The organism is Photorhabdus sp. S10-54 (assembly GCF_963878145.1).
GTDB lineage: Bacteria > Pseudomonadota > Gammaproteobacteria > Enterobacterales > Enterobacteriaceae > Photorhabdus > Photorhabdus kayaii.
On the sequence record NZ_CAWNXG010000002.1, the window covers coordinates 115,344 to 173,014 of the forward strand.

Genomic DNA, 57,671 nt, shown 5'->3' on the forward strand with positions numbered 1-57,671 from the left:
GCTATTTACCAGCGGTATGGCACTCATCGACTCGCTGGATAATTTTGTGATGGTGGGTGCCTATGGTTGGGCGTTTTCCCAACCGACACGCAAACTCTATTACAACATGACCATTACCGCCGCTTCCGTTGCCGTAGCACTGTTCATTGGTGGGTTGGAAGCGCTTGGGCTTATCGCTGAACAGTGGGATTTGCATGGCGTTTTCTGGAACACTATCGGGGCATTAAATGACAATATGGGCAATGTTGGTTTTTGGGTCGTCGGGATTTTCATTTTGTTCTGGACCTTATCAGTGATGAATTATCGCTGGCGGGGGTACGATACGCTGGAAATTAAATAACAAACGCAGAACTCTTCACATACCGTGCGATGTATTACATCCTGAAACGCTGCTATTCTTACTTCCCAATGGCAACGTTTATTTTATTAGTGATATTTGTAGAAAGATTATGCATAAACAAACTAATACTCTGAAATCCAGACAACAATTTTTACGTGATGCTGAAAACGCTTGGTTAGAATATGAAGCTACCGGCTTGCATTTAACTGGCAATGAACTTTCTGACTGGTTAGACGCTATTGCACGTGGCGAGGATAAGGATCTCCCTGAATGCCACCTGTAGTCTGGCGCCAAAGGATAAATTTACAGGGTTGACGGTTGGAAACTACCAATTTCTTCTGTCTCTCAATCATATCTCGATTGAGAGACAGTAAATCCATCAAATCTGTACGTTAAAAAGATAGAAAATCACAGTGCACGCAGGATTGCCTCTACACTCGCTTTCGCATCACCGAACAACATCTGACTGTTGTCTTTAAAGAACAGTGGATTTTGCACACCGGCGTAACCTGTGTTCATTGAGCGTTTGAACACAACAACATTTTGTGCTTTCCAAACCTCCAGAACGGGCATACCCGCAATTGGGCTGTTGGGATCTTCCTGTGCCGCAGGGTTAACAGTGTCGTTGGCGCCAATGACCAACACAGTATCGGTATCAGAGAAATCATCATTGATTTCATCCATTTCAAGAACAACGTCGTAAGGCACTTTTGCTTCTGCCAACAGCACGTTCATATGCCCAGGCAAACGTCCCGCAACGGGATGAATACCAAAGCGGACATTAACTCCTTTCTCACGTAGTTTGTCCGTGATGTCATGTACCGGATATTGCGCCTGTGCAACAGCCATACCGTACCCCGGCGTGATGATAACAGAAGTTGAGTTTTTCAATAGTTCAGCAACGTCTTCCGCTGTGGTTTCACGGTACTCACCCATCTCTTGCTCATCACCGGTTGAAGAACCATCAGTACCAAACCCGCCGGCAATCACACTGATAAAAGACCGATTCATGGCTTTACACATGATGTAAGAGAGAATCGCCCCCGAAGAACCAACCAGTGCACCCGTTACAATCAACAAATCATTGCTCAACATGAAACCCGCTGCGGCGGCTGCCCAGCCCGAATAGGAGTTCAGCATTGAAACCACCACTGGCATATCCGCACCACCGATGGAAGCAACCAAATGCCAACCAAACGCTAATGCAATTGCTGTCATAAGCAACAATGTGAACACTTGCAGGCCTGTACTTTCCGTTTTCACAAAGGTAATCAGCAGCACAAAGGAGATCACAAGCGCTGCAAGGTTTAATTTATGACGATTTGGCAACATCAACGGTTTAGAAGAAATTTTTCCACATAATTTACCAAATGCCACAACAGAACCGGTGAAGGTAACCGCACCAATGAAAACCCCCAAGAAAACTTCTGTCAGATGGATATTTTCCATCACGGGTTCTGCAAAACTATCGTGAGCAATAAAGCTATTAAAACCGACCAGCACGGCGGCCAAACCAACAAAACTGTGCAGAATAGCAACTAATTCCGGCATTTCAGTCATTTCAACTTTATTTGCCAGACGAATACCAATCACCGCACCGATCACCATCGCCAGAATAATCCAGACAACACTTCCGGTATCAGGCCCGAAAATAGTCGCAATCAATGCGATTGCCATTCCGGTGATACCAAAAATATTTCCGCGTTTAGAACTCTCATGACGAGATAAACCTGCCAGGCTGAAAATAAATAAAACGGCGGCAACAATATAGGCTGCTGTAACGACTCCACTCGACATTAGTTACCCCTTAGTCCTTACGAAACATTTTCAGCATACGTTGAGTGACAGTGAAGCCACCGAAGATATTAATGCTGGCAATAAGAACAGCAATAAATGAGAAGAAACTTACCCATCCACCATCACCAATTTGTAATAACGCCCCAACGACAATAATCCCCGAAATGGCATTAGTTACCGACATTAACGGTGTATGCAACGCATGGCTGACATTCCAGACCACGTAATAACCCACCACACAAGCCAACGCGAAAACAGTAAAGTGAGATAAGAATTCTTTTGGCGCAACATTGGCTAACCAACCGAATAAGATAACAACCAATGCCAATAAACCATATTTCAACCAAGGTGAAACGGGTTTCGCCGCTGGCTTTTCTGCTTTAACTGATGCCGGTTTTGCTTGCGGCTGAACCGAAACTTGAATGGGTGGCGCCGGCCAGGTAATTTCGCCCTCTTTGACAACTGTCACGCCACGAATAACAACATCGTCAAAATCAATATTGATTTCGCCATTTTTCTCTTTGCACAGTAATTTCAGCAAATTAACCAAGTTAGTGCCGTAGAGTTGTGAAGATTGTGTTGGCAAGCGACTTGGCAAATCTGTGTAACCAATAATTTTCACACCATTTGCAGTAATAACCAATTTATCTGCTTGCGTTAATTCGCAGTTCCCTCCGGTCTGAGCGGCCAGATCAACAATCACACTACCCGGCTTCATGGATTCAACCATCTCTTTGGTGATAAGACGTGGAGCCGGTTTCCCTGGAATTAACGCTGTTGTTACAATGATATCAACTTCTTTTGCCTGTTCAGCAAAAAGCGCCATCTCCGCTTTAATGAAAGCTTCGGACATGACTTTTGCATATCCGTCGCCACTACCAGCCTCTTCTACAAAATTCAGCTCAAGAAACTCTGCTCCCATGCTCTGAATTTGTTCTTTAACTTCAGGACGAGTATCAAATGCACGAACAACCGCGCCCAAACTACCCGCAGCACCCACAGCAGCTAAACCAGCGACACCGGCACCAATAATCATCACCTTGGCTGGCGGGACTTTTCCTGCCGCAGTAATCTGACCAGTAAAGAAACGACCAAATTCGTGAGCGGCTTCGACTATTGCACGATAACCGGCAATATTTGCCATAGAACTCAACGCATCCAACGACTGTGCTCTGGAAATACGCGGTACTGAATCCATTGCCAACACCGTGACTTTGCGGTCTGATAACTTCTGCATTAACTCAGGATTTTGCGCTGGCCAGACAAAACTCACCAACATACTCCCTTCCTTCATTAATGCAATTTCATCATCCTCAGGAGCATTAACCTTTAAAATAATATCTGAACGCCAAATATTATGACGATCAGTAACTTCAGCACCTACTTGTTGGTAAGCACTATCCTCAAAGCTAGCTAAATGCCCTGCGCCACTCTCAACAACGACATTAAATCCCAATTTCAGCAGGTGTTCCACCGTGTTCGGTGTGGCTGCAACACGTGCTTCATTGACAAGTCGCTCCTTCGGTACACCAATACGCATAATGTTCCCTTCCTAAAGCCTAAGATTAATGATGATTATTGCTTGTTACAGTCAATTTAGCGACTAAATTAACTTTATTACTGCCATCAGTAAAATCTATCAACAAATATTTTGATAACAAATTGAAAATATTATCGATGATAGATAACTAATGCGTAAAATAACTAACTAGTATTACCGGTGTAGTATTACCAGTGCAAATCGCAATTTTAACTGGACTACCCGCAATGTTGATAAAAACTTATGGCGCCCTATCCTATAAACTTGCATTCATTCATACTGATAGCATAAATTCGTGGGACATTAGCTATTATTACATGTAATAATTATCGGCTATGTGATGCATAACCATGTTCAGCAAGTTACAACTATTTAATGCGCAAGGTGGAAGAATTTTTTATGAAGCTGAAAACAACGATCATTGCAGCAGCGGTATTCTCATTAACGGGTATTACCACTGTTCAAGCAGCTCAGGAGTTATCCCCGGAGAAAGCGGCAAAGCTGAAACCATTTAAACGTATTACGGTTACAGGCCCTTTTAATGCTATTTATGAAGCTGCCGATGCGGTTTCCCGTCGTGCAGACAAAATGGGGGCAGATGGGTTTTATATCCAAAGCCTTGACGATCTAAATAATAGCGGCAATCTGCGCGTTACAGCTGATCTGTATCACAAAGATGCAGAGGAAATTGATAATTCACCTAAATATCGTATATTCCGCGGCATCAAAGAATTACCTAAAGCAGAAGCTATAACGTTGGAACCATTCGACACAGTCACTATTAACGGTTTTTACGACAATGAACCCGATTTGAATGAAGCCATTGCAAAAGAAGCCAAGAAAAAAGGCGCAGCGGCTTTCTTTATTGTTCGTCAGGTTGCAATCAATGATGGCGGTAATCAGACAGTGACAGCTTATGTTTATAAAGATGATGCGCCAAAACGCCAAATTCAGGCTGATGAAGCTGTTATCCCGGCAAATTCCGATTCTGGACGCATTGCATTGGCTGCTGGTGGCGAATCAGCTAAGAAAGTAGAAATTCCTGGTTTAGCCTCTTCAACTTCAACCAGTAATTCTGTTGGTCGCTTCTTTGAAACCCAGTATTCTAAAGGTGAGCGTTACACTGTAACTCTTCCTAATGGCACAAAAATCCAAGAATTAAATAAAATCAGCGCTGCTCAGATGGTTCCTTTTGATTCCATCACCTTTTCAGGTTACTACAACAGCATGCCTGATGTTTCCTATGAAGTCGCTAAACGCGCCGCGGCTAAAGGTGCTAAGTACTATCATATTACCCGTGAATGGCAATCTAGTGGTGGAACCTCCACTATCAGTGCAGATCTGTTCAAATAATCTATACCCGTCATCTTTCAAGTCGCCTCTTTGTTGGCTGCACTCGCTCACCCCGGTCACATAGTTATCTATGCTCCCGGGGATTCTCTCCCTTGCCGTCGCGATGCATCTTGAAATCCATAGGGTATATAACCAAAAAAAGGCACACATGATAATCATATGTGCTTTTTTACTTATACAGAGAATAAAGTTCTTCAAATTAGTTAGCGGATCCCAACTTCGAATCGATACAATCAATAGCATTCTGGATCGTCACTATTTTTTCCGCTTCTTCATCATCAATAGTTATTCCGAAATGCTCTTCTAGAGCCATAATCAGTTCAACATTATCTAACGAGTCGGCACCTAATTCCTCGAATGTTTGTGTATTAAGAATCTGGGTTTCGGGTATTCCAAGTTGTTCTGCAACAACACTTTTGACACGATTCTCTAAATTTTCCACGCTGTATTTTCCTAGATGTACCAATTACAAGGGGAAACAGGTTGTTTCCCCATTCTTCATTAACACTAAGATTAAATATTTACACGACAGTCAGGTGCATGAATGCCCCTGTAAATCTGGCACTTTCAGGGATAAAACATAACAGACGCTGATCTTTCTTCAATTTACCCGACTTCATAAGCTCATCCAACATGATATAAATAGAAGCCGATCCGGTATTTCCTTTCATTGTTAAGTTAGTAAACCAACGTTCTTGTTCAATACTAAAATTAATATCATCAAGACCCGCAGAAAATTTCATGCGGAAATATTCAGATGAATAATGAGGCAAGAACCAATCAATAGATTCTGCCGATAAGTTACGAGCAGCAACTATCCGTTTCAATGGTTCGGTAAGTGTGTATTTAACGACCCTCTCATTTAAATATCTGACATCTTGTTTGATGCAGAAAACAGAATATGTAAGCCAATCAGCCTGACTCATTTGTGACCAGCCTTTTAAACTGCCATCTGCTAACTTTTCTCCACCTGAGTACATACATGTCTCTTGCTCATTAGCAAAAGAGTACATATCTATCCAATCAATTCGCAATGAAATGCCATCAGGTCGAGGTTTATTTTCAAGTAAAGCAGCGCCGGCGCCATCAGAAAGCATCCAACGCAGAAAATCTTTTTCAAAAGCGATTTCAGGGCGTCGTTCCAGTTCTGCAACCCGAGCTTCGTTTTCACTCTGGAAATTGCGGGCATGCAATACAGTGGAAGGTACTTCCGACGTTGTTGAAACCGCATTACTTGTCGCTCCTGAGAGAACGGACAAATAAGCATATTTCATCGCTGTCATACCCGAGGCGCAAGCACCGGCAGTTGAGATAACTTCACAGGATTTATTTTTTAGCTCTCCATGAACCATAATACCATGACCCGGTATAATTTGATCAGGAGTACCACTGCTTGCTGCCAGACTTTGCATATCATCTAAAGAAAAGTGTTCATCAACCAAACCTTTTACTGCCTCAGCCGCTAATTGAGCAGATGTATAAGTTGCCTCACCCGTCTCTGGATCCAGGGCATAATGGCGATATTTGATACCATTATTGCGAAGAACTATATGACGAGATCTTGATGGACGACCACCAACAAAACCAAGGACAGATTCCATTGTATTATTATCTATTGGGTTTCCTGGCATAAACGCGGAAACTTTAGTGATATAAACGTTGTTACTCATTTACTTATTTATCTCCTTATCATCGTAGCGGGCAGAACCAGAAGGTTGTTCATAGTATTTCTGTAACTCATTAAGACGTTCTTTAAGTAATGGGGTAAGCAAACGGCGAACAACCACTGAAATAGGAAAAACAACTAACACCATCAATATTAAATAGGTTACAAACAACGCTAATAAAGAGCGTCTTACCCATATCCCTCGTTTGCCCACACGGCAAATCAACCCGGACCAAAATCTAAATCCTCGATGCGCCGCACGTTCACCGAAAATAAAAGCTTGGTCGACAACCGCTGCTCCCATACCTTTCAACATTGGAGCATCAACTTTCTCTTTATCCGTTTTGAGCGCTGCCAACAATGCATCACCAAAACGTGTAGCATCTTTAACGTCTTCCTCCGATACACCCGCCCGCGGTAAGCTAGGGAATGGCTGTCTTTTTCCTGTCATTAGCCATATCGGGGTTGTGAATACTGTTGCAAAAAAGTTTGCTTTATCAACAAAGACCACGTTATCGCGCAAATATGCTCCACTTTCATGCAACAATCTTTTGACAGTTTCCTGAGCTATCAACCACATGTTTCGGCAAGCAATAACTGTCACCACCGGTCGGCCATTAAGTAAACGCTTTCCTTCTTCACTCTTAAGAAATGCCACTATCGGAGGAGCAGGTGATAAATACCAAACTTGGTAGCCTAATATGACCAAATCAAAAGGTTCTTCGTCTTCCAGATTCAAAGGCGCTAGCTCAGGCGGATGTAACTGCACTGTTTCTGGGAAAACATCAACAAATTTAGAAAACTTCCAGGGAAATTCAAATTCTGGAATCGGTTTCAGAATAACTTCACGGATGTATATCTCGTCAGACTCTTGCAGGGGTGAAATTAAGCTTTTTACCACCTCGATCAATTGGCCGCTTTGGGAATACGACACCACAAGAACACGTTTCATATGTTCTAACCTTTATGAATATTTAATACTGAGCCATTCATCGGCACCTAAAAGACAAAAATTTTAATAACAGCTGTCCTCTAACCATCTGAGAATATTTTTTGGCATAGGTACATATAATCATTCCTGAAAATTAAAAACATATACAAGAAAAATAAGTTAATAAATCACAGAGTAATATTTTCACAAACAATATAAATCAAAACAGTCGTTGTCAACATGATTTTTTTATTTTTATATAAGATTAGTTTTATATCACATTGTAGGAAATTAATTAGTTACTGATATAAAAATCAATGAAAAATATATTAACTTGAATATAAGATTAACATAATCAATTAAAATCAAAAAAATATTTAAATTAAATCAATGAATTAAAAAATATTCCATCTTTTTTAATTTAATAAGATATTCATAACATTATGAAATTACATATCTAATGGATTAATTTAATAATCTGACATGAAAACAAGAGATTATTATTACTTAGCAGTAATATTACATAACAAAATGAAAATTAGAGGTAAAACTTTATCTTTCACAACTATTTTTATTAAATTTTGAGATCGATCGAAAAAATTAAAATAAAAATTACTTAATTAGTAATAACACCATAGTAATTCATGCTTATTACCTATTTACCTTAGTACAATAAACAGCATTATAAAAATAACTCATATCAGCTTATAAAAACAAATTGCATCTCACTAAATTCACCATCAAACAATGCATAAATTTTATAGTTATTTGCATAGAAAACCATTGCATCCAGCTCATACCCTTCGTAGAATCCCCCCCTATTTCTAGGTTCAATCAGTTTGTTTCTCCGTCCTGTACAGCTTGGAAACGATGAAAACCCGATACCCAGTTCATCTTTATGATCAGGATAACAAACTGGTTAATAATGCAGTTTATGTCATATTAGGAACATATTTTTGGAAAAGAAACTAGGTCTCACAGCTCTTACTGCTCTGGTACTCAGCTCTATGGTCGGTGCGGGTGTTTTCAGCTTACCGCAGAATATGGCTGAAATCGCCAGCCCGGCAGCGTTAATGATCGGCTGGGGAATAACAAGTGTCGGTATCCTGTTCTTGGCTACCGCACTGTTACTGCTCTCTCGTCTTCGTCCGGATCTTGATGGAGGGATTTTCACTTATGCCAAAGAGGGCTTTGGTGAACTAATAGGCTTCTGCTCTGCCTGGGGATATTGGTTATGCGCAGTCGTTGCCAACGTTTCCTATCTGGTTATCGTTTTTGCCGCTCTGAGTTTCTTTACTGATAAAGAGGGCATTGTCATCTTTGGTGACGGCAATACTTGGCAGTCCCTATTGGGAGAATCTATTCTACTCTGGTTCGTACATTGGTTAGTACTCCGCGGCGTTCAAACCGCAGCCGGAATCAACAAATTGGCAACAATGGCAAAATTGCTGCCTTTAGGTGCTTTCATCATACTTGCCGCCATAGCTTTCAAAACGGATACCTTTCATTTCGACTTTAAAGGCATCGATCTAGGGGTTCCTGTCTGGCAACAAGTAAAAGATACCATGTTAATTACCCTTTGGGTTTTTATTGGTATTGAAGGTGCTGTTGTGGTTTCAGCCAGAGCGAAAAAACGGACAGATGTGGGTATTGCAACCATGCTGGCTGTCATTGCGGCGTTAGCAATATACATCTTGGTCACCTTACTCTCCCTTGGATTAGTACCACGACCTGAGTTAGCAGCAATGCGCAATCCATCAATGGCAAACCTGATGGTAAGACTTATTGGCTCCGCAGGTGAAATCATTATTGCTGCCGGATTGATTGTCTCCGTCTGTGGTGCTTATCTGAGTTGGACAATCATGGCAGCCGAAGTGCCATTTATCGCTGCCCAACACGGCTCTTTTCCAAAAGTATTTAACCGGCAAAACCGCAATAATTCGCCATCATCTTCATTGTGGTTCACTAATGGCGCTGTACAACTCTCTCTCGTTTTGATCTGGTTGAGTGGAAGCAACTACAATTCATTGCTGACAATTGCATCAGAAATGATTTTAGTGCCCTATTTCCTTGTCGGAGCATTTCTTTTAAAAGTCGCTTTTGATCGTAGCAATAAGGGGTTATTACTCATTGCTGTTGGAACATGTATTTATGGCATATGGCTGCTTTATGCATCTGGTTTGATGAATTTGCTATTGTCTGTTGTCCTCTATGCGCCAGGTCTTATTGTTTTTTTGTATGCACGCCGCCAAAACCCGCAGAAAAATAGCTTACATCTGGCTGAAAAGCTCACTATTGTCGCATTGCTGATAACAGCAATCCCTGCCACTGGGTTGCTAATCAAGTAATCCCGTCAGATCTAGCCATTATTCCCCTGTAATGGCTTTCTGGATTTTTATATAGCAGTTTGTTTGGTTTTTCGTTGTTCTGTCATATTTTTGTTATTGTTATCTTTTTAAGTATGTTGTAACTAATATTGTTAATGCAACTTGATTGGTATGGTTCTTAATCAATTCTTGTCGAATTCGAAAATGACTCACAATATGTTAGAGGATGAAACCAAGATGCCTCTTCAAGGCGACAATGTTGGTGAATGTATTCCAGAGCATCATCAACAAAAGTGTAAAACTTGAGGTAGGATGTCCTTTTGTCCTATCGGAATCGCCTCTGCCTGGGGCATTCGCATTGAATTTTTCCGGTACGAATGCCCTGATAGAGACTAGATAGTGTTCTTAATTATTTCAGTTTGTTAGCCCAATCCGCAATTACATCCCCCGTCTCGATCGGCTTTTCGGCAGGTAACGCATGACTGGCTCCTTCAATCACTGCGATAGTAACGCGATTACCGAACTCGTCCTTCGCCTCCATCCGAGACGTTTCAGGCCGGAACGGGTCGGATTTCGCCTGTAGATCGAGGATCGGCACCGTCCCGCCAGCCCACCAATCCTGACGATTGGTCAGCTCACGCGCCGCAGACTGACTTTTTATGACATCGGAATGCCATCCCTCAAGCCAAGGTGTCGGGTCGTTGCCTTCCGCAAAGAAGGCAAGTTTAAGTCCCGCTAATCGCTCCTCACGGGTGGATTTCGGATCGCTAATCACAGTGATCGCATCCGAAAGCTCCGAGGGCCAAGATTTCGCAGCCCCTGCCAGAAGTACTATGCCACGCGTCATTTCGGGATAATCCGAGGCAATCGTCTTGGCAATCCAATGGCCATAAGCATGCCCTACCACGATTGCCTTACCTCCCTCCGCCGCAGCCACCGCCGCAAAATCGTCAGCAAAGTCGTGGAAGGTCACATTTTCCATCGGACCGGTCGACCCCGATATTCCGCGTGGCTCGGGCAGAGCAACGCGATAGCCGCGCATCGCCAGTCGATCTGCGAGTGGCGCAAATTCTGCCGTTCCCCGCCCAGTTGAAGCAATCACCAAGAGCAGTGGCCCTTCCCCACGCACCGAATATTCGATCGATACCACGCCATTGGTGACGGTTTTCTGCTCTGCTTGCATGGCCGAAGCTGGATGTGAGACTAAGAGCACGATGGACAAAAAGCCCAATACAAAGACAAACTGTTTCATTTTCCCCCCTTACAGGGTTAATTGCGTTGAGGATTCATAACGCCAACTGAGATAGGCATTGCTATAAACAATAAAATAGAGAGATAACATGAGAAAACTATAGCGTAATTTAATCCAGATAACTTATCTCTATCATAATAGACACTCTCAAAGAGAAAATGACAGCGAGAGGTAATAACATGAAAATAATAGAACAAAAAAATAAATTCTTAAGTGTAATAAATTAATTGTGATTTATATCACAATTAATTTTATAACCAGTTATTAATCAAAAGATATTCTCATTAATTAGCATAATGATTTATTACATACAATAAATCACGTTAATGTTAAAAAATAATCCTGTTTAATAAAAAAATACAGATAAAAGTCTTAAATACAATACATTATCGAGTCATTCTTTGGATTTTTCATAATTAATCGCTATGATCGCCTAACTTTATCCCTAAAAAGACACATTTTGAGTTATCGTTGTTGTTATCGGATAAAAACTATGAATATTTACATGCTGTATTGATGTTTATACAGTTCCAATTAAATCAATATTTCTACTTCCCTGACGCCATGCACGTTAGGGTTAGGATCTATTTACAATGAAAGCTAAACTGATTATTTCATCCTTACTTGTATCTTCTGTACTTATTCCTGTAGCAAATGCAGCGGACGGAAAGATTAACTTTACCGGTAATATCATCTCTAATGCTTGTAAAATCGATACTGACTCTGCGAACCAAAACGTAAACATGGGAACAATTAGCTCAAATGCATTTAGTGGCATAGATAGTACCGCAGCTGTAACACCCTTTAGCATTAAGATGAGTGATTGCCCACCAGAATATACTCATGCACAAGTTAAATTTGACGGGCAGATAGATAATAGAAATAACAATCTTCTGGCCTTATCTAATGATAAAGGCCAGGCAGTCGCCGATGGTGTTGCTATTGGTATCTATGAAGAAGATAATTTAACGCTAATTCCTTTGGCACAAGCTTCCAAACTCCAAGCTTTTACTGATCAAAAAACCGCAGAACTGAAGTTCATTGCAAAATATGTTGCTACAGCTCAAGCAATCAGCCCAGGTTCGGGTGATGCCGTCGCCAATTTTACGATTGTTTATAACTAAAACAGGCTAAATTTAGAACAAAGCTTCATTCACGTTTTATTTCTAATAAAGCAGTACAGGGAATGGATGCCCACAAATCCCATAAAATAACGCATAAAAACACGATAAAACGGAGATGTTACCGTGCAGTATCAACGACTATTCACAATAATTTTTCTATATATTATCAGTGTAAATTTCGCTATCGCAGGTGTCGTCATTGGGGGAACCCGTGTTATTTACATGAGTGACAAAAAAGAAGCGTCTATTTCTATAAATAACCCGGAAAAAGATGCCCCTTACCTGATTCAATCTTGGATCCAAGATGAAAACGATAATATGAAGACCCCTTTTATCGTAACACCACCCATCTTTAAACTCGCAGCAGGCCATGAAAATATCCTGCGTATTGTAAAAACAGAAAGTAACCTGCCTCAAGATCGGGAATCACTTTTTTGGTTAAATGTGAAGTCTATTCCTACCTCTATGAAATCAGATCAGAATCAATTACAAATAACAGTTAAGTCAAAATTTAAATTGTTTTACCGCCCTGCAAATTTGGCAGAAAAATCAAGTACCGCATACCAAAAGCTCAAATTCCGTACGGAAAATAATTCACTGATCGCTGAGAACCCTACCCCTTACTTCATTTCATTCTCTTACCTTAAAGCAGATCAACATGAAATAAAACCTGCGGGCATGATTAAACCCTTTAGTCAACTAAGCTGGCCTCTGCCGGCAATTAACATAAAACAGGTAAATTGGAAAGCAATTAATGATTTTGGTGGTGTGACTGCCGAGGAAAAAACAGCCATTTGAAAAAATAACTCGTTAATAAAACCGTTACATTACTTTACTCTATACCAGAAAGTTAATTATGGGAAAGTGCTCACAGCATAAGATTAATCAGCAACCATACAATATTGAACATTCATGGCTCTTATTATTGCCATTTGTAGCTGTTGGCATGCTTTTTTACCCAGCTAAAACTTATTCTGAAGATTATTTCAACATTCATGCACTGGAAATAGGTACTGATTTTGGTTCACCTGAAAACATTGATCTCTCTATTTTCACACAAGACGACTATCCGCCCGGTATTTACTGGGTAGATATTTACCTTAATAGAGATAAAATAGATACCAGGAACGTAACCTTTGTCACGATAAATAATAAATTGCTGCCCAAGCTGACAATTCAACAATTACAGGATATGGGAGTAAAAATTGATAACTTTCCAGAGCTATTCAGTTTACCACCAGAAACAGAGTTGTCTGATTTAAGTCAATATATTCCATCTGCAAGCACTGTCTTCAATTTTGGTCAACAAAGGCTAGATATCAGTATTCCACAAGCAATGTTAAACAATCAGGCAAGAGGTTATGTTTCGCCTGAATTATGGCAGCAAGGATTAACTTCATTATTGATTAACTACAATTATAGTGGTTCAAATACTTGGCAAAATAGCCCATCTGGCTCTACGCAGACCCATTATCTGAATCTTCGAACAGGCGCTAATTGGCAAGCATGGCGTCTGCGCAATTATTCTACCTATACCAGTCGTGATAAGAGTTGGAAAAGTATTAACACCTACTTACAACGGGATATTCACGCACTAAAAGGACAATTAACGCTAGGTGATAGCTTTACCCCCTCCTATATTTTTGAGGGTGCCCAATTCCGCGGTTTACAATTAGCTTCTGATGACAATATGTTACCAGACAGCTTACAAGGTTTCGCCCCTAGTGTCCGGGGAATTGCTCAAAGTAATGCTCAAGTTACAATCAAGCAAAACGGTTATATCATTTATCAAACTTATGTTTCGCCCGGTCCATTTGTCATTAATGACCTTTTCCCAACCACAACAAGTGGAGATTTGGAAGTTATTATCAAGGAAGCAGATGGTCAGGAATATCGATCTACTCAGTCCTTTTCGGCTATACCGATTATGTTACGGGAAGGAGGCTTCCAATATTCGATAACACTGGGCCAATATCAATCATCAAATAATCATGGGAGAGAACCTAATTTTACCCAAGGTGCATTAGTCTATGGTTTTTCTAATAATATCACTACCTATGGTGGTACAATTTTTTCAAAAGATTATCAATCCATTGCTTTAGGATCAGGTTATAATTTTGGTATATTGGGTTCTCTCTCTTTTGACATCACTCACTCTAACACCGATTTACCATCTAATATAAGTACCAAAGGGCAATCCTACCGTTTTCAATATGCAAAAGATCTTTCGTTAACAGGGACTAATTTTACTCTGGCAGGTTATCGCTATTCGACACGTGGTTTTTACGATTTTAAAGAAGCCAATGACATAGATAATGCCAATAAAAGTGACTGGCGTTATCGCACCAATAAAAGAAGTAAATTGCAACTACATATTAATCAATCTTTAGGAAATTTTGGCAGTTTATATTTGTCCGCTTTTCAACAAAATTATTGGCAGCAACGTGGCTATGAACGTAATATCAACGCAGGTTATAGCACCAATTATAATAATATTAATTACAGCCTGAATTATACCTATAGCCAACTTCCAGATACAGATAAAAATGAACAGCTTTTTTCATTCAGCATACAGATTCCATTAGATCGCTGGCTAAAGAATAGCTGGACCAGCTATAATTTTAATACCAATAAAAACAAAGATATTTCCCATCAAGTAAGTTTAAGTGGCACAGCACTGGAAGACAATAATTTAATTTATAGTTTACAGCAGAGTTACACGAATCACGGTACTGGCGCTGGCGGTCATATTCATGCGGAATATAAAGGCGCTTATGGTCAATTTAGTACCGGTTATAGCTATGATCGCTATTCTCACCAACTGAATTATGGCCTCCAGGGAGGCATTGTTGCTCATCCATACGGAATTACTCTTTCACAACATTTGGGAGATACATTGGCATTAGTCCGGGCTGATGGCGCTCAAGGAATAAAGATCCAAAATAATGTTGGTATTGCCACCGATTGGAATGGTTATGCGGTTATTCCTTATGTCAGCAGTTACCGGAAAAATCGGATTGCACTGGATACTCATTCATTAGCAGATAATGTCGATATTGACGTCAATACCCAAACCGTTATTCCTACTCGTGGGGCATTAGTCCTGGCTGATTTTAAAACCCGGATAGGTCACAGAGTTCTAATCAATCTCTATTATCAAGAAAATCCTATTCCTTTTGGTGCAATTGTCATGTTAGAAAAACGCCATGATATTGATGAAGTAAATAGCGCTATTGTTAGTCACGAAGGGCAAGTTTACCTCACGGGTTTACCCGATAGTGGACGATTATTCGTTAAATGGGGTTATAAAGATATTCAGGAATGTATCGTTAATTACAAACTACCAGAAAAAAGTCCTTTATCCGGTATTTATATAATAGCAGCACACTGTAAATAATTTCCACAGGAAAACGCTATGTTTAATATTTACAATAAATTTAAATATTTTCTCGGTATTACCAACTTATTAATTGGTTTGACAGTCAGTTCTTATAGTTTTGCCGCTAACTGCCAGTTTACGAAAGGATTTAAACCAGAAATCACTCATCTCTCTTTTGGAACCTTATATGTCCCAAGGGATCAACCGATTGGCACAACCATTTACGAATATCGTGCAGATGAATTAGACAATAAAAACAATATTTTCTATTGCGATACAAACGTTAATACGTCATGGGGATATACATCCTACAAAAATGCAGAATACAACAAGGATGCTATTTACGAGTCCGGTGTTCCCGGTGTTGGTATCAGAATAAATACTTGGAGTCCCGGCTATGGTATCGATTGGTTACCGCGCATTGCTAATAATCCCGTAAGCTGCGACAATTCCGGTCGTTGGTATTGTGGTAAAACATGGGGTTATTTGACAATTCAGCTAATAAAAATAGCGCCAACAACAGGTTCTGGTTTTGTCAGAAACGAACAATTAATTCAGGCGCGGGTAAATAACCATATCGTGCATACTTACCGTTTGGGAAATACCCGCATTATTACTAAAAGTTGCTCACTGAAAAATAGCAATATTACTGTGCCTATGGGTGATATTAAAAAAAGCGATTTTTCTGGCATTAATAGTATCGCAGGAGGGAAAGATTTTGAGGTTATTTTAGATTGTGATAATGATGTTCAAATTCAATTAATGCTTGATGGAAAGAAAGCAAAAAATAACTTATATCACGTATGGGCGCTTGATCAAAATGATAATAACACAACTGCTTCCGGTGTAGGTATGCAAATTCTTTATAACAACCAACCTGTTATTATTCATTCACAAATAAATATTGGCAACAGCTATTCAGGTGGGAAGTTATCTATTCCTTTACACGCCCGCTATTTTCAGACCGATCGCAATATTACCCCCGGCCAAGCAAATGTAACCGCAACAATGACATTAACTTATCAGTAATAAATTTATCTGCATCAGTTATAGAAAGTTTATTTCTTGGCTGATGCGCTGTTATTTTATTATTTTCACCTGAAAAAATTTTGAGAAAATTCAGCAGATTATGCCCACTAATTCACATGTTATGTGTTAGTAATAATAGCATCAATTGCTGAGAGAATTTATCCTCGTGAAATGACAACATTACATATAAAATCTTTTTTCTTTATTTTATTAGGGTCAAGGAATGTAATAACCGGAGTAAATACACAATATTTATCACCATTGATATCAACTACCGGCGTAATACGTTTACGAGTTAGCTCCATTTCTCCTGTTGAAGTCAGTGGAACAATTAATTTTGTTGAAAAGTTACGATAAACATCAAAGGCCCCCAAAAAATTCATCATCCGTAATTATCCCTGCACGCTCCAAAAATGCGTTGATTGCCTGCATATCTTGTTTATCTTCTTTCTGACCGCGCTTTTTAGCTTCTACAGCCTGTGTCAGAAGCCCATCCAACATAGACGATAAGTTCATATTTAAGCTACGAGCCGCATCCACCAGATCAGCAGTGAGGTATACATTAGTATTTTTCTTGGTTCCAGCCCGTGTAGCAATTGTAGACCTCATAGTATTACACCCTATACGCAAAATTATGAGCGTAATTATAATCTAATGAACCTGCAAGAGATAAGAGATTCTCAATATAGAATTGAACTTCTTTCTCCAATAGAGCAAATTTATCTTATACAATTCTTTTATCGTTCATACCTACTTACCAAAATCAATAATCATTAAAATTACTCTTAACTCATTATCTTAAATACTTATATTTACAAAAATATTACTATTTTTACAAAATTATGCTTTTAAAAATGTTTATTAAGTTTAAAGTTAAATTTCTTAATATTTACTAATGGAAACAAGTATGACGTGGAAATATTCACAAAGCACTGGCGAGCTAACACATAACGGCTCTTTTATTGCAAAAGGTTATAGCGGTCACGGAACAGGGATAAATAACCCATCTATGGAACAGGTTGAAGGTGAAGGACCAATTCCCCGCGGTTATTACAGAATCAACGGTTACTCTAACTCAATAACCAGGGTCACCGTAATATTAGACCCTATTATGGGAACTAATACGTTTGGACGCTCTCTTTTCAGAATACATGGTGATAGACGGGATGGCACATACCGGCAAGCATCACATGGTTGCATCATTATAAATGGCTCTAATCTCAGAAAAGAGATAGCCAACTCTAGCGATACAATCCTGGTGGTCGAATGAAAAAACTGGTTTTGCTTTTAATACTGGTATCATTTAGCTCATTGGCCGTGGATCATCATATTACGGCTAAAAATCCATATCCGAATTTAACGCCAAAGCAATTGACCCTACAAATAAAACAGCAAGGTGCAAGAGCAGTAATTGCAAATATGCCAGAAGGAGACAACGGAGAATGGGATTATATAACAGATCATATTGCAAGTGGAGATATAGCGTGGCTCAAAGTAGCTCCTTTACTTGCAAAGGGAAGTGATGCCCATTCATCAGAAATGCTATCAACAGCGTTAGCTACTGCATTACCGAAAAACGTAAACGGAGTATTATCTATTCTTGATGATTCCAATGTTTCAATTAGCACTGACTCTGTCTGCTCACTGCCTTTTTATCAAGGAACAGAAGCAGAATTAAATCAGTATGTTGTTGATAGTATTCGTGTACTGTACAAAAGTAAAAGTGGTGAAAAATGCTTACAAAAGCTTATTTCTGCCACCGGTAATTCAAAATCGTTTTCTGAAGGAGATTAATAATGGCTATTCCTCTATATATGTATATAAAAGACGACGGTGGAGCAGATATTAAAGGTTCCGTTGATATCTATGGTAGAGAAGGCAGTATTGAGATTTTAGGTCTTCATCATAGCGTCAGTACCGCCACTGATGATAATACAGGAAAATTAACTGGAACGAGGAAACACCTTCCATTTATGATTGAGAAAGAAATTGATTCGTCATCCCCATATCTTTATAAGGCATTAACTACGGGGCAAACACTAAAATCAGCAGAGCTTAAATGGTATAAAATAGACGATCATGGTCAAGAAAAGGAATATTTTAATACCTTAATGGAAAATGTGAAAATAGTGAATATTGTTCCCGTTATGCTGGATATCAAGGATACATCAAAAGAGAAATTCAATCATATGGAAATCATTGAGCTTCGCTACGAAAAAATTACCTGGAAAAACAATGATGGAAATATAGTCCATTCTGATAGTTGGAATGAAAGGATATAACTACTTATCCCTATAACCGATAACATTAACAGGCTTGTATAATACAGGAAATCAGGGTATTGGAATTCCCAAATATCATTCTTGAAATGATATTTTTCGAAGGGTATCTTTACAATGATCAGAACAAAGATGATTATATTAAAGAATCCAGAGTATGAAGATTTAGGAGGAGGCGATTATGTTGTTAAAACGTGCTACAGCAACCAAGAAGAAGGCAACTCAGGCTGACTACGCTCGTAACCGCAAAAATAAAACCGCTATGGTTAATGCTTTCGTTGAGGCTAACAAAACCAAACATACGGAAAGTACCTGCTAACCAGTTCATTCGTTTCAGTCTAAGTAAAAAGCCACCTTTAGAATAGGTGACTTTCAGTTTGACGATTTAACTGACCGATAAAAAACTGCATCACAAATGTAAAACTTGATACGCAGTTTAGAATATGCTCTTCCTCTTTAATCAAGAAGCAATTTGCTCCATCGTTTGTAAAATTCTCTTATCAGAAACTGGATATGGCGTACCCAATTGCTGAGCAAACAAGCTGATCCGCAGTTCTTCAATCATCCAACGAATCTCTTGCACCTCAGGCAACTGTTTCTGTTGCAGTGATAATTTCGCCAGCCATTGTTGCCACTGTTGCTGAACATTTTCGACTCGCCCCATTTGCGCTCTATCTCTGTGCGGATCAATCGCCAATTTTTCAAGACGGCGCTCAATGCCTTGCAGATAACGCAGGACATCCGGCAAACGTTTCCAACCATTAGTGGTGACAAATCCTTTGAAAACCAGACCAGAAAGCTGCTCTTTGATATCCGATAATGCCAAGGCAAATGAAATATCCACTCTCCCCTTGAGACGTTTATTGATAGCAAAAATAGTGGTGAGTATCTGTTCCACCTGCTTGGCTATTTCCACAACAGTATCATTCAACTCAGCCCGAACCTTGTCCTGTAGCTGAATAAAATTCTGTTCATTCCAAGCCGGCCCACCATTCCCTGCCATCAATTTATCCACACCACATGAGATACAATCGTCAATCAAATCCAATACCTTGCCATAAGGGTTAAAATAGAGTCCCAATTTGGATTTATTCGGCAATTTCTCATGTAAGTATTTAATTGGTGAAGGAATATTGAGCAACAACAGACGACGGGTACCTTCCCACATGGCAATTTGTTGCTCCGGTTCGGTTTCAAACAATTTGATACCGATACTCTCTTTTTCATCCACCAGCGCTGGAAATGCTTTAACAGAGTAACCACCACGTTTCTGTTCATACCGTCCCGGTAATTCTCCGAAACTCCAAATATGCAGCCCACTCTGTTCAATCCCATCATCGGCAACAGAGGAAAGTGTCTCCTGAACTTTCTCTTTCAAGCGTAATTTCAGCGCAGATAAATCTTTACTTTCAGCGATAGTCCGGTTCTTCTCTCCTACCACTCGAAATGTCATTTTGAGGTGATCGGGTACTTGCTCTAACTGCCAATCATCACGTGACACCGTAACACCAGTCATCCGCCGTAACTCTTTCTCAAAGCTATCTAATAAGGTCGATTGTGGTTGAGGTACCCGCTCCATAAATGCCTGAGCATAGTTTGGTGCAGGGACAAAATTACGACGAACCGGTTTCGGCAATGATTTAATCAGCGCAACAACCAGATCATAACGAATACCGGGGATCTGCCAATCAAACCCTTCATCCTTAACCTGATTCAACACCGGCAGCGGAATATGAACTGTCACACCATCAGCTTGCGTGCCCGGTTCAAACTGGTAACTAAGCCGTAATTTCAATGCCCCCTGATACCAGTAATTAGGGTAATTCAGCGCACTGATTTTATCGGCATCGCCTTTGATCAACATATTTTTTTCAAAATTAAGCAAGTCCGGTTGCTCTTTACTTGTCTTCAACCACCAGCGATCAAAATGGCGAGCAGAAACCACATTCTGAGGTATCCGTTGATCATAGAAACTAAACAAGGTTTCATCATCCACCAAAATGTCGCGACGACGGGATTTATGTTCTAGCTCCTCAATTTCCTCACGTAATTTCAGATTCGCTCGGAAAAATGCATGTCGAGTTTGCCAATCGCCTTCCACCAGCGCATGGCGGATAAACAACTCACGGCAGAGCATTGGGTCAATTTTGCTGTAATTAACCAGACGACTAGCCACAATTGGCAAACCATATAAAGTGACTTTTTCCCTAGACATTACCGCACCCTGAGATTTCTGCCAGTGCGGCTCGCTATAATGATACTTCACCAGATGCCCGGCTAACGGTTCAACCCATTCAGGTTCGATTCGCGCAGCAATACGCCCCCACAAGCGACTGGTTTCAACCAATTCCGCCGCCATTGACCATTTAGGTGGCTTCTTGAATAAACCAGAACCAGGAAAAATAGCAAAACGGGCATTACGCGCACCGGTATATTCCTGTTTATCTGTATCTTTTTGGCCGATATGAGATAACAGCCCAGAAAGTAACGCAGTATGAATACCACGGTAATCTGCATCCTGACTATTTACCGACAGACCAATTTCTTTCACAACTTGTCGTAACTGGGTATATATATCCTGCCACTCTCTGACTCTCAGGTAGTTAAGATAATCTTGACGGCAAAGTTTGCGAAATTGCGAAGAGGAGAGTGCCTTTTGATGCTCTTTCAAAAAATCCCATAATTTCAGAAATGCAATAAAATCGGAGTCTTTATCAGCAAATCGACGGTGTTTCTCATCAGAAGCCTGCTGTTTCTCCAGTGGCCTCTCTCTTGGGTCCTGAATAGATAGCGCAGAAGTGATAACCATCACTTCACGTACACAACCATGATGACGAGCTTCCAATACCATACGCGCCAGCCGAGGATCAACCGGGAGCTGAGCAAGCTGTCGCCCTATTGATGTAAGACAGTAATTAGCCTTAACCGTTGTGCTCTGGTCAATAGCCCCAAGCTCTTCCAAAAGCCGAACACCATCCTGAATATTACGTTTATCAGGCGGTTGCACAAATGGAAATGCACTGACATCCCCAAGACCAATTGCCGTCATTTGCAGAATGACCGATGCCAAGTTAGTACGCAGGATTTCTGGATCAGTAAACTCTGGCCGAGAAAGGAAATCGTCTTCTGAATACAGCCGGATACAGATCCCGTCAGATACACGTCCGCAACGCCCTTTCCGCTGATTAGCCGACGCCTGTGATATGGGTTCAATCGGCAATCTCTGTACTTTCGTGCGATAACTGTAACGGCTGATACGTGCATACCCGGTATCAATCACATATTTAATTCCCGGTACCGTCAACGAGGTTTCTGCCACGTTAGTTGCCAGCACAATTCTCCGCCCCGTATGTGATTGGAAAATTCGATTCTGATCGCTGTTAGAAAGACGCGCAAATAATGGCAGTACGTCGGTATGACGCAGATTCTGTTTATTCAGCGCATCTGCTGTATCACGAATCTCCCTCTCTCCACTCATAAAGATCAGGATATCTCCAGGCCCTTCACGGTTGAGCTCATCAACAGCATCAATAATTGCCTCAAGCTGATCCCGCTCTCCATCATTATCTTCCCCCATGACAGGACGATAACGTACTTCTACCGGATAGGTTCGACCAGAAACTTCGATAATTGGCGCATGATTAAAATGACGAGAAAAGCGCTCAGGATCGATAGTCGCGGAGGTAATGATCACTTTCAAATCGGGACGTTTTGGTAGTAATTGGCGCAAATAACCCAGAATAAAATCAATATTCAGACTGCGTTCATGCGCCTCATCGATAATGAGCGTGTCATACTGTTTAAGTAACCTGTCATTTTGCAGTTCCGCCAGCAAAATACCATCGGTCATCAGTTTAACTAACGTGTTATCGCCCACATGATCACTAAAACGGACTTTATAACCAACAGCAGAACCCACTGAGGTTTCCAATTCTTCCGCCAGACGATTGGCAACCGCACGAGCAGCCAATCGACGGGGTTGAGTATGACCGATAAAGCCTTTTATTCCCCGGCCTAGTTCAAGACAAATTTTCGGGATCTGTGTTGTTTTACCCGAACCGGTTTCACCAGCAATAATGACAACCTGATGGTCACGAATAGCTTTGTAGATATCATCTTTCTTCTGGCTGACGGGCAAGTTTTCTGGATATTTGATCGTTGGACAAGCAGCCTGACGGTTAATGATTTTCTGAGACTCTTTCACTTATATTGATCCTTGTAACTTCTTAACTTTACTGATTAGCCAGCTTTTATTGATGACATGGTTCTTATTGGCAACACATTTTTATTAACAACATATAGTAGCACATCCCATCTATTGGCAATAATTTCGGCGGATATTTCCCCGCTACGCTATATCAACATAGGTAAAAGTTTTTCAATAAATTTGAATGCTAAGCTCTAAATATTGCTCTATTACCAGAAGATAATAACTCATAGAATCACTATACCCGTTATCTTTCAAGTTGCCTCTTTGTTGGCTGCACTCGCTCACCCCGGTCACATAGTTACCTATGCTCCCGGGGATTCGCTCCTTTGCCGTCGCGATGCATCTTGAAATCCATAGGGTATATATCGTGATTAACAAGTAAATTACCAAGAGTTAATTTAAGGAATAAACATGAGTAAAGTTCTGGTTCTTAAATCCAGCATTATGGCGCAGCATTCACATACTAACCAAATGGCAGATTTCTTCATTGAAAAGTGGCAAACCAATCATGCTGATGACCGCATTAAGATACGTGATCTGGCCGCGCAACCCATTCCTGTTCTGGATAATGAACTGGTTCATGCATTACGCCCAAGTGGCAATGAAATGACTGTTCGCCAAAAAGAGGCGTTAGCATTATCTGACGAACTGATTGCGGAATTGCAGGATAATGACATTATTGTTATCACTGCGCCTATGTACAACTTCCACATTCCAACCCAACTGAAAAACTATTTTGACCTGATAGCCCGTGCTGGAGTGACTTTCCGTTATACCGAGAATGGCCCTGAAGGTCTGCTAAAAGGCAAACAAGTAATCATCCTGACCAGCCGGGGCGGCATCCATAAAGACGGCTCCAGTGATCTGTTAGTGCCTTATTTGCGTCTGTTCCTGAGTTTCATTGGGCTCACTGATATAGAGTTCGTATTTACCGAAGGTGTAGCATTAGGCCCTGATGCCGCAAATCAAGCGCAACAAACCGCCCGTGAAGTTTTGCAAGCAATAGCTTCCTGATAGCCACGTTTTTGTCCATAATTCATACATTGCCTATATTTTTATATTGTTGTCTTTTGCGCGTCATTCGACGCGCTTTTATTTCTTCAACCACTTACCATTAATACCAAGCACATACTCACCAAGTTCAGCTCTGTTCACCAATTTTTCGCCAGTAAGTTTAGCCACTTGCTTTGTAGAAATATTATTGCCAGCCGCAATTTCTGCGTATTTTTTCTCACGGGCTCGATTAATTTCTGCCACCAAAGCTTGTGCCTGACTATCTGTTTTCACTATAGCCAGATAACCACTGAAAGTTTCACCGACCAACCCTTTCTGCTTTGCCTCATTCAGGGTCATTCCTACAACGGAAGAGCTGAACAATACACTAGCCAATAACAATATTCCCGTACCTGTTCTCTTCATAATGCCCCCCTAGAATAAACCCGTGTTATTCTTAAGCATCTCTTCAACTTGCCTGTCTACTTTTATCTGAATTTCATGCTCAATTTTGACATTCATATTAATATTAATGGGCTTCTCCGGTGTTGCTACTTCAAGGCGTATACAACCTGACAGCATTAAAGACCCCATTGATAGTAAGAACAGCTTCATTCCAGTTTGTTTTGTCATTTATCACTCCCATTTAATACAGATATATTCTGCTGTAGCCAATCTTCAAGATTGTTGCCAAACCGTAAGCTACGCCATAAGTGAAAGATATTTTCTTCATGATGGTAATTCAGCTTGACTTGCCGTCTTTTATCCCTTAATGAATTAACACCTTGAATTTCAGCATTTAGTGTCAAAATCCCTAAATTATCAAGACTGACTTGCGCCCGTAAGCGACTGATTTCTAAATAGCGTAACCAATCCATAGCGGCACCGGCGGAAATATTATCTTTGTTAATGGAATCTATCGTGTCTTTATCCAGACGTAAGGTCATATGGTCGATATTGGTAATCTGACCTTGCTGAACTATCCAACGCTCATTATTAATAAACAACGGTAATTTTCCGCTGATTTTGCCAGACATCGCAAATTGTTTAACTTTCAACACGGTCAAAAAGCGACTTAGCTCCAATTTATCAAGCGTCAAAATGGCAGGATGCTGCTGAGGAAACCTTAATCTATCTAGGTTAATATGCCCATCCAACATACCTACATTCACATTAGTCAGTTCCAGCGGTTTTTGTTCCGATGGCGGATAAAATCCCTGCAAATCCGCCGTTAAGTTACGCATTTCAAACAGGTTATTTATTGTTTTCACTCGTAACTGAACCGGCGATTTAATACCAAATTGCCAGATACTATCTCTCAGTCGCCACGGTAAGATAAAATCAAGTCCACTGATTCCACCATCTTTAAGCCACATGCTGCCATTTTTTACCGCCCAGTGACCACCCGCAACAAAACCTTGCCCTTGTGTGGCAGAAAAAGCAGCCTGTGCATAAAGCTCACCTGCACGCAAGTTTATCCCTAAATCTTTAGGTATCAACGGCTGAAATGCGAGTAAGGATTGAATAGGCCAACGCGCTTCACCACGCAATCTGACGCCATCCCAACGACTGTAAAAAGGGATAGGACCAATATTTCTTGATGAAAGATCACCATTAACAATAAAGTTGTTCGGGCTTTCCCCTATCAATTTTGCTGTCAGTTCAGTGGGAGGCAAAAAGCCACCAGACCGAAACGATATTTTCTTCGTTGCCAGTCGTAACTCACCATTAAAGGCGAGAGATTTCTCTGAACGTTGCCATTCCAATGACTTTGTTAATTGTAAACGCGGCGTATCTACCCGGATCATGCCGTGTTTAATAACATTAAAGCCGGTAGTCATTTCGTTGACGCTGATCAATGTGTCACGCCAGCATCCTTTTCCGGCAATATCCCATTTAGCCTGTAGCGGCGGCAAATAACCATTCCCCCAATAGTTCCAACGCCAATAGCCTTTATCCGGCATAAAATCCTCAGCATGACCATCAAGATGCAAACGGAATTTTCCCCAGTCACGATGTTGTGCGTTAACAATTGCCTGTAACCGGCCAGTAAAACCTTCACGTGTCAGATAAGCTCCCGCTAACGGTGACCGGGCATCTTTAACAATAAACTCATCAGACAAACGCCCCCAAGCCCGAAACAACGAACCTGACTGGAAAGTCATTTTCAGATTAACCAACGGACCATTAATTATCGCAGGCAATGACATAGCCATAATCATATCCTGCACATTAATCTGACCTGTTAATTGAAAAGGAAGTTGCGTATTTAATGAGTTTATCCGGCCCGGTTTTATCGTTAATACAATATTCGCTTTACCACGTTCACCCTGAGTGACCAAATTTATACGGCCACTAATTAGCAGGTTATCCAACCCTTGTTGCCAATGAGCAATCTTAATATTCACGCCACCCGCAAGAGGTTGCCCCGCCCCAGTCCACCGCCATTTACCATCAGTAATATCAAGCTGTTCTTGGTTAAACTGCCAAGGTAATTCAGCCAAAGATAGTGTCGCCCCCTCTTCTCTGATAATAAGCTTGCCGGATTTCCCTCGCCAACCTAACTTGATATTTAGCGGGTGCGCATATTGCCTGGCAATAATTTTACCTTTTACTTCACCATGAGGAGGTAGTTTGTCCACATTAAGAGGTAAAGTCATTTCACCATTAAGGCTGATTTCCTGTTCTGGTAATTTAATTGCCAGTTGGTCAATAACTAGCGATTCCTTACCATAAATATGCGCTGACAATTTAACCTTCTTCCCCTGATAACTTAGTTTTTGCCCCTGAGAAGAGGAATTGAATTTTAGTCTTCCAGCAAAATCTTGCCAGGGATGAAAAGAAAGATTTTCCACGGACAAACTTCCTTGTGGAATATGAGCTAAAATATCAGCAACAGACAATGGAGCAAGACCTTGTGTAGATTCAGGTAACTGATTTAGGCAATTGATATCCCCACTAATATCTGCGGCATTTAATTGCCAATGATAACTGTTATCTATCTCTGAATATGGGTAACTAACAGATAATCGCGATACACGAATAAGCCTGCAATCCTTCACCTGCAATGAAATATCAGCCAGTTGCAAAACTCCATTTTTCCATTCTGGTTGTTTCAATGAAACCGTCATACCTGGAGGTAACCAATGACCGGTAACCTTAGGTAACCAATGAGGAATCGAAAACCATCCCGCCGCCATCAGTAATACCAACAGAATAGGTATGGTAATGAATATTTTTAACCCTTTGGTTATCAAATCCTTGCCTCTCCTTATTAAGCCTTAGATCGGTTACTTCTATACCCGTTATCTTTCAAGTTGCCTCTTTGTTGGCTGCGCTCGCTCACCCCGGTCACATAGTTACCTATGCTCCCGGGGATTCTCTCCCTTGCCGTCGCGATCCATCTTGAAATCCATAGGGTATATTGTTATTCCATAATTTAGCAGACACACCTTAAACTAAGACATTGATTATTAAGAAAATTATGTTGAACATATAGGGGAACAACAAGCAATACACTTATAGAGTTAATTAATTTATTGTTTATTTAACCCTTTACGTCAGCAATAATTTAAGCCCAAAACAATTTATTAGCTACTTAAATTATAGCGGAGATAATTCCATGAAATTAGTCGTTTACAGTACCAAACAGTATGACCATAAACATCTGGAGCAGGTCAATAAAAAGCTCGGATTTGGTTATGATTTCGAGTTTTTCGATTTCCCTCTTAGTTCAAAAACTGCCAAAAATGCTATTGGTGCAGATGCTGTTTGTATTTTCGTCAACGATAATGCTGACCGTAAAGTGCTCGAAGAATTGGCTGAAATGGATATAAAAATCCTCGCATTACGTTGCGCAGGTTTTAATAATGTCGATCTAGATGCAGCTGAAGAATTGGGTATTCAGGTTGTACGGGTTCCAGCCTATTCCCCTGAAGCTGTTGCTGAACATACCGTCGGATTAATGTTGTGCTTAAACCGCCGTATCCACCGAGCTTACCAACGTACCCGTGACGCCAATTTCTCTCTTGAAGGCTTAATTGGCTTCAATATGCACAGCCGCACAGCAGGAATTATCGGAACCGGCAAGATTGGTATTGCAACTCTACGTATTCTTAACGGGTTTGGTATGCGTTTGCTAGCTCATGATCCCTACCCCAATCAAGCTGTTTTGAATCTCGGTGCTCAATATGTCGATCTGGATACACTGTATGCTCAATCCGACGTCATATCTCTTCATTGCCCGTTAACACCAGAAAACCATCATCTGCTGAATGAAGTTGCTTTCAGCAAAATGAAAAACGGCGTAATGATCATCAATACCAGCCGAGGGGCTCTAATTGATTCCATCGCAGCCATTGGCGCATTAAAACAACAAAAAATTGGCGCTCTGGGTATGGACGTTTACGAGAATGAACGCGATCTCTTCTTTGAAGATAAATCTAATGACGTAATTCAGGATGATATTTTTCGTCGCTTGTCTTCATGTCATAACGTGCTGTTTACCGGTCATCAGGCATTTCTGACAGAAGAAGCCTTAACCAGTATCAGTGAAACTACGCTGAGAAATATCCAGCAATTAATCAACGGGAAAAATTGCCCAAATATTGTTAGTAAGTACCCTTAAAATAATATATAGGAGATAAACATGAAAAAAATACTACCTTTGGCAACAGCAACTTTATTGTTAGCCACATTCCAAGCGTCTGCGGTAGAAAACGTGTCAGTTGATGATTTACAACGTCACAAATTTGTTCTGGTGAGCGTTAATGGCGAAGGCGTGAAAAATCAAGATGGTCGCGTACCAACCATTCAATTCGGGGAAAAAATGCACGTTTCTGGTTCCATGTGTAATCTCTTTATGGGTCAAGGTAAACTGAAAAATGGTGTACTGACCGTTAAAAACCTGGCCAGCACTCAGATGCTTTGCTCTGATGAAAAATTGAATAGATGGGATTACCTAATTGGTCAAGTGTTAGAAGATGGCGTTAAAGTGAAGTTGAAAGATCAAAAATTGACACTATCTCACCCCGACAATACATTGGTTTATAAAGTTCAGTAATCAAAAAAATCATTTATAAAGTTAGCATTAAACATTTAGCAGAGTGAAATTTCTTGAATGGACTCAAGATTAAACTCTGTTTATCCAAATGTTTTATGTTTTAGGTGCCGGAAATTATTCTCCGGCACTTCCAGATATAATACCTAAGCAATAAATTTACCGCCGACATTAAACTTTTAAACATTATAGGAGAACCAAAATAGACATAAATAAATATAGATAACATCACTTATTTTTAACTTATTCCCTCCAACTTAAATAAAGAGTTTTACACTTTTTACATTTAATAGATAGTTTACTAACTAAATAAAAGGAAATAATTTATGTCCAATATTGTACTGACTGATATTCAATTTATCGACCTCATGAACGAAATGCGCCAACACGCAAAACGGATGTTAAATGATTCTAAAATTGAACCATTTATGCCATCGACACCTGAACTCCAAGCATATGCAAATACGCTTGGGGAACAATATGAAAGTATAGATATTACCGAAAATAAGGAAATAGATGGTATTATTAATGAATTGAAAGATTCTGTGAAATCTGGTGCTAATTCAACAACAAACGTTTCTAAGGCAAGTGTAACTGATAGCACACAGAAATATCAGAAAGCGATTACCGCTGATCCAGACAACGCAGACCAAGACTGGATCGATAACATGAACAAATCTCGTCAAAGAACCAAAGATGAGAACAACAGACAAATTGATACAAGTTACGATAAAGCCATTCAATTCGGGTTACAATTTCCTAACTCTAGAGCAGCAATACAAAGTTTTATGGAAAAAACTAATGCATTCTTCTCCAGTTTATTTGGCAGACTTTCAAATTTTATACTTGATGCAGCCAGGCAACTCTCTGAATGGATAAGCAGAGCGTGGGAATCAATTAAATCGTTCTATGATAAAATTAATGTTTGGATTTCCGGTGCTTTGTAATTAATTGATAATGGTTCGAGTTAGTTCGAACCATTATATTCACCTCAGATATAACCTGGAAAAAATTAATTACTTATTAGGCAGTTTGATCCTGGAAATAATTGCCAGTCTATCCATATAATATTCCACATTACCCCACAACCAACACTGCTCTTTACTAACATCATCTTCAGCTAAAATATTTCTTAATTCACAAGTCATAACGTCATAGCCGTAAACATGAAGCCCAAACTGTAACGCCTCATACATTCTGGCTTGCCAAAAAGAGGTGCCTTCTATTATTTGACTCATATTTGAAGCAACAACATCATAGGTTTTAATCAGATAGTGGAAAAAGATTTTAGCGGCCAAATCACTTAATGCCGCTTTATGTTGTGGCTTCCTCGTTCGCCACACAAGTATCTGCGAAGCGAGGCGACAGTTAAGCACCAAGTCACTTAATATAATAACTTTGTTGTAATAAACTACTTCTTTTGTTTCGTCACTAAGTAGCGCTAATTCAAAATAGGGCTCATCTATATCATCCAAATCTAGCCTGTTATCAACCCTGATCAACCGGTAACCAGGTGGAAAAATGAGTTCATCCACATCATGCACAATATTAGTACCAGAGGAATCAAGAGCATCATACAGAACACGATTGAACTCTAACTCACTCAATTGGATGAAATCATTGGTAATCTTTTCTATGTTTCCCACATGTATTGGCATACTTTATGCCTCCTATAATAGACCACAGGTTCAATTACCTAATGGTAATAGTATAGATGCAATTATATACAATCAACCTTTAGTTCATTTTTGGTGGATATATCCACTGGTTAACTTAGCTCTAGAGCAAGCTCCCAACTTGGGAAACACAGAAAATAACTTATTAAATTACAGTTAGTTAAATCATTATCAAGGTTTATTAATAATATGGTCTTCCCATTCCACAACATCAATTTCCCGTACAGCGATATGCCTAACAGAAATTCTTTCGCTATGCATTGCTGATTTCGAACCTTTAATCAGAGGATGCCACGGTAATAATGGCTTCCCTTCTTCAAGCAAACGATATGCACAAGTTATTGGTAACCATGCAAAAGTCGGCAAATTATGACGGGTTAATTTGATACAATCCGGTTCATATCTGAAACGATCTTCGTAATTTTTGCATTGGCACGTTTTTATATTGAGTTGATTGCAAGCAACATTAGTAAAATAAATTTCATCGGTATCATCATCCATCAATTTATGTAAGCAACACTGCCCACAACCATCACATAATGACTCCCATTCTTCATCCGTCATCTGATCTAAGGTTTTTACCTGCCAGAAAGGCTGAGACATAACTCTACTATTCCTTATATTATTCAAATCACCCTGGTAGTGAGTGAATTATCATTCAGAGTAACCTTTAACACATCACCGGGTTTCAGTGCTCCAACACCTTCCGGTGTACCAGTGAGAATGACATCTCCCGGCCGCAAAGTGAAAAAGTGCGACATATGGCTGATCAGGGGAACAATGGGTGTCAACATATCGTTACTATTACCGTTCTGCCGTAGCTCATTATTGACTGTCAGTGAAAACTGGACATTCCGCAGATCACCAAAATGACTTATTCGAATAAACCCAGATATCGGGCAAGAGCCATCGAACGCCTTACTTTTTTCCCACGGTTGACCCGCTTTCTTGAATTTAGATTGCAAATCACGCAAGGTGAGATCCAATGCAACAGCAAAACCCGCGATAGCGGCGCCAACTCGCTCTTCATTTGCTTGTTTCAACGGCGTACCAATCAGTACAGCCAGTTCAACTTCATGATGAACAACACCAAAATCCTTTGGAATTGCAATTGGCTGATGTATATCACACAGTGCAGTTTCCGGCTTAATAAAAATGACTGGCTCTTCCGCTGGCTGAGACCCCATCTCTTTAATATGTTTAGCGTAATTACTACCAACGCAAACCACTTTATTGACAGGAAGATCCAGTAATGCCCCCAGCCAGTCTCTGTGTTGATACATATTCGTTTCTCACTCTGGTTTATTAGGCAACATACCCATAATTATAGCACTTATTGCCCATCTTATCGGCCACCACGCCAAAACTGATCGCAAAATAAGGAAACCTTTCCTTTGAGAGGCAAACCAGATTGTTTCCCTTATAAAAGCACAACTCATTGTGAATATTGTGGTGGTTAATAAAACCGCGCCGACGGTTAATTTTGCTCATCAAGCCCCTGGATTCTTCTTATTTTTCCATCTGGTTCAGATGTGCATTCATTAAGTTTTCAACCGGAGGGGGGATTTGTAGGTAAAAACCCTGTTCAATTAACGATATTTTTACCTTTTCGATATCAGCACCAGCCAAGTTTTTTCTGTCTACCAGAGAGATCGTCATTGTATATTGGGGCTGTCCAAAACTTTTCAGTAACTCTTCGGGAACGCGAGAGAAATTATCTCTTTTTTCAACATAAAGATATGTTTGCTCCCTTTTCGGACTTCTGTAGATCGCACAAATCATTATAATAAACTCTTTTAAATTCAGGTCACAACTTGCTTGAATAATTCAGTAATTATAACATGTTTATTGTATTTCTAAATATCGTATCCCAGAGGGTATTCTGGGGGGATCTCAAATTTGCTGAATCTGAGTCAGGCAGGATAGATGTCACAGTCGCCAATTGAGCTAAAAGGCAGTAATTTTACGCTTTCGGTTGTTCATTTACACAATGACCAACCAGAAATCATTCTACAGGCCCTACAGGAAAAAGTGGAACAAGCACCGGATTTCCTGAAAAATGCGCCTGTTGTCATTAATATCTCCGCTCTGCCGGCAAGCGCTGATCTGAAAGCACTGCATTACGCTATTGATTCAGCAGGATTCCGTATTGTCGGAATAAGTGGTTGTCGTGATGAGCAACAACGCAGGGCGGTAATAAAAGCATCCTTACCACTACTAAGTGAAGGAAAAAAACAAAAAACCTCGGCAAAGGAAGATAAACCGGCCGAACCCGCAATTAAAAAAACCCGTGTAATTAATTTACCTGTTCGCTCAGGTCAAAGGATTTATGCCCAAGGCAGTGATCTTATTGTTACCAGTAATGTAAGCGCCGGTGCCGAATTGATTGCAGACGGCAATATTCACATCTACGGTATGATGCGTGGTCGAGCATTAGCCGGTGCATCCGGTGATCAGGAGTGCCTGGTTTTTTGCACCCATTTAAATGCTGAACTTGTCTCTATCGCAGGGCAATATTGGCTCGGCGATAAAATCCCAACTGAATTAGCAGGAAAAGCCGCAAAACTTAGCCTGGTAAATAATGAATTAACTATTGAACCTTTAATCTAGCCCTTTTAATAAGGAATCACTTCATGGCACGCATTATTGTTGTTACATCAGGTAAAGGTGGCGTTGGCAAAACCACTTCAAGCGCGGCCATTGCTACCGGCCTTGCTCAAAGAGGTAAAAAGACCGTCGTTATCGATTTTGACATCGGCCTGCGTAACCTCGATCTGATTATGGGATGTGAACGCCGCGTAGTTTATGACTTCGTGAACGTTATCCAAGGAGACGTCTCGCTTAATCAGGCATTAATTAAAGATAAACGTACCGAGAATCTTTATATCCTACCAGCATCGCAAACCCGCGATAAAGACGCTCTCACTACTGAAGGCGTTGAGCAAGTTTTAGTTGATCTGGATAAACAAGGTTTCGAGTTTATTATCTGCGACTCCCCAGCAGGGATTGAAAGTGGCGCGTTGATAGCACTCTATTTTGCTGACGAAGCCATTATCACAACAAATCCTGAGGTCTCTTCCGTACGTGATTCAGACCGTATTCTGGGTATCCTGGCCTCAAAATCTCGACGAGCTGAACGGGGTGAAGATCCCATTAAAGAACATCTGCTATTAACCCGCTATAACCCAGGCCGTGTAAGTCGTGGTGATATGCTAAGTATGGAAGACGTTCTGGAAATTTTATGCATTCCTTTAATCGGTGTTATTCCGGAAGATCAATCTGTACTGCGTTCATCTAACCAAGGGGAACCGGTCATTCTGGATACAGAATCTGATGCAGGAAAAGCGTATACAGATACTGTTGAACGTTTATTAGGGGAAGAACGTCCTTTCCGCTTCATTGAAGAAGAGAAAAAAGGCTTCTTAAAACGCCTGTTTGGGGGATAAAACATGGCCTTGCTAGATTTCTTTCTGTCGAGAAAAAAAACGACAGCAAATATCGCTAAAGAGCGGCTGCAAATCATCGTGGCAGAGCGTCGCCGCGGTGATTCTGAACCTGCTTATCTGCCTGATATGAAACGGGATATCTTGGCAGTAATCTGTAAGTATATACAGGTCGATCCAGATATGCTCTCTGTACAATTTGAGCAGAAAGGTGATGATATTTCCGTCCTAGAGCTGAATATAACATTACCTGAGGTAGAAGAACCTCAAAAATAACGCGGGTAAACAGTGCTGTTTTATCACTACCGCCATCAAAGTAACCACAAACGAATTATGTGGCAATCTGAGATGGGGAACCCCTAACCGGGAACCCCTTCTCATGCTTTAGACTGGCGTCAGGCTAAGGCTCTGATATGGGTTAATCAGGATAGTTCGCCAGAATCTCTGAGACTGGCTCAGCCAGCAACTCTCCCCGCCACCCACTAAGCAGTTCAGGTTTGCCATTTAATTGTTTCAATTTCCAGTGAACACTGAGTAATTGATTAATCTGACGACGAGATGCCAATAATTCAGAATTAAATCTATGCTGCTCACTTACCTGATGGATCAGCGCTTTAATATCCTTAAATGCTTTACGATAACCAGGTTGATCAATCAGGTTCGTCATTGGCGGCGGGCATTCACTTTCTGGAATATTTCCACTTTCAGCAACCATTGCCAATAGGCGACGACCATGACAACGAATCTCCTGCCCACTTAGCCCTAACGCATCCAACTCTGCCAAAGAAGTTGGCATATAACGCGCTACCTGCCATAGGTTTTCTTCACGAATGACGAAGTTCACGGCTAAATCGCGTTCTCTGGCCTGACTCAAACGCCATGCGGCCAGTTTTTTCAAACACGCAAGCTGTTGGGGACGTAATTGACAGATATTACCTATCTGTTTATAAGCACATTCCGGCGCCAAGATCTCTTTACGGCGTCGACAGATAAGTTGACACTCACCCGTCGCAGCCTCCATATATCCAGCCTGCTCTGTTGCAGTCATTAGGATATCCGCTAAAGGCAACAGATAATAAACATCTGCTGCTGCATATTCGCACTGTTTTTCACTTAACGGACGGGCAAGCCAATCAGTGCGGGATTCGCTTTTATCCAGCTCGACATGGATATATTCAGCCACCAGCGCGGCAAAGCCACATGAAAGCGGGTGCCCAATAAAAGCCGCCAAGACCTGAGTATCAATCATCGGTTCCGGCAAGCATTGAAAAGCATTCAGAAAAACTTCCAAATCTTCACTGCCAGCATGTAACAGCTTCAATATTTGAGGATGAGTAATTAACTCACGGAAAGGTTGCCAGTTGGTGATATTAAGTGGATCAATCAGAGAAAGTTGTTCGCCATCATACAGTTGTATCAAACCTAATTGTGGGTAATACGTCCGTGTGCGTACAAATTCAGTATCCAATGCTACTTTTGAGTATTTTTTTGCCCCTTCGCAAACTTGTTGCAACTGAGCATCTGTGGTGATCAACTGATAATTCAAAACATAGTTCTCTTAGCCATTCATGGAATAAGCACGACAACGCCGGCTAATACCGGCGTTGTCGTGCTTATCAATATTATGAAGAGGATCTCAGGCTATAGCTACATTCCTGACCTTTTCCTCTTCATCACGCAGTTCCCTACGAAGAATCTTACCTACATTAGACTTAGGTAATTCATCCCGGAACTCAATGATCTTTGGTACTTTATACCCTGTTAGATAACGACGACAATGGGTTTTAAGTTCATCCTCGGTCAAACTAGGATCTATCCGAACCACAAATACTTTGACAGTTTCACCGGAACTTTCGCTTGATACCCCTATTGCTGCTGACTCTAGCACTTTAGGGTGAGCTGATACAACATCTTCAACTTCATTAGGATACACATTGAAACCAGAAACCAAAATCATATCTTTTTTACGATCTACGATACGAATGAAACCTTGTTCATTAACATTCGCAATATCACCCGTTGCTACCCAACCATCTTTCAACACTTCTTCTGTTGCATCAGGACGATTCCAATAACCAACCATCACCTGTGGGCCACGTATCCACAATTCTCCCTGCTGGCCCATCTCTACCTCATTACCATCATCACCCATAAGTTTGATTTCCGTTGAAGAGACCGGGAAACCAATACTGCCAGTGTAATGTTTCGAATTATAAGGATTACAGGAAACCAAAGGTGAACATTCTGTTAGACCATAACCTTCAAGCAGGTTGGTGCCTGTCACTTTTGCCCATTTCTCAGCAACCGCTTTCTGTACCGGCATACCACCACCAACAACCAGACGCAGCGTAGAAAAATCAAGCTTCTTAAATTCTTCATTATTCAACCAGGCGTTAAACAATGTATTTACCCCGGTGACAGAAGTGAACGGATAACGACCTAATTCTTTAGCTGTACCCGTAATATCACGCGGGTTAGTGATCAGAAGATTGCACCCACCCAAGTAAATAAGTAACAAGCAATTTACCATTAACGCAAATATGTGATAGAGAGGCAACGCCGTAACAATCAGCTCTTGGCCTACACGTAATAATGGAGAATAAACCGCTTTTGCCTGTTCAAGATTTGCCAAAATATTACGGTGAGTCAGCATAGCCCCCTTAGCTACGCCAGTGGTGCCACCAGTATATTGCAGAAAAGCCAAATCATTACCGTTAATTTCTGGTTTTACATATTGCATGCGATAACCTTTCTGTATCGCACAACGAAATGAAATGGCATCAGGCAGATTATACTTCGGTACCAGCCGTTTAATATATTTCACCGCAAAATCAACCAACGTACCTTTAGGACGAGATAGTTGGTCCCCCATACGCGTCAAAATAACATGCTTAACTTTAGTATTAAAAACGATCTTTTCCAATGTATGGGCAAAATTGGAGACGATCACAATAGCGGAAGTGCCGCTGTCATTAAGCTGATGTTCAAGCTCACGTGGCGTATACAGCGGGTTTACATTTACGACAATCATACCTGCACGTAGAACACCAAACAGTGCAACGGGATATTGCAGCAGGTTTGGCATCATCAGCGCAACGCGATCTCCTTTACTTAATCCCAAGCCATTTTGCAAATATGCTGCAAATGCCCGACTACGCTCTTCCAACTTACGAAAGGTCATAATCTCACCCATATTGATAAATGCAGGTTGATCCGCATAGTGCGCTACGGCATTTTCAAACATTTCAACCAATGATGCATAACGATCCGGGTCAATTTCCGCAGGAACATCCGCCGGATAATGTTTTAGCCAGACTTTCTCCAAGGTAGTACTCCTGAAATTTTAATTGCTATGTTATCACTCGCCTAATAAATAACGCACGCTTTGATTTAACAAATTATTAACTCAGCGTACCAGTTTAAAAAAGAAACATTGTTCAGGTTGAGATACACATCACTAATTTCACGTTAATCCTGATACATAAAAACAAAGAGAATTGTGTTGTCTGTAAATTATTTTTATTTATCAGTATATTATTGCCACAATTAATATTTAACTTTGTAGCTATTGACTATACATTGACCTACTTATTTTTTGCTTAAGATAGCATTTTTGAAATAGCATTTATTGCTTTCGTCTATTCCAATGCATTATTAAAAAACCAATGGTAATAAAAAATGATTATAAATAACATTACGGTCAGAAGGGCAACCTATAAAGATAGTGCTACTATCAGCGACATAGAGCGCCAAGCTGCGTCCCTTTTTCCAGAAGAACTCTTACCAAAAGTACTCGGCGATCAAACCCTACCCGCGTATGAAATTGAATCAAGTATTCAGGAACAACGGCTTTGGGTCGCTGAAAGTGATCAAAAACTGGTTGGATTTGCGCTAATCCGCCGTTTAAATCAATTGATGCTGCTAGCTGAGATTGATGTGTTACCGAAATATCATGACCAAGGTATTGCCAGTACCCTGCTTAGCTTAATCATTGAGCAATTAGAACAAAACAAAGAAACCGCACTTTACCTCACAACTTTTCGTGATTTTCTACCAAGCCGCAAATTATATGACAAATTTGGTTTTGTCATACTGCATTCGAATGATATTCCTAATGAACTACAGAAAATTCTAGTAGAAGAGATGACTGCGGGTTTGGGTGCAAGAATTGCGATGAAATTAACGATCAATCCAAAGATAGATAGGAAATAACAGATAAATTACCGCCACATATTATTGCGGCGGCTCAAACTGGAAAGAAAGTTACAATGTCACAAAGTGTATATCAACAATCCCGATTAAAATAACTCTATCTGGTCAAAATAGTCTCAACAAGTGTGGAGTCGGGGTAATACCAATTCCATCCCCAACCTGAATAATATGGATAGCCATAATAATTCCAAGGCCCCGGGCCATAAGGCATCAATACTCGCTGAACAACTTTCCAGCGTTGATAACCCATCGCATTAATCACAACATAAGCATAATCCGCACAACCAATTTTTCCCTTTTTCAATCCCACTATCGGACCTACGACAGTGACGTAATTTCCTTTAAAATCGTCAGGATCAAGGAAATCATTAACATAAACATAGATACGGCCAAGGGAAGGCTCATCTAATTCTGGACTGGCATCCGATGCTAATGGCAATGACGATATTTCCAGACGAGTACGGTGATTTTCATTTACTACACCAAGTACCTTGCCGCCGAATCGCCCTTCCTGCCCGATAAACAGCTCAGGCGTACTCTTAACAGAAAGCAGATCTTGAACAGGCGTTGGTGACGTTCCTTTTATTGAATCAGGAACGGTGATACAGCCTGTAAGCATTACAGCACCTAATAAGATTAGCGCGTTAATACTCGTCCGGTAGTTTATTACTCTTAACATAACCACCTTCTCCTGAAAATTGTCCCAATCATGATGTTTAAAATAACTCTGTCTATTTGATACTTTCTTTTACTACAAGTTTCATCAATAGATACTTAACGGCCCGGTAATTTTTTCCAAGTAACTTCATTACGCAAGTATACCGGTTCAGCATGTTCTACGGCCGTCACTTCACCGTTTTGCCACATTTGTATCGCCAGAAGTAACATATCTTCAGCATGAGGTAATGTGATACTACTATCAGTTAACGTTAAATGACTTGCCATCAACTGAGGATAAGCCTGCCAGCCAGTACCAGCAACCACCCAATCGCCACTTAATGAAGCCATGAATGCCTGTACCTGTTCCGGTTTCAACACTGCTTCTGTTTCACTTCCTTGCCATTCACCTTGCTGATTACGGATATATTGCCCCCAATAAACTTCTCCCATCCGGGCATCAATGGCGGTTAATACCTGAGTTGCACCTAGCAGACGAAAAACACCTTGAGCCATTGCATTGAGCGTTGACACACCAATCACCGGCAGTTCAGCCCCCAAAGCCAAGCCCTGAGCAATACCAACACCAATACGCACACCAGTAAAACTCCCCGGCCCACGGCCAAAAGCTAGAGCATCAAGCTGCTGTAAACTAATCCCCGCTTCTGCCAGAACAGATTGAACCATAGGTAAAATACGTTGCGTGTGTTCACGTGGAGAGATTTCAAACTGCGCCAAAACGGCACCATCATTCCAAAGAGCAACAGAACAAGCTTCCGTTGCAGTATCAATAGCCAGAATTCGTACAGGCATGCCTTAAGCACCTCGGCAAGAAATATAATCCAAAATAAGGTGCTATTTTATCATAGCCTAGTCGATTTTACTCAGTTGGCAACCATACTCCATCACTTCCTAGCGTGATCTACTGTTACAAATATCGCGGGCAAAAACAGGCTGTGACAAATGCTCACGAAGAGAATGTATTTCCTCTGGAGATAATGATTCTATGGGAGTCAAACAAGCAGCATCAAACTCACGCATAGTTTGCTTACTGACATCCTCTATTTCGCTTAGTGCCTCCATCGTTTCGTGAATTGCAGCAAACGCATCACTACGATACTTTTTAACCATATTTAATCCCCCCGAAAAATGATCTTTTTCAATTAGCCTGGCTAATTGTTCATCCGATAACCCTAGAACGAGACCATATTTTCTACACTTAACCTTTTTTACCAGAAATGTTAGGAGATTGCCGAGCTTGAAGGAAAGCGACTGCTTTCTTTAAATCTCGGGTCCGTGGTGAAGGTGGCAAACTATTCAAAAACACTTCACCATATGGACGCATCACTAAACGATTATCACAAATGACAACGACGCCATAATCATCAATATCACGAATAAGCCGCCCGACACCTTGTTTCAGACTAATCACCGCATCCGGCAACTGAACTTCATTAAATGCATCACCACCTCTAAGTTGGCAATCTTCAATACGGGCTTTTAGCAGTGGATCATCCGGTGCCGTAAAGGGCAATTTATCGATAATGACACAGGAAAGCACCTCACCGCGCACATCAACACCTTCCCAAAAACTGCTGGTTGCCACCAATAAAGCGTTGCCGGCGGCAATAAATTGCGAAAGTAGCTGGCCTTTGCTGGTTTCACCTTGAACCAAAACCGGCAATGTCATGTTGGCACGGAACGATTCAGCCAGACTGCGCATCATCTGGTGTGAAGTACATAAAAAGAAACATCGACCTTTATTGGCTTCAATGAGTGGTTTGAGCATCTCTGCCAACCATTTTGCACTACCAAGCTGATTTGGTGATGGTAGATGACGGGGAACACAAAGTAGCGTCTGGCTTTGATAATCAAATGGACTTGGCAGTAATAACGTTTTCGCCTCTTTTAAACCTAGTCGTTCAGTGAAATGGGAAAGTTGCTCGTTAACAGAGAGTGTCGCTGAGGTGAACACCCAACAACCGGATTGCTCATTAATTATCTCATTAAATTTATCGGCAACAGACAGCGGTGTAAGTGCTAAAAGAAAATGACGACCATAACTTTCAAACCAATAGCTATAACCGGGGATAGTCACCTCTTTCAAGCGTTTAAGACGATTACGATAAATTGTTGCCCTTTCAAATGCCGCATCCAACATGACTGAACGCCCTAAAGATAATTTTATCACGTCATAACAAAGCTCAAGCGCATCATCAAGCAATACTAATGCTCGCTGGACTTGCGGATTTTGCAATAACTCCCGCAAATTACCCCGATAACCATTCTCTCCCAACGCTAGCCGGAAATCTTGTGTACTCTGACTTAGACGATCTGCGCTCTTTTGTAACTGAACTTGATCTCGGACTTCCGTGCGATACGCCATAGTGATGTCTCTTGAGAGATCCATCAGTTGGCGGCTACTTAATTGCTGACCAAAATATTGACTAGCGATATCAGGGACTTGATGTGCCTCATCAAATATCTTGACTTCTGCTTGCGGGATCAACTCACCAAATCCCGTTTCTTTCACCACCATATCCGCCATAAACAGATGATGGTTAACAACGATAACATCTGCCTCCATTGCCCGACGGCGGGCTTTGAGTACAAAGCATTCCTGATAACGTGGGCAATCACTGCCAAGGCAGTTATCGTTCGTACTGGTGACCAACGGCCAAACCTGGCTATCTTCCGCCACTTGGTGACAAGTACTGATATCACCCTCTTCAGTTTGTGACGACCAGCCTCTTAGCCGAACAATATCTGACAGAATTTCTGCTTCCAATTGCCCGCCCCCAAAAGAGTGCTGCTCCAACCGTTCCAAGCACAGATAATTCGCACGACCTTTCAACAACGCCAATTTACCGGTGAAATTAATTGCTTCAGCAACTGTCGGTAAATCACGATTATAGAGCTGATCCTGTAATGCTTTAGAACCTGTGGAAATGATAACTTTCTGCCCAGAACGCAACGCGGGTGCTAAATAGGCAAATGTCTTACCTGTTCCCGTGCCTGCTTCTACGACCAATCGTTGATGGTTTTTAATCGCACACTCAATAGCCACTGCCATTTCTCTTTGAGCATCACGGGGTTTAAAACCTGTTATTGCTTTAGCAAGGGCACCATTTTTCGCAAAATCGTCTGACACAAACCGTCTCTTTCAATAGAATGGATGGAGATTATGCCAATAGTATGTTCTGATCACCACCCAAAATCAGGCAGATAATCATTCACAGGAAGAGTATCCATGACAATTGAACGTATTGATCCACAGGATCGCTGGTCTGAAGCGGTAGTTTACAATAAAACTATTTACTACACCGCCGTACCAGAAAATCTGGATGGTGATATTACTGAGCAAACAGCGAATACGTTGGCCGCTATTGATATCATGTTACAGCGTCTCGGTTCTAATAAAAGCAAAATTATCGACGCCACTATTTTTCTGGCGGATGGAAAAGAGTTTGCTGGCATGAATGCCGCCTGGGATGCATGGGTTGTTGCAGGAAGCGCACCTGTACGCTGCACAGTTGAAGCTAAACTAATGAATCCCAAATACAAAGTCGAGATAAAAGTTATCGCAGGTATTTAATATTAATTTGGGGATATTCTCTATCGCCTGCATTTATATTTTAATTATATGGAGGTTATTAAGAATATCCCAATAGGTGTTATTAATGTAAATAAGATATAATTTTATCCGTTAATTTAGTTGCAATAACATTTTAAAATAAAATATTAATCGATATTTTCATGAACTACATTATCCATTGTTCCAAGTGGAATATTATAAACCCAACATTTCTAACCTTCCTCCTATGCCTTGAACTATAAGATGACCATTATAATGGTCATCTAATGTTGACATTCTTATTTTGACAAACCATGATAATGACTATTATAGTGGTCATTAAGACCATCAATGACCATTATAATGGTCATAAGGAGGGAGTATGTTAAAACATAGAGCCTATTCAAAATTCTCTAAAGAAGCAGTCATGTTACTCGGAGAACAAATCAAGTTAGGTAGAAAACGGCGCCATTGGTCAGAAAAGAATTTGGCAGAACGTGCTGGTATATCCAGAACCACACTGCAAAAAATTGAAAGCGGAGATATGGGTTGCTCTATAGGATTAGCATTTGAGCTAGCTAACCTTGTAGGTATCAACTTGTTTGATAGTGATAAGCTTCCTATCTCAGCACGTATAGAACAAACGAGAGATAAGCTAGTTTTGTTACCACAACGTATTCAGGAAGAAGAGAGAGAAATGTACGATGATTTCTAACAACAAAGAAGCTTATGTCTGGATATGGTTACCAGAACAAACTAAGCCAGTGATCTAACAATACCTGGCTGTATCCGCGACGCTTCTCCTGATGCGTGGGGTCGCAGAGTTATAATCAACAAAAAATTAGGACTAAAAGGAGCGGATACAGAAACTACTATACCCGTCATCTTTCAAGTTGCCTCTTTGTTGGCTGCACTCACTCACCCCGGTCACATAGTTACCTATGCTCCCGGGGATTCGCTCCCTTGCCGTCGCGATGCATCTTGAAATCCATAGGGTATATATTAAATGAAATAACTTACCTTCTTGAATCAGGATCTGACCGCATAGGTGCTTTAGATTTTCAACTATCTCCATCCAAATATACTCCACGATCTATAAAAAATGTCAGTTTAGAAGAATTAGTTCAATCCGCAGAACGAGTTGAAAATGGTCTATTATTAACGCCAGAATTAGACCAAGCACTTTTTCACGGTAGTTCAATCGGCGGGGCACGGCCTAAAGCACTAATTGAGGATAAAGGAAGAAAATATGTCGCTAAATTTTCTTCAAGTAGTGATCTTTACAGTGTAGTTAAAGCAGAGTTTATTGCCATGAAACTTGCTAAGCAAGTTGGTATTGATGTTGCACCAGTAAAATTAACAACATCCTCAAATAAAAATGTACTATTAATTGAAAGATTTGATCGAGAACATACCCAAAATGGTTGGTTACGGAAATCAATGGTCTCTGCTCTAACCCTATTTAATTTGGATGATATGATGGCTAGATATGCTAGTTATGAAAAATTTGCCGAGATTATACGATATCGTTTCACTAATCCTCAAAAAACATTAGAAGAATTATTTTCACGGTTAGTTTTTAATATATTGTGTGGTAACACAGATGATCACGCTCGAAATCATGCTGCATTTTGGGATGGAAAAAATTTAAGTTTAACCCCTGCTTATGATATATGTCCTCAAGGTAGATCGGGTAATGAAGCATCTCAAGCAATGCTAATAGTCGGAAATAAAAATCTAAGTCAATTACAAATTTGTTTGGAAACTGCGCATAACTTTAATATTTCAGAGAAAAAAGCAAAAGAAATCTTTAATAAACAAATATCAATAATCCAAGATAATTGGAACAGTATCTGTGAAGAAGCTGAATTAAGTGAAATAGATAAAAAGTTGCTCTGGCATAGACAATTTTTAAATCCATTTTCTATAGCTTTTTGAGAATTTTAGGAGCCTGTATATAAACTTATTATAAATCAATCTTACAGGCTAAAACACCTACTTTAGTAATGACCCATTTTAGGAATAATTTTAAATTAGACTATTTTTAATTCGTAGATAAAACTTCGATGATTAAGTGTAATAAAATAGTTTCCAATATTGCTTATCACAAATCGCGTTAATTTCATCTGACAGAGTTAACTCACCAAATGGATTTTCGACTATTTACCTTTTCAATGTTGAATTATACTTATACGTCGTCCATACTTTCTAATAAGCACATCAGTGTCTGGCCACTGTTTAGTGAATATAAACATGGCCTAATCTTCAATAACTTTTATCACTTGGTATGGAGCATGCTATGGATGTTTGTTCAGGTTGTCATGATTCCCTTCATGATTCCGTTGTTGCGGAAGTAGAAGGCAAGATCTATAAAAGTTGCCCATGTTGTTCCGCCTCAATGGGTCAACACGTTTTTTATCGCTATGAAGACTTCGGTATGAGGGATATGGGTGATGGCCGCTATATTGTTCATTCTTGGTGTCCTGGTTGTCGTTTGAAAGATGGTAATAAACCAGACATATGTTTTACCTGCTAGAAAGTCGTTTTACTCATATCTGCTGGTGACTATGCAAAATAGTTGCATGCCAGCAGATAATGATTGGATTACGCTACGGCTTAAGCCATCTTGATTATCACCATGCCCAACAGCAACAAGGCAATTCCACCCCAACCTTTACAATTCAAACGCTGATTAAACATAATCCAACCAGCAGCAACCGTCGCGATAATACCGAAAGCGCCCCATAAGGCATAAGCAACAGAAAGCTCAATTCCCTTCACTGCCTGAGCAAGCGCACTGAACGCCCCAAGGACGGTAATAAGCGAGAGAATACCCATCCAAGGACGTCTAAAACCATTAGAAAGTTTCAGTAAAATATTCGCTAAAATATCCAAAGCGACAGCAAGGAATAAGAACGCCGCATGCCACCATTCAAATTGTTGCAACATGTTATGCCTCCTTTATTTTACTGTTTTTGGTTGTTGCGACACTGACAGCCTTATTTGCCATCTGTTTTACTACCTCTGCCGATTTTTTCACTGCCGCTTTTCTAGTGCCGGATTTAATCAACATAATTCCTGTTATCAGCAGAGCCAAACCACCTACTTTCATCAATGACAGTGATTCATCAAACCACATGACACTAAAAACAGTAATAAATAGAATGCCAACCCCTTCCCACAACGCATACGCAACGCCCAGTGCAACTTTTTTCACCGCCATTGCCAGCAAAATATAGGATGCGGCGATCATAATGTACATAACAGCCATGCCAACTACACCACCAGAAACGCTGGCATGTTTCATTGATAAGGTACCGATAACTTCGGTAACAATTGCCATTGCAAGGAATAACCAATAAATCATTTTCTTTCTCCTGACTACGCAAATACGCACATCAAGACGCAAGCTAATAAATGATCTAACCCACCTATGCATAAGATGAGAAATAATAACCTGACGTTTTGACGAAACAGAAATACCGGTTGAAAACCGGTCAACAGGAGTCAGACGCTATAATGAACTGCACCAGTAATGCTCACTGGATAAAATGGCAGAAAGGAAAAGCATGTGAGTGGAACTTTGAAACTTGACGCTTTTGGCGCTGTTCATGATATCTCATTCTTTCATCGCACCGATATTCTGCACGATATACTAAGAATCCTCATAAATAATGTTAATATTCCTATTACTTCTACCATACGAAATAATAGAAAGCAACCTCTCAATTTTACTTATTTTTTTATCTGATAAACAGAGTTGAATCAAAAAACAACATTGATATCAACACAAGCAGATACCTTGTTGATAATAACCCAAGCCGCTTACAACGCGGCTTGAGCTTCAACGGATAAGGTTTGCCAATTACTCAAACTCATTCCACGAACGACCATCGCGAGTGATCATAGCAACAGAAGCAACCGGCCCCCACGTCCCCGCCTGATAAGGCTTAGGCGCATCATTATCCGCCGCCCATGCATTCATAATAGAATCAACCCATTTCCAAGCTTCTTCCACCTCATCACGACGAACGAATAGCGCCTGAATACCCCGCATAGCTTCCAGCAACAATCTCTCATAAGCATCTGCCAATGGAATATGGTTAAACGTTTCAGAGAAACTGAGATCCAACTTAGTCGTTTGCAAACGATGCTTGTGTTCCAGCCCCGGGGCTTTGTTCAGCACTTCAATATCAATACCTTCATCCGGTTGCAGACGAATCGTCAGCTTGTTTTGTGGCAGTTGTTGATAAGATTCAGAGAACAAATTCAGCGCCGGCTTTTTGAAATAAACTACCACCTCGGAACATTTCGTTGGCAGACGTTTACCCGTTCTCAGATAGAAAGGAACCCCGGCCCAACGCCAGTCGTCAATATCGACGCGGATAGAGACAAAAGTTTCCGTCCGGCTGGACTGGTTCGCCCCCTCTTCTTCCAGATACCCCGGTACCTTATGCCCCTGAACAAAACCAGCGGTGTATTGACCACGCACTGTTTTCTCCCGCACATTCGTGTGATCAATACGGCGCAGAGAACGCAATACTTTTACTTTTTCATCTCGGATACGGTCTGTTGTCAGATCTGCCGGAGGAGACATCGCAATCATGGTCAATATTTGCAACAAGTGATTCTGAATCATATCGCGCATTTGCCCAGCTTGGTCAAAATAACCCCAACGGCCTTCAATACCGACTTCTTCAGCTACCGTAATTTGCACATGATCAATTGTCCGGTGATCCCAATTATTCACAAACAGAGAATTGGCAAACCGTAGCGCTAATAGATTCAATACAGTTTCTTTACCCAGATAATGATCGATACGATAAACCTGACGCTCATTGAAATATTTTGCCACTTCATCATTAATAGCTTTAGATGATTCAAGATCGGTGCCTAAAGGTTTTTCCATCACAACCCGGTTTGGCTCTTTATTTAACCCGGCAAGGCCCAACCCATGACAAACCGAACCAAAAGTGCTCGGTGGCATTGCAAAATAATGGATTGCAGGCTGGTGTTCCTGATTAAGAATTGCCTTCAGTTTAGCAAAGTCTTCCTTTTGATTAACATCCAGATTGCAGAACGCCAAACGTTCACTCAATGTCTTCCATAACTCTGGATCTAATTTTTCCGGCAAGAACGTATTTAAAGCTTCTTCAACAACCTTGGTATACGCCTTTTTATCCCAATCAGCCCGGCCAACACCGATAATCCGGGTTTCTGGGTGGATATAACCCGCTTTCTCAAGCTGATAAAGGGAAGGCAATAATTTCCGGCGTGCCAAATCCCCTTTAGCGCCAAAAATGACTAAATCACAAGCCTGAGCTGTAGAAGTAACCGCCATATGTCTCTCCTCGTTGCGGGATATTGTAATTTTGTTACAGCATTAACCAATAATGTACTCTTTTGACCATAGCGCGTAAACAGCGATAACGAATAACCATTACTTCGCGTTAACAATATGTTTCACCACTGATAAAAATGTGATAATTTTATGTAATTTTACAACGCTTATGAAAGATAATTACCAATATGAAAGTTAGACACTAGTCATACTTTTATGAAAAACATTAAATTATTGTGACTTCCTACTGCCAGCTTCAATTTGCTAATAGTATATTTTCATAAAATTTATTATAGATTTCTCCTCTGAATGAAATCGTCAAAAATCACAGGTAACTGCGTTTTATGAATACACTGGAACGAGTCCAAAACAGTATCGAATTCTTGAGTAAGTCAGAAAAAAAAGTGGCGCAGATAATCCTGGCTTCACCGCAAACTGCGATCCATGCCAGTATCGCAACGCTGGCGAAAATGGCGGAAGTCAGTGAGCCCACGGTTAATCGTTTTTGTCGCCGTCTGGATACTAAAGGTTTTCCCGATTTCAAACTCCATCTAGCCCAAAGTCTTGCCAATGGTACGCCTTACGTAAATCGCAATGTTGAAGAGAGCGATACAGTTAGTGCCTACACCAATAAGATATTTGAATCGGTAATGGCAACTCTGGATACCGTGAAAAACAATCTGGATATTACGTCTATTAACCGAGCTGTTGACTTACTAACACAAGCCCGGAAAATCTCATTTTTTGGTTTAGGGGCTTCTGCGGCCGTCGCCCATGACGCAATGAATAAATTTTTCCGGTTCAATATTCCGGTTATCTATTTTGATGACATTGTGATGCAACGGATGAGCTGTATTAACAGTGCCGAAGGTGATGTCGTCGTACTCATCTCCCATACCGGCAGAACTAAAAGTTTGGTTGAAGCAGCACAACTTGCGCGAGAAAATGATGCGACAGTTATCGCAATTACCTCCCAAGATTCTCCCCTCGCCCACGAAGCAACGCTCGCCATTCTTCTGGACGTCCCGGAAGATACAGACATTTATATGCCAATGGTCTCAAGAATCGCTCAATTAACTGTTATTGATGTTTTAGCTACGGGTTTTACCCTGCGCCGTGGTTCAAAATTCAGAGATAACTTGAAAAGAGTCAAAGAAGCGCTGCGGAATTCACGCCTTAATAAAATTGACTTTCCCTCAACCTGAAAGTAATCCTCTTGTTGTTAGGCTGACTCGCAGCAATCGCGTAGTCAGCAATCGTTTATGGATCATTGAGTGCCAGTAAATAATCTACATTGGTCAATATATGAGAAGAATCATATAATTATGGCAAGAAAATCCTATATCACTTAGTTAACTCAATAAAATAATGATAGTTTAAAAAATCAAAAATCAAACCAGAGGGTTATTATAAATAATTCCGAAAAAATCGAAACCGGAAGAAATAGAAAACAGTAATAGCAAAATAACTTTCAGATGTTGAATATAAATTACTTAAATATTTATCCAATCACACAGTTTCGCATTTTTATTCCTATCCATTATACAAAAACAATTAACCCTTTAACTTATAAGAATACTTTATCATGCTTTTTCCGAGCTAAACTACTATTAACATATATTGCGGAAAATGAATTTTACAATAATTCAATATGCTGCTTATAAAATCACATTATTCAATTTTAGGAAAATATATGATTCCCCAGAATGATTTTAAAGCTTTTTCTATCAGTAATAATGCTAATGTAATCAGTCAAGAAGCCTATGAAGAAAACCGAAGTTTGAAAACTGGGTTTCCTCCAGGTGATATTACTATTCATTTGCTAAACAAAGTATTACGCCAATCGTCAACCATATCCTCTGTCGTCGCTAATTTTATCGCGACACAATCTGACAATGATATTCTGGATGACGGTGATATCGCTAAACTCATTACCCAATTAAATAGCGCGTTAGAACAAAAAATTACAACAACAGTACCAAGTGCCTCACTAACACAACAAGGCGTTATTCAACTCACAGACAATACAGGTAACAGTAATACCCTTGCGGCAACGCAGAAGCTTGTTTCTGATGTTAATCAGAATGCGAATAACCGGCTGGCAAAAGACCAAAACGGTGCCGACATTCCTGATAAAGATGCTTTTGTGAGAAACCTCAGTTTGTTTGAAAAATTGATCCCGGTAGGGGTACCACTTCCCTGGCCGACTACCACCCCACCAGAAGGATGGGCACAATGTAACGGCGCTCCTTTTGATAAAACAAAATATCCGAAATTAGCGCAAGCCTACCCTAATGGGATATTACCCGATTTACGTGGTGAATTTATTCGTGGTTGGGATAGTTGGCGTGGTATTGATAACGGACGTAATATATTGAGTTTTCAATATGATGCATTCAAAAGACATAATCATAATATTAATACCACTAACAGCGATAAAACCTCTCTTGAATATACAGACCCCATGCGTGGCAGTATGACTGGTGGTTCAAACGAACGAGGTAGCTTAGGGGAAAATAAATCCATTGGGATGAATGGTGATAATGAAACACGTCCAAGAAATGTAGCATTTAATTACATTATAAGGACCGCCTAATGAGTAAATCCGTACTGGACAAAAATAATATAGCCATCAGCATTTTTTCAGATATTGAATATAAACGGCTTAGATATTTATTTGATCACACAATTTCGGATTTTTATTTCTATCCATTATACAAAAACAATTAACTTCCTAAGTTACAAGGACAATTTATCATAATTTTTCCAAGCTAAACTATCATTAAAATATATTTATGGAAATTACTTCTACAATAATCTAATACCTTGATTATAAAATAATTTAATTTTAGGTGGAAACATGAACCCAAAAAATGATTTCAAAGCTTTTTCCATTAGTAATAATGCTAATGTAGTCAGCCAAGAAGCCTATGAAGAAAGCCCAAATTTGAAGACTGGATTCCCTCCAGGTGATATTACTATTCATTTGCTAAACAAAGTATTACGTCAGTCGTCAACCATATCCTCTGTCGTCGCTAATTTTATCATGACGCAATCTGGCAATGATATTTTGGATGATGGTAATACCGCCAACCTCACAACACTATTAAATAGAGCATTAGAACAAAAAATTGCAGCAGCAGTGCCAAGCGCCTCATTAACACAACAAGGCATTATTCAACTCACCGACAAAATAGGTAACAGTAATACCCTCGCAGCAACTCAGAATCTTGTTGCTGATGTAAACGATAACGCTAATAACCGGCTAGCAAAAAACCAAAACGGTGCCGATATTCCTGATAAAAATGCATTTGTGAAAAATCTTGGCTTAATCGAAACCATTATCAACACTCAATATCCTGTAGGCATTGTGATTTGGTTCGCTCAAAATAAAAACCCCAATGTGCTATTTCCGGGTACTACCTGGGAATACATTGGTGAAAATAAAACAGTTCGGTTAGCTAACGCCAATGGTTCCGATCTTTTATCAACTGGCGGCAACGATTCGATAAGTCTGACAGCAGCACAAATGCCAGCACATAATCATACATTTTCTGGGACAACGAGCACATTTGATTATGGCACCAAAACCACTAATACCACTGGAGCTCACCATCATGATAGCGCTTGGGGTGAAGCTTGGGGGGGACGTTACGGCTATTACGACAATTCTAGAAACAATATAGGGTCAGCAAACGTGCCAGATAATGACAACTACAAATTCAACACCAGCACTGATGGCAACCACTCTCATACGGTATCAATAGGATCACACAACCATACAATTTCAGGTAATACCGGAGATACAGGTGCCAATGCAGCGATTACAATTACCAATTCATATATTAAGTTGATGGGATGGCATCGAAAAGCATAAGAACCCTGCATCCCCCAGATCGCTGACAAACCTCACGCAAATAACTGTCTCTTAATCATAAATCTGACTTAAGAGACAGTGTCAACTCGACATACTAAAGTAAAATTTATCATTTGCGTACTTTACAGCCCCTCATCCTGAACGTTTCGTCCCTTGTGACTACTCCTCGCCGTCAACGGCGAGACTACAACTTTTCATTATCAAAATCTCCAAGGCTATTAGATTATTGATAAATCGGGAACAAATCATGATAGGATAGAAATGCGGCAATAAATATCCGTTAAAAAAGGGTTAGCTGATTCGCTAGGGCATAGCGATTGTGTAAAACGTTCCCCCTGTCGTTCCTCTATAGTTGACAACGGTCAATAGGCACTACAGCGAAAAGTATCATGATAAGTTGATACGACGGGTCACAAAAAGCCCCACGGTAGTCGCTTGCGACTTTGCAACGGGGCAAGTTACAAGAGTAATCTATAAGCAGCCTTGATAGTTGGATTGCCGAAGAGTTTTTTTACTCGTTTTATAGGATAATTAATAGATTATTGATTATTTTTATATAACCAATACCAATACTCACAGGTCAACGGAGTAACACATGTCCAGACGGCTCAGAAGAACTAAGATTGTTACTACACTTGGTCCGGCTACCGACCGCGATAATAATCTTGAAAAGATTATTGCTGCGGGTGCAAACGTAGTCCGCCTTAACTTTTCCCACGGTACCGCCGAAGATCATCTCCAGCGAGCCAACAAAGTCCGCGAGATTGCAGCCCGACTCGGGTGCCATGTCGCTATTCTTGGCGATCTTCAAGGACCTAAAATTCGCGTATCAACGTTTAAAGAGGGCAAGATTTTCCTGAATGTCGGAGATAAATTTCTGCTTGATGCCAATCTTGGTAAAGGCGAAGGCGATAAGGAGAAAGTCGGTATCGATTACAAAGGATTACCCACGGATGTTGTACCGGGTGACATTTTGTTACTAGATGATGGCCGTGTTCAACTGAAAGTATTAACAGTTCAGGGCATGAAAGTATTCACTGAAGTGACAGTGGGTGGCCCGCTATCCAACAATAAGGGCATCAACAAACTGGGCGGTGGATTATCCGCTGAAGCCCTGACCGAAAAAGATAGAGAAGACATTATTACGGCGGCCAGAATTGGCGTTGATTACCTTGCTGTCTCTTTCCCCCGCACCGGTGAAGATCTTAATTACGCTCGCCGTCTGGCGCGAGACGCAGGCTGTGAAACACAGATCGTAGCAAAAGTTGAACGCGCAGAAGCCGTTAGCAGTGATAAAACCATTGATGAAATCATTCTGGCTTCTGATGTCGTCATGGTCGCTCGTGGTGACCTTGGCGTAGAAATCGGCGATCCAGAGTTGGTTGGCGTTCAGAAAAAATTAATTCGCCGTGCCCGCCAACTGAATCGTGTAGTTATTACCGCGACTCAGATGATGGAGTCTATGATCACCAACCCAATGCCTACCCGCGCAGAAGTGATGGATGTGGCAAATGCCGTGCTTGATGGCACTGACGCCGTGATGCTCTCCGCTGAAACCGCCGCGGGCCAATACCCTGCCGAAACGGTTGCCGCAATGGCGCGAGTCTGTCTCGGAGCAGAAAAAATGCCCGGGCTAAACGTATCAAAACATCGGCTAGACACAACTTTTGACAGTATCGAAGAAGCCATTGCAATGTCTACCATGTACGCGGCAAACCACCTAAACGGGGTTAAAGCCATTATTGCAATGACCGAATCAGGCCGCACCACTCGTATCATGTCTCGCATCAGTTCTGGTCTCCCCATATTCTCTATGTCTCGTCATGAGAAAACCTTAAACCAAACTGCACTTTACCGTGGCGTTACACCGGTTTATTGCAGCAGTCATACTGACGGCATTACAGCGGCCAATGAAGCGGTTAATCGTCTACGTGACAAAGGTTATCTGGTTTCCGGTGACCTTGTTCTGGTGACTCAAGGTGATCAGATGGGGACAATTGGCAGTACTAACACCTGCCGTATTCTTGAAGTGGAATAAAACTTTATTACATTTAGCGCCAAGTTTTCGACAATCAGGTAAACCTAGAATACTGGCGCGTTTCGCTTATCCAACAACGACCCGACGGTAAAAATAGATTCTTACCGTCTCTATTTCACTCAACTAATACTGTATTTGAAAATATAGAACCACCATTCAACTAATATATCAAAGTACAAATAATATGTTTTTTCACAAAACCCCCTAACATGCCCAACATTAGGGGGACAATAAAAACTTTCAAACTGTGATTATGGTTTTCACATATATCTTGCGATTAGAATCACAGATCTTCTCTGTTATACGGCTCAATATCACCCTCTTTCCGCGTCTTAAGCAATTTAAGTATCCAAGTGTACTGCTCAGGATTTGGTCGCACTAATTGTTCTAATTCTTCATTCATCCGACGAGCAATAAAAGCATCATCTTTGCCATCAATATCATCCATTGGTGGACGAATATAAATATCAAGCTGATGGGTACGGTAATTATAAACCGGAAACAGGGGCACAATAGCGGCACGACAAACCTTCATCAATCGCCCAATGGCTGGCAATGTCGCTTTATAAGTTGCGAAAAAATCAACAAACTCACTGTGTTCTTCACCATGATCCTGATCAGGCAGATAATATCCCCAGAAACCCTGGCGAACAGTGGCGATAAAAGGTTTAATTCCAGCATCACGGGAATGTAAACGACCACCAAATTGACTGCGAGCTTTATTCCACAAATAATCTGATACTGGGTTTTTTTGATGATGAAACATAGCCGCTGCTTTTTGTCCACCCGCCGTCAGCAATATCGCAGGAATATCCACAGCCCAGCCATGAGGAACCATGAAAATAACATTCTTCCCTTGCTCTTTCAGTTGAAGAATAATCTCTTCGCCATGCCAATGAGTCCGGTTTAACGTTGATTTTGTACCACGTAAACAAAGTTCAGCCAACATAACAAAAGGTTGAGGTGCGGTAGAAAACATCTTATCAATCAATGCCTCACGCTGTTGCTCTGTTAGTTCCGGCATACAGTAACACAGATTTATTCTTGCTCTACGACGAGCCCCTTTCGCAAACTTACCCGCCAGCCAGCCTATTTTAGCCAGCAGAGGATCACGCACTTTAACCGGCAGGTAAGCCAGCCCGGCCAACACACCAATGCCCAGCCATAATCCCCAGTAACGAGGATGCAAGTAAGATTTATGAAATGTCGGCACATAACCAACTTTACTGTCTGTATCTGTTTCTTTATACATGAGCTATCTCTTTTAAAACAAAAAGATCATTGTTCATTTCACATGTACAGGGGGTTATATCAACGATATCAACACACCTTTTTCTGAACATAAATAAAACGACAGCGGATGATAGCAATCATCCGCTTTAAAGTCTGTTACTAATGAACAATTAAACTCAATCTAACAGAAGCTGAGGCGTTACCTCTTTTATCGTTGCCAGGAATTCTGTGCGTTCTTTACCACTCAAACCTCCAGAACGCGGTAATTTCGCCGTTAATGGGTTTACCGCCTGCTGATTGATCCAGAATTCATAATGCAAATGTGGGCCCGTAGAACGACCAGTGCTACCGGACAACGCAATACGATCACCCCGTTTTACCTTCTGCCCTGATTTCACCAGCAGCTTTCTCAAGTGCATATAACGCGTGGTATATTGGCGGCCATGGCGAATGGCAATAAAGTTACCTGCTGCTCCATTATATTTGGAGACAATCACCTCACCGTCACCCACCGCCAAAACAGGCGTTCCCACCGGCATGGCAAAATCCACACCTTTATGCGGCGCAACCCGACCAGTAACTGGATTCACACGCCGAGGATTAAATTGGGAAGATACCCGAAATTGCTTGGTGGTTGGAAAACGCAAAAAACCGCGCTCCAGACCGGAACCTTGACGATCATAAAAACGCCCATCTTCCGCCCGGATAGCATAATAATCTTTACCACCACTATTTAGGCGAACACCAAGTAATTGGCTCTGTTCACTGTGACCATCCAACATTTCACGGGACAGCAATACAGAGAAACGATCACCTTCATGTAATTTACGCAAATCAATTTGCCATTGCAGTGCCTTAGTGACTTCACGTGCTTCACTGCTGGTTAAGCCGGCATTTAAAGCACTGCTGGTAAAGTTACTATCAACAACACCAACGACGACGCTGTTTTTCCACTCCCCTTTCTGAAACTCTTTTGTTTCTTTAAACAGATCGCCTTCACGGGTATAAATGCGCATTTCACGGCGGGAAACACCCCAAGTCAGCGTTTGCAAGTCACCCGCTTCATTGACTGTCCATGACAATGGCTGACCAATGTTCAATCCCCGTAACGCTTTATGCTGACTCGCGAGTAACGCTACATCAGAAGAGTCGATACCAAATTGGGTCAGAATATTACTGAGGGTGTCACCGTCGGAGACAATATATTCATGCGGAGTTTGAGCCGTGACCTCTGAGTTCGTCTCTTCATCAGGAATACCCTCGTCCGGTAGCTGTTCACTGCTATCTGCAATAATTTCATCACTATCGACGGGAAGGTTGATGGCGATGCTGCCGACTGTTGTTTCTTCTTGTTCATGATGATAAGCAATAGGTTGCCACATAGTGACAACCAATGTTGCTACAGTCAGCGAACCCAACATAATTTTATGCGGTCGCGGTAACTCCTTATACACCAGAACGATAGTTTTAACTATCTGTTGCACTCATTGAATTCCTTATTACTTTAATTCAGGCAACCCGCGTACTGTTCCGACAACTGAGTTATAAATTTCATATAGCTGTCCTTATCCAATACGATGCGGCCTCCTAACGGATCTAAAGTGCCCATACGCACTCCCGTATCCTTCGCCACAGCATTAATAACGGTCGGCCTGAATTGTGGCTCAGCAAAAATACAGGTTGCTTTCTGCTCAACCAATTGTGTTCGTATATGATGTAATTTTTGTGCGCCAGGTTGTATTTCAGGATTAATCGTAAAATGTCCTAATGGCGTCAGGCCATAATGCTGCTCGAAATAGCCATAAGCATCGTGAAAAACAAAATACCCCTTACCACGCACCAGCTTAAGAATATTAGCAATATTTTTGTCAGTTTGCGCAAGCTGAGTATTGAATTTACGTAGGTTTACGTCCAGCGCTGCTTTTTTATGCGGATAACGCGCTTGTAATTGGTCATAAATCCCCTGTGCGACCTGTTTTGCTATTTCTGGTGATAACCAGATGTGCATATTATATTCACCATGAGAATGATGTTCATGACCATCTTCATGTTTATGTTGATCCGATTTGGGTAAATCTTCATTATTTTTCAGCAATAATGGCCTAATCGTTGGCAATTGCGCTAAAACTAACTGTTTATTTTGTGGAACTTTGGCTAACGGTTTAGACAAAAAGATTTCCATCTCAGGTCCAACCCACACAACTAAATCTGCCTGATTAACTTTCTTAAGATCAGACGGTTTCAATGCATAATCATGCGGTGATGCCCCATCAGGTAACAGTACCTGCGTATCAGTTACACCCTCAGTTATTGCCGCAGCAATAAAACCCAACGGACGGAT

General features: G+C 40.8%; 55 protein-coding genes and 1 pseudogene (2 of these 56 cut by a window edge). 28 read left to right on the forward strand and 28 right to left on the reverse strand.

Annotation, left to right across the window (positions count from 1 at the left end; genetic code table 11):
* Both AACQ83_RS01750 and AACQ83_RS01755 read left to right on the forward strand, forming a co-directional pair.
* Positions 1-340: the 3' end of a HoxN/HupN/NixA family nickel/cobalt transporter gene (locus AACQ83_RS01750; RefSeq protein ID WP_112876004.1), read on the forward strand. 686 nt of this gene lie to the left of the window's left edge; only the last 340 of its 1,026 coding nucleotides appear in the window; its start codon lies beyond the left edge, outside the window; the stop codon is at positions 338-340.
* Between the two features lie 109 nt (positions 341-449).
* A complete protein-coding gene (locus AACQ83_RS01755) occupies positions 450-623 on the forward strand; it encodes a hypothetical protein (RefSeq protein WP_155416457.1) in 174 nt (57 codons plus the stop codon).
* Positions 624-748: 125 nt separating this feature from the next.
* On the opposite strand, the gene pntB is transcribed toward AACQ83_RS01755, so the two are convergent.
* Positions 749-2,137, reverse strand: coding sequence for a Re/Si-specific NAD(P)(+) transhydrogenase subunit beta (pntB, locus tag AACQ83_RS01760; protein ID WP_112876005.1), 1,389 nt, complete (start codon positions 2,135-2,137; stop codon positions 749-751).
* Positions 2,138-2,147: 10 nt separating this feature from the next.
* Positions 2,148-3,677, reverse strand: a complete 1,530-nt coding sequence (pntA, locus tag AACQ83_RS01765; RefSeq protein ID WP_112876006.1) for a Re/Si-specific NAD(P)(+) transhydrogenase subunit alpha — start codon at positions 3,675-3,677, stop codon at positions 2,148-2,150.
* Positions 3,678-4,076: 399 nt separating this feature from the next.
* On the opposite strand from pntA, the gene ydgH reads away from it, so the two are divergent.
* Positions 4,077-5,030, forward strand: a complete 954-nt coding sequence (gene ydgH / locus AACQ83_RS01770; RefSeq protein WP_112876007.1) for a DUF1471 family protein YdgH — start codon at positions 4,077-4,079, stop codon at positions 5,028-5,030.
* A gap of 199 nt (positions 5,031-5,229) precedes the next feature.
* Here the strand turns inward: ydgH and stlE are convergent, their stop codons facing one another.
* From stlE to stlC, 3 genes are all read right to left on the reverse strand, one after another.
* The gene (gene stlE, locus AACQ83_RS01775) at positions 5,230-5,472 is read right to left on the reverse strand and encodes a stilbene biosynthesis acyl carrier protein StlE (protein ID WP_112876008.1); all 243 of its coding nucleotides are present in this window, start codon (positions 5,470-5,472) and stop codon (positions 5,230-5,232) included.
* Between the two features lie 79 nt (positions 5,473-5,551).
* On the reverse strand, positions 5,552-6,700 hold the full coding sequence (gene stlD, locus AACQ83_RS01780; protein ID WP_112876009.1) for a beta-ketosynthase StlD: 1,149 nt from the start codon (positions 6,698-6,700) through the stop codon (positions 5,552-5,554).
* Positions 6,701-7,648: a stilbene biosynthesis aromatase StlC gene (stlC, locus tag AACQ83_RS01785; RefSeq protein WP_112876010.1), complete on the reverse strand. Its 948-nt coding sequence runs from the start codon at positions 7,646-7,648 to the stop codon at positions 6,701-6,703.
* 935 nt (positions 7,649-8,583) lie between these two features.
* On the opposite strand from stlC, the gene AACQ83_RS01790 reads away from it, so the two are divergent.
* Positions 8,584-9,975 (forward strand): amino acid permease, encoded by a 1,392-nt coding sequence (locus tag AACQ83_RS01790; RefSeq protein WP_112876011.1) that lies wholly within the window; start codon positions 8,584-8,586, stop codon positions 9,973-9,975.
* Between the two features lie 388 nt (positions 9,976-10,363).
* On the opposite strand, the gene AACQ83_RS01795 is transcribed toward AACQ83_RS01790, so the two are convergent.
* On the reverse strand, positions 10,364-11,206 hold the full coding sequence (locus AACQ83_RS01795; protein WP_112876012.1) for an alpha/beta fold hydrolase: 843 nt from the start codon (positions 11,204-11,206) through the stop codon (positions 10,364-10,366).
* Between the two features lie 593 nt (positions 11,207-11,799).
* Between AACQ83_RS01795 and AACQ83_RS01800 the strand changes: the two genes are divergently transcribed.
* From AACQ83_RS01800 to AACQ83_RS01815, 4 genes are all read left to right on the forward strand, one after another.
* Entirely contained in the window at positions 11,800-12,330 is a 531-nt protein-coding gene (locus AACQ83_RS01800; RefSeq protein WP_112876013.1) for a fimbrial protein, read from the forward strand.
* 123 nt (positions 12,331-12,453) lie between these two features.
* Positions 12,454-13,128: a fimbrial biogenesis chaperone gene (locus AACQ83_RS01805; protein ID WP_112876014.1), complete on the forward strand. Its 675-nt coding sequence runs from the start codon at positions 12,454-12,456 to the stop codon at positions 13,126-13,128.
* Positions 13,129-13,186: 58 nt separating this feature from the next.
* Positions 13,187-15,727, forward strand: coding sequence for a fimbria/pilus outer membrane usher protein (locus AACQ83_RS01810; protein WP_112876015.1), 2,541 nt, complete (start codon positions 13,187-13,189; stop codon positions 15,725-15,727).
* Positions 15,728-15,745: 18 nt separating this feature from the next.
* On the forward strand, positions 15,746-16,738 hold the full coding sequence (locus tag AACQ83_RS01815; RefSeq protein WP_112876016.1) for a fimbrial protein: 993 nt from the start codon (positions 15,746-15,748) through the stop codon (positions 16,736-16,738).
* Positions 16,739-16,896: 158 nt separating this feature from the next.
* Here the strand turns inward: AACQ83_RS01815 and AACQ83_RS01820 are convergent, their stop codons facing one another.
* Complete coding sequence (locus tag AACQ83_RS01820; protein ID WP_240000673.1) at positions 16,897-17,124, reverse strand: CcdB family protein; 228 nt, start codon at positions 17,122-17,124, stop codon at positions 16,897-16,899.
* Positions 17,099-17,347 (reverse strand): type II toxin-antitoxin system CcdA family antitoxin, encoded by a 249-nt coding sequence (locus tag AACQ83_RS01825; protein ID WP_112876017.1) that lies wholly within the window; start codon positions 17,345-17,347, stop codon positions 17,099-17,101. Before AACQ83_RS01825 ends, AACQ83_RS01820 begins: the two co-directional genes overlap by 26 nt.
* 298 nt (positions 17,348-17,645) lie before the next feature.
* Between AACQ83_RS01825 and AACQ83_RS01830 the strand changes: the two genes are divergently transcribed.
* The 4 genes from AACQ83_RS01830 to AACQ83_RS01845 all read left to right on the forward strand — a co-directional run bounded on the left by AACQ83_RS01830 (position 17,646) and on the right by AACQ83_RS01845 (position 19,336).
* On the forward strand, positions 17,646-18,008 hold the full coding sequence (locus AACQ83_RS01830) for a tlde1 domain-containing protein (protein ID WP_112876018.1): 363 nt from the start codon (positions 17,646-17,648) through the stop codon (positions 18,006-18,008).
* Positions 18,005-18,532, forward strand: a complete 528-nt coding sequence (locus tag AACQ83_RS01835; RefSeq protein WP_112876019.1) for a hypothetical protein — start codon at positions 18,005-18,007, stop codon at positions 18,530-18,532. Before AACQ83_RS01830 ends, AACQ83_RS01835 begins: the two co-directional genes overlap by 4 nt.
* Before the next feature lie 2 nt (positions 18,533-18,534).
* Complete coding sequence (gene tssD, locus AACQ83_RS01840) at positions 18,535-19,020, forward strand: type VI secretion system tube protein TssD (RefSeq protein WP_112876020.1); 486 nt, start codon at positions 18,535-18,537, stop codon at positions 19,018-19,020.
* A 178-nt stretch (positions 19,021-19,198) separates the two neighbouring features.
* Entirely contained in the window at positions 19,199-19,336 is a 138-nt protein-coding gene (locus AACQ83_RS01845; protein ID WP_158537745.1) for a hypothetical protein, read from the forward strand.
* Positions 19,337-19,477: 141 nt separating this feature from the next.
* Here AACQ83_RS01845 and hrpA read toward each other — a convergent pair.
* A pseudogene (gene hrpA, locus AACQ83_RS01850) lies at positions 19,478-23,209 on the reverse strand (ATP-dependent RNA helicase HrpA); the annotation flags it as partial.
* Positions 23,210-23,638: 429 nt separating this feature from the next.
* On the opposite strand from hrpA, the gene AACQ83_RS01855 reads away from it, so the two are divergent.
* Positions 23,639-24,241 carry an FMN-dependent NADH-azoreductase gene (locus AACQ83_RS01855; RefSeq protein ID WP_112876022.1) on the forward strand — a complete coding sequence of 201 codons (603 nt, stop codon included), beginning with the start codon at positions 23,639-23,641 and terminating at the stop codon, positions 24,239-24,241.
* Positions 24,242-24,319: 78 nt separating this feature from the next.
* On the opposite strand, the gene AACQ83_RS01860 is transcribed toward AACQ83_RS01855, so the two are convergent.
* Genes AACQ83_RS01860 through AACQ83_RS01870 form a run of 3 tightly spaced genes read right to left on the reverse strand, consistent with a single transcriptional unit; the run spans position 24,320 to position 27,477 of the window.
* Positions 24,320-24,646, reverse strand: a complete 327-nt coding sequence (locus AACQ83_RS01860) for a YdbL family protein (protein WP_112876023.1) — start codon at positions 24,644-24,646, stop codon at positions 24,320-24,322.
* A 9-nt stretch (positions 24,647-24,655) separates the two neighbouring features.
* Positions 24,656-24,853: a YnbE family lipoprotein gene (locus tag AACQ83_RS01865; RefSeq protein ID WP_112876024.1), complete on the reverse strand. Its 198-nt coding sequence runs from the start codon at positions 24,851-24,853 to the stop codon at positions 24,656-24,658.
* Positions 24,850-27,477 (reverse strand): YdbH family protein, encoded by a 2,628-nt coding sequence (locus tag AACQ83_RS01870; protein ID WP_192880960.1) that lies wholly within the window; start codon positions 27,475-27,477, stop codon positions 24,850-24,852. The genes AACQ83_RS01865 and AACQ83_RS01870 overlap by 4 nt, the downstream gene beginning before the upstream one ends.
* A gap of 365 nt (positions 27,478-27,842) precedes the next feature.
* Between AACQ83_RS01870 and AACQ83_RS01875 the strand changes: the two genes are divergently transcribed.
* The 3 genes from AACQ83_RS01875 (at position 27,843) to AACQ83_RS01885 (ending at position 30,226) form a co-directional block, all read left to right on the forward strand.
* Entirely contained in the window at positions 27,843-28,847 is a 1,005-nt protein-coding gene (locus tag AACQ83_RS01875; RefSeq protein WP_112876025.1) for a 2-hydroxyacid dehydrogenase, read from the forward strand.
* 21 nt (positions 28,848-28,868) lie between these two features.
* Entirely contained in the window at positions 28,869-29,282 is a 414-nt protein-coding gene (gene hslJ / locus AACQ83_RS01880) for a heat shock protein HslJ (RefSeq protein WP_112876026.1), read from the forward strand.
* 323 nt (positions 29,283-29,605) lie between these two features.
* Positions 29,606-30,226 (forward strand): hypothetical protein, encoded by a 621-nt coding sequence (locus tag AACQ83_RS01885; protein ID WP_112876027.1) that lies wholly within the window; start codon positions 29,606-29,608, stop codon positions 30,224-30,226.
* A 69-nt stretch (positions 30,227-30,295) separates the two neighbouring features.
* Here the strand turns inward: AACQ83_RS01885 and AACQ83_RS01890 are convergent, their stop codons facing one another.
* The 4 genes from AACQ83_RS01890 to AACQ83_RS01905 all read right to left on the reverse strand — a co-directional run bounded on the left by AACQ83_RS01890 (position 30,296) and on the right by AACQ83_RS01905 (position 32,737).
* Positions 30,296-30,937, reverse strand: coding sequence for a hypothetical protein (locus AACQ83_RS01890; RefSeq protein WP_112876028.1), 642 nt, complete (start codon positions 30,935-30,937; stop codon positions 30,296-30,298).
* A 189-nt stretch (positions 30,938-31,126) separates the two neighbouring features.
* On the reverse strand, positions 31,127-31,558 hold the full coding sequence (locus tag AACQ83_RS01895; RefSeq protein WP_112876029.1) for a YcgN family cysteine cluster protein: 432 nt from the start codon (positions 31,556-31,558) through the stop codon (positions 31,127-31,129).
* 23 nt (positions 31,559-31,581) lie between these two features.
* On the reverse strand, positions 31,582-32,238 hold the full coding sequence (locus AACQ83_RS01900) for a fumarylacetoacetate hydrolase family protein (RefSeq protein WP_112876030.1): 657 nt from the start codon (positions 32,236-32,238) through the stop codon (positions 31,582-31,584).
* A 226-nt stretch (positions 32,239-32,464) separates the two neighbouring features.
* The gene (locus AACQ83_RS01905) at positions 32,465-32,737 is read right to left on the reverse strand and encodes a YcgL domain-containing protein (protein ID WP_112876032.1); all 273 of its coding nucleotides are present in this window, start codon (positions 32,735-32,737) and stop codon (positions 32,465-32,467) included.
* Positions 32,738-32,881: 144 nt separating this feature from the next.
* Here AACQ83_RS01905 and minC point away from each other — a divergent pair, with 144 nt between their 5' ends.
* The 3 genes from minC to minE are packed head-to-tail and all read left to right on the forward strand — an operon-like array spanning position 32,882 to position 34,674.
* Entirely contained in the window at positions 32,882-33,565 is a 684-nt protein-coding gene (gene minC / locus AACQ83_RS01910) for a septum site-determining protein MinC (protein WP_112876033.1), read from the forward strand.
* A 23-nt stretch (positions 33,566-33,588) separates the two neighbouring features.
* Complete coding sequence (gene minD / locus AACQ83_RS01915; RefSeq protein WP_112876034.1) at positions 33,589-34,401, forward strand: septum site-determining protein MinD; 813 nt, start codon at positions 33,589-33,591, stop codon at positions 34,399-34,401.
* A gap of 3 nt (positions 34,402-34,404) precedes the next feature.
* Positions 34,405-34,674 (forward strand): cell division topological specificity factor MinE, encoded by a 270-nt coding sequence (minE, locus tag AACQ83_RS01920; protein WP_112876035.1) that lies wholly within the window; start codon positions 34,405-34,407, stop codon positions 34,672-34,674.
* 142 nt (positions 34,675-34,816) lie between these two features.
* On the opposite strand, the gene rnd is transcribed toward minE, so the two are convergent.
* Entirely contained in the window at positions 34,817-35,944 is a 1,128-nt protein-coding gene (gene rnd / locus AACQ83_RS01925) for a ribonuclease D (RefSeq protein ID WP_112876036.1), read from the reverse strand.
* A 90-nt stretch (positions 35,945-36,034) separates the two neighbouring features.
* Complete coding sequence (gene fadD, locus AACQ83_RS01930; RefSeq protein ID WP_112876037.1) at positions 36,035-37,723, reverse strand: long-chain-fatty-acid--CoA ligase FadD; 1,689 nt, start codon at positions 37,721-37,723, stop codon at positions 36,035-36,037.
* A gap of 353 nt (positions 37,724-38,076) precedes the next feature.
* Between fadD and AACQ83_RS01935 the strand changes: the two genes are divergently transcribed.
* On the forward strand, positions 38,077-38,610 hold the full coding sequence (locus tag AACQ83_RS01935; protein ID WP_112876038.1) for a GNAT family N-acetyltransferase: 534 nt from the start codon (positions 38,077-38,079) through the stop codon (positions 38,608-38,610).
* Positions 38,611-38,707: 97 nt separating this feature from the next.
* Here the strand turns inward: AACQ83_RS01935 and AACQ83_RS01940 are convergent, their stop codons facing one another.
* The 4 genes from AACQ83_RS01940 to AACQ83_RS01955 form a co-directional block, all read right to left on the reverse strand.
* On the reverse strand, positions 38,708-39,289 hold the full coding sequence (locus AACQ83_RS01940) for a Slp family lipoprotein (RefSeq protein WP_112876039.1): 582 nt from the start codon (positions 39,287-39,289) through the stop codon (positions 38,708-38,710).
* A 95-nt stretch (positions 39,290-39,384) separates the two neighbouring features.
* A complete protein-coding gene (gene tsaB / locus AACQ83_RS01945; RefSeq protein ID WP_112876040.1) occupies positions 39,385-40,080 on the reverse strand; it encodes a tRNA (adenosine(37)-N6)-threonylcarbamoyltransferase complex dimerization subunit type 1 TsaB in 696 nt (231 codons plus the stop codon).
* A gap of 99 nt (positions 40,081-40,179) precedes the next feature.
* A complete protein-coding gene (locus AACQ83_RS01950) occupies positions 40,180-40,398 on the reverse strand; it encodes a hypothetical protein (RefSeq protein ID WP_205068642.1) in 219 nt (72 codons plus the stop codon).
* An 88-nt stretch (positions 40,399-40,486) separates the two neighbouring features.
* Positions 40,487-42,418 carry an ATP-dependent DNA helicase gene (locus tag AACQ83_RS01955; RefSeq protein ID WP_112876041.1) on the reverse strand — a complete coding sequence of 644 codons (1,932 nt, stop codon included), beginning with the start codon at positions 42,416-42,418 and terminating at the stop codon, positions 40,487-40,489.
* Positions 42,419-42,517: 99 nt separating this feature from the next.
* Here AACQ83_RS01955 and AACQ83_RS01960 point away from each other — a divergent pair, with 99 nt between their 5' ends.
* The 4 genes from AACQ83_RS01960 (at position 42,518) to AACQ83_RS01975 (ending at position 45,377) form a co-directional block, all read left to right on the forward strand.
* Positions 42,518-42,862: a RidA family protein gene (locus tag AACQ83_RS01960; RefSeq protein WP_112876042.1), complete on the forward strand. Its 345-nt coding sequence runs from the start codon at positions 42,518-42,520 to the stop codon at positions 42,860-42,862.
* 361 nt (positions 42,863-43,223) lie between these two features.
* Positions 43,224-43,556: a helix-turn-helix transcriptional regulator gene (locus tag AACQ83_RS01965; RefSeq protein ID WP_112876043.1), complete on the forward strand. Its 333-nt coding sequence runs from the start codon at positions 43,224-43,226 to the stop codon at positions 43,554-43,556.
* A 266-nt stretch (positions 43,557-43,822) separates the two neighbouring features.
* A complete protein-coding gene (locus AACQ83_RS01970) occupies positions 43,823-44,779 on the forward strand; it encodes a type II toxin-antitoxin system HipA family toxin (RefSeq protein WP_240000674.1) in 957 nt (318 codons plus the stop codon).
* 361 nt (positions 44,780-45,140) lie between these two features.
* Positions 45,141-45,377 carry a hypothetical protein gene (locus AACQ83_RS01975; protein WP_112876045.1) on the forward strand — a complete coding sequence of 79 codons (237 nt, stop codon included), beginning with the start codon at positions 45,141-45,143 and terminating at the stop codon, positions 45,375-45,377.
* A gap of 80 nt (positions 45,378-45,457) precedes the next feature.
* On the opposite strand, the gene mdtI is transcribed toward AACQ83_RS01975, so the two are convergent.
* The 3 genes from mdtI to zwf form a co-directional block, all read right to left on the reverse strand.
* Entirely contained in the window at positions 45,458-45,790 is a 333-nt protein-coding gene (gene mdtI / locus AACQ83_RS01980) for a multidrug/spermidine efflux SMR transporter subunit MdtI (RefSeq protein ID WP_049581746.1), read from the reverse strand.
* 1 nt (position 45,791) lies between these two features.
* Positions 45,792-46,208, reverse strand: coding sequence for a multidrug/spermidine efflux SMR transporter subunit MdtJ (gene mdtJ, locus AACQ83_RS01985; RefSeq protein ID WP_088373063.1), 417 nt, complete (start codon positions 46,206-46,208; stop codon positions 45,792-45,794).
* A 498-nt stretch (positions 46,209-46,706) separates the two neighbouring features.
* Positions 46,707-48,182, reverse strand: coding sequence for a glucose-6-phosphate dehydrogenase (gene zwf, locus AACQ83_RS01990; protein ID WP_112876046.1), 1,476 nt, complete (start codon positions 48,180-48,182; stop codon positions 46,707-46,709).
* A gap of 344 nt (positions 48,183-48,526) precedes the next feature.
* Between zwf and AACQ83_RS01995 the strand changes: the two genes are divergently transcribed.
* From AACQ83_RS01995 to pyk, 4 genes are all read left to right on the forward strand, one after another.
* Positions 48,527-49,387 (forward strand): MurR/RpiR family transcriptional regulator, encoded by an 861-nt coding sequence (locus AACQ83_RS01995; protein WP_112876047.1) that lies wholly within the window; start codon positions 48,527-48,529, stop codon positions 49,385-49,387.
* A gap of 488 nt (positions 49,388-49,875) precedes the next feature.
* Positions 49,876-50,778, forward strand: a complete 903-nt coding sequence (locus tag AACQ83_RS02000) for a phage tail protein (RefSeq protein WP_112876048.1) — start codon at positions 49,876-49,878, stop codon at positions 50,776-50,778.
* A 264-nt stretch (positions 50,779-51,042) separates the two neighbouring features.
* Positions 51,043-52,059 (forward strand): tail fiber protein, encoded by a 1,017-nt coding sequence (locus tag AACQ83_RS02005; RefSeq protein WP_112876049.1) that lies wholly within the window; start codon positions 51,043-51,045, stop codon positions 52,057-52,059.
* A 595-nt stretch (positions 52,060-52,654) separates the two neighbouring features.
* Complete coding sequence (gene pyk / locus AACQ83_RS02010; RefSeq protein ID WP_112876050.1) at positions 52,655-54,097, forward strand: pyruvate kinase; 1,443 nt, start codon at positions 52,655-52,657, stop codon at positions 54,095-54,097.
* Between the two features lie 283 nt (positions 54,098-54,380).
* Here pyk and lpxM read toward each other — a convergent pair whose 3' ends face one another.
* The 3 genes from lpxM to znuA all read right to left on the reverse strand — a co-directional run.
* Complete coding sequence (gene lpxM, locus AACQ83_RS02015; RefSeq protein ID WP_112876051.1) at positions 54,381-55,349, reverse strand: lauroyl-Kdo(2)-lipid IV(A) myristoyltransferase; 969 nt, start codon at positions 55,347-55,349, stop codon at positions 54,381-54,383.
* A gap of 157 nt (positions 55,350-55,506) precedes the next feature.
* A complete protein-coding gene (gene mepM, locus AACQ83_RS02020) occupies positions 55,507-56,814 on the reverse strand; it encodes a murein DD-endopeptidase MepM (protein ID WP_112876052.1) in 1,308 nt (435 codons plus the stop codon).
* Between the two features lie 20 nt (positions 56,815-56,834).
* Positions 56,835-57,671 carry the 3' portion of a zinc ABC transporter substrate-binding protein ZnuA gene (gene znuA / locus AACQ83_RS02025; RefSeq protein WP_112876053.1) on the reverse strand. The gene runs 111 nt beyond the window's last position, so the window shows 837 of its 948 coding nt (coding positions 112-948); its start codon lies off the right edge, out of view — the gene reads right to left on this strand; it ends in the stop codon at positions 56,835-56,837.

Coding starts and splice junctions, on each gene's coding strand:
- AACQ83_RS01755 (WP_155416457.1), top strand. CDS start 450: ATGCATAAACAAACTAATACTCTGAAATCCAGACAACAATTTTTACGT.
- pntB (WP_112876005.1), bottom strand. CDS start 2,137: ATGTCGAGTGGAGTCGTTACAGCAGCCTATATTGTTGCCGCCGTTTTA.
- pntA (WP_112876006.1), bottom strand. CDS start 3,677: ATGCGTATTGGTGTACCGAAGGAGCGACTTGTCAATGAAGCACGTGTT.
- ydgH (WP_112876007.1), top strand. CDS start 4,077: ATGAAGCTGAAAACAACGATCATTGCAGCAGCGGTATTCTCATTAACG.
- stlD (WP_112876009.1), bottom strand. CDS start 6,700: ATGAGTAACAACGTTTATATCACTAAAGTTTCCGCGTTTATGCCAGGA.
- stlC (WP_112876010.1), bottom strand. CDS start 7,648: ATGAAACGTGTTCTTGTGGTGTCGTATTCCCAAAGCGGCCAATTGATC.
- AACQ83_RS01795 (WP_112876012.1), bottom strand. CDS start 11,206: ATGAAACAGTTTGTCTTTGTATTGGGCTTTTTGTCCATCGTGCTCTTA.
- AACQ83_RS01800 (WP_112876013.1), top strand. CDS start 11,800: ATGAAAGCTAAACTGATTATTTCATCCTTACTTGTATCTTCTGTACTT.
- AACQ83_RS01810 (WP_112876015.1), top strand. CDS start 13,187: ATGGGAAAGTGCTCACAGCATAAGATTAATCAGCAACCATACAATATT.
- AACQ83_RS01815 (WP_112876016.1), top strand. CDS start 15,746: ATGTTTAATATTTACAATAAATTTAAATATTTTCTCGGTATTACCAAC.
- AACQ83_RS01820 (WP_240000673.1), bottom strand. CDS start 17,124: ATGATGAATTTTTTGGGGGCCTTTGATGTTTATCGTAACTTTTCAACA.
- AACQ83_RS01825 (WP_112876017.1), bottom strand. CDS start 17,347: ATGAGGTCTACAATTGCTACACGGGCTGGAACCAAGAAAAATACTAAT.
- AACQ83_RS01830 (WP_112876018.1), top strand. CDS start 17,646: ATGACGTGGAAATATTCACAAAGCACTGGCGAGCTAACACATAACGGC.
- AACQ83_RS01835 (WP_112876019.1), top strand. CDS start 18,005: ATGAAAAAACTGGTTTTGCTTTTAATACTGGTATCATTTAGCTCATTG.
- tssD (WP_112876020.1), top strand. CDS start 18,535: ATGGCTATTCCTCTATATATGTATATAAAAGACGACGGTGGAGCAGAT.
- AACQ83_RS01845 (WP_158537745.1), top strand. CDS start 19,199: ATGTTGTTAAAACGTGCTACAGCAACCAAGAAGAAGGCAACTCAGGCT.
- AACQ83_RS01855 (WP_112876022.1), top strand. CDS start 23,639: ATGAGTAAAGTTCTGGTTCTTAAATCCAGCATTATGGCGCAGCATTCA.
- AACQ83_RS01860 (WP_112876023.1), bottom strand. CDS start 24,646: ATGAAGAGAACAGGTACGGGAATATTGTTATTGGCTAGTGTATTGTTC.
- AACQ83_RS01865 (WP_112876024.1), bottom strand. CDS start 24,853: ATGACAAAACAAACTGGAATGAAGCTGTTCTTACTATCAATGGGGTCT.
- AACQ83_RS01875 (WP_112876025.1), top strand. CDS start 27,843: ATGAAATTAGTCGTTTACAGTACCAAACAGTATGACCATAAACATCTG.
- hslJ (WP_112876026.1), top strand. CDS start 28,869: ATGAAAAAAATACTACCTTTGGCAACAGCAACTTTATTGTTAGCCACA.
- AACQ83_RS01885 (WP_112876027.1), top strand. CDS start 29,606: ATGTCCAATATTGTACTGACTGATATTCAATTTATCGACCTCATGAAC.
- AACQ83_RS01890 (WP_112876028.1), bottom strand. CDS start 30,937: ATGCCAATACATGTGGGAAACATAGAAAAGATTACCAATGATTTCATC.
- AACQ83_RS01895 (WP_112876029.1), bottom strand. CDS start 31,558: ATGTCTCAGCCTTTCTGGCAGGTAAAAACCTTAGATCAGATGACGGAT.
- AACQ83_RS01900 (WP_112876030.1), bottom strand. CDS start 32,238: ATGTATCAACACAGAGACTGGCTGGGGGCATTACTGGATCTTCCTGTC.
- AACQ83_RS01905 (WP_112876032.1), bottom strand. CDS start 32,737: ATGATTTGTGCGATCTACAGAAGTCCGAAAAGGGAGCAAACATATCTT.
- minC (WP_112876033.1), top strand. CDS start 32,882: ATGTCACAGTCGCCAATTGAGCTAAAAGGCAGTAATTTTACGCTTTCG.
- minD (WP_112876034.1), top strand. CDS start 33,589: ATGGCACGCATTATTGTTGTTACATCAGGTAAAGGTGGCGTTGGCAAA.
- minE (WP_112876035.1), top strand. CDS start 34,405: ATGGCCTTGCTAGATTTCTTTCTGTCGAGAAAAAAAACGACAGCAAAT.
- AACQ83_RS01935 (WP_112876038.1), top strand. CDS start 38,077: ATGATTATAAATAACATTACGGTCAGAAGGGCAACCTATAAAGATAGT.
- AACQ83_RS01940 (WP_112876039.1), bottom strand. CDS start 39,289: ATGTTAAGAGTAATAAACTACCGGACGAGTATTAACGCGCTAATCTTA.
- tsaB (WP_112876040.1), bottom strand. CDS start 40,080: ATGCCTGTACGAATTCTGGCTATTGATACTGCAACGGAAGCTTGTTCT.
- AACQ83_RS01950 (WP_205068642.1), bottom strand. CDS start 40,398: ATGGTTAAAAAGTATCGTAGTGATGCGTTTGCTGCAATTCACGAAACG.
- AACQ83_RS01960 (WP_112876042.1), top strand. CDS start 42,518: ATGACAATTGAACGTATTGATCCACAGGATCGCTGGTCTGAAGCGGTA.
- AACQ83_RS01965 (WP_112876043.1), top strand. CDS start 43,224: ATGTTAAAACATAGAGCCTATTCAAAATTCTCTAAAGAAGCAGTCATG.
- AACQ83_RS01975 (WP_112876045.1), top strand. CDS start 45,141: ATGGATGTTTGTTCAGGTTGTCATGATTCCCTTCATGATTCCGTTGTT.
- mdtI (WP_049581746.1), bottom strand. CDS start 45,790: ATGTTGCAACAATTTGAATGGTGGCATGCGGCGTTCTTATTCCTTGCT.
- mdtJ (WP_088373063.1), bottom strand. CDS start 46,208: ATGATTTATTGGTTATTCCTTGCAATGGCAATTGTTACCGAAGTTATC.
- zwf (WP_112876046.1), bottom strand. CDS start 48,182: ATGGCGGTTACTTCTACAGCTCAGGCTTGTGATTTAGTCATTTTTGGC.
- AACQ83_RS01995 (WP_112876047.1), top strand. CDS start 48,527: ATGAATACACTGGAACGAGTCCAAAACAGTATCGAATTCTTGAGTAAG.
- AACQ83_RS02000 (WP_112876048.1), top strand. CDS start 49,876: ATGATTCCCCAGAATGATTTTAAAGCTTTTTCTATCAGTAATAATGCT.
- AACQ83_RS02005 (WP_112876049.1), top strand. CDS start 51,043: ATGAACCCAAAAAATGATTTCAAAGCTTTTTCCATTAGTAATAATGCT.
- pyk (WP_112876050.1), top strand. CDS start 52,655: ATGTCCAGACGGCTCAGAAGAACTAAGATTGTTACTACACTTGGTCCG.
- lpxM (WP_112876051.1), bottom strand. CDS start 55,349: ATGTATAAAGAAACAGATACAGACAGTAAAGTTGGTTATGTGCCGACA.